General features: G+C 57.2%; 58 protein-coding genes (1 of these 58 running past the window's edge). 18 read left to right on the top strand and 40 right to left on the bottom strand.

Annotation, left to right across the window (positions count from 1 at the left end; all coding sequences use genetic code 11):
- The first annotated feature begins 36 nt into the window (after nt 1-36).
- A complete protein-coding gene (gene nrdG, locus WFM46_RS06195; RefSeq protein ID WP_103178031.1) occupies nt 37-501 on the top strand; it encodes an anaerobic ribonucleoside-triphosphate reductase-activating protein in 465 nt (154 codons plus the stop codon).
- A 3-nt stretch (nt 502-504) separates the two neighbouring features.
- Here the strand turns inward: nrdG and WFM46_RS06200 are convergent, their stop codons facing one another.
- From WFM46_RS06200 to WFM46_RS06255, 12 genes are all read right to left on the bottom strand, one after another.
- Nucleotides 505-789 carry a type II toxin-antitoxin system RelE family toxin gene (locus WFM46_RS06200; protein WP_103178030.1) on the bottom strand — a complete coding sequence of 95 codons (285 nt, stop codon included), beginning with the start codon at nt 787-789 and terminating at the stop codon, nt 505-507.
- Nucleotides 779-1,021, bottom strand: a complete 243-nt coding sequence (locus WFM46_RS06205; RefSeq protein ID WP_336997257.1) for a type II toxin-antitoxin system RelB/DinJ family antitoxin — start codon at nt 1,019-1,021, stop codon at nt 779-781. The genes WFM46_RS06200 and WFM46_RS06205 overlap by 11 nt, the downstream gene beginning before the upstream one ends.
- Nucleotides 1,022-1,098: 77 nt before the next feature.
- Entirely contained in the window at nt 1,099-3,009 is a 1,911-nt protein-coding gene (locus WFM46_RS06210; RefSeq protein WP_159340183.1) for a BglG family transcription antiterminator, read from the bottom strand.
- Between the two features lie 19 nt (nt 3,010-3,028).
- Nucleotides 3,029-4,165 (bottom strand): lactonase family protein, encoded by a 1,137-nt coding sequence (locus WFM46_RS06215; RefSeq protein WP_336997258.1) that lies wholly within the window; start codon nt 4,163-4,165, stop codon nt 3,029-3,031.
- Nucleotides 4,166-4,219: 54 nt separating this feature from the next.
- Entirely contained in the window at nt 4,220-4,960 is a 741-nt protein-coding gene (dagF, locus tag WFM46_RS06220; protein ID WP_103178026.1) for a 2-dehydro-3-deoxy-phosphogluconate aldolase, read from the bottom strand.
- Nucleotides 4,957-6,075 carry a DgaE family pyridoxal phosphate-dependent ammonia lyase gene (locus tag WFM46_RS06225; protein WP_336997259.1) on the bottom strand — a complete coding sequence of 373 codons (1,119 nt, stop codon included), beginning with the start codon at nt 6,073-6,075 and terminating at the stop codon, nt 4,957-4,959. The genes dagF and WFM46_RS06225 overlap by 4 nt, the downstream gene beginning before the upstream one ends.
- Nucleotides 6,059-7,192, bottom strand: a complete 1,134-nt coding sequence (locus tag WFM46_RS06230) for an amidohydrolase/deacetylase family metallohydrolase (protein ID WP_336997260.1) — start codon at nt 7,190-7,192, stop codon at nt 6,059-6,061. The genes WFM46_RS06225 and WFM46_RS06230 overlap by 17 nt, the downstream gene beginning before the upstream one ends.
- A gap of 42 nt (nt 7,193-7,234) precedes the next feature.
- The gene (locus WFM46_RS06235) at nt 7,235-7,876 is read right to left on the bottom strand and encodes a DUF4310 family protein (RefSeq protein ID WP_103178023.1); all 642 of its coding nucleotides are present in this window, start codon (nt 7,874-7,876) and stop codon (nt 7,235-7,237) included.
- A gap of 13 nt (nt 7,877-7,889) precedes the next feature.
- The gene (locus tag WFM46_RS06240; protein ID WP_039030609.1) at nt 7,890-8,666 is read right to left on the bottom strand and encodes a DUF4311 domain-containing protein; all 777 of its coding nucleotides are present in this window, start codon (nt 8,664-8,666) and stop codon (nt 7,890-7,892) included.
- Nucleotides 8,667-8,688: 22 nt separating this feature from the next.
- Complete coding sequence (locus WFM46_RS06245) at nt 8,689-8,988, bottom strand: DUF4312 family protein (RefSeq protein ID WP_006810338.1); 300 nt, start codon at nt 8,986-8,988, stop codon at nt 8,689-8,691.
- Between the two features lie 2 nt (nt 8,989-8,990).
- A complete protein-coding gene (locus WFM46_RS06250; protein ID WP_006179053.1) occupies nt 8,991-9,353 on the bottom strand; it encodes an SFCGS family glycine-rich protein in 363 nt (120 codons plus the stop codon).
- Between the two features lie 10 nt (nt 9,354-9,363).
- Complete coding sequence (locus tag WFM46_RS06255; RefSeq protein ID WP_103178022.1) at nt 9,364-9,702, bottom strand: glycine dehydrogenase; 339 nt, start codon at nt 9,700-9,702, stop codon at nt 9,364-9,366.
- A gap of 451 nt (nt 9,703-10,153) precedes the next feature.
- Between WFM46_RS06255 and WFM46_RS06260 the strand changes: the two genes are divergently transcribed.
- Nucleotides 10,154-10,276 carry a Hok/Gef family protein gene (locus tag WFM46_RS06260; protein ID WP_231736637.1) on the top strand — a complete coding sequence of 41 codons (123 nt, stop codon included), beginning with the start codon at nt 10,154-10,156 and terminating at the stop codon, nt 10,274-10,276.
- 68 nt (nt 10,277-10,344) lie between these two features.
- On the opposite strand, the gene cybC is transcribed toward WFM46_RS06260, so the two are convergent.
- Together cybC and pmbA are read right to left on the bottom strand one after the other, a co-directional pair.
- A complete protein-coding gene (gene cybC, locus WFM46_RS06265) occupies nt 10,345-10,728 on the bottom strand; it encodes a cytochrome b562 (RefSeq protein ID WP_156653785.1) in 384 nt (127 codons plus the stop codon).
- Nucleotides 10,729-10,781: 53 nt separating this feature from the next.
- The gene (gene pmbA / locus WFM46_RS06270; protein ID WP_159340451.1) at nt 10,782-12,134 is read right to left on the bottom strand and encodes a metalloprotease PmbA; all 1,353 of its coding nucleotides are present in this window, start codon (nt 12,132-12,134) and stop codon (nt 10,782-10,784) included.
- A gap of 95 nt (nt 12,135-12,229) precedes the next feature.
- On the opposite strand from pmbA, the gene yjgA reads away from it, so the two are divergent.
- Entirely contained in the window at nt 12,230-12,781 is a 552-nt protein-coding gene (gene yjgA / locus WFM46_RS06275) for a ribosome biogenesis factor YjgA (protein ID WP_103178015.1), read from the top strand.
- Between the two features lie 90 nt (nt 12,782-12,871).
- On the opposite strand, the gene mpl is transcribed toward yjgA, so the two are convergent.
- Nucleotides 12,872-14,245 (bottom strand): UDP-N-acetylmuramate:L-alanyl-gamma-D-glutamyl-meso-diaminopimelate ligase, encoded by a 1,374-nt coding sequence (mpl, locus tag WFM46_RS06280; protein ID WP_103178014.1) that lies wholly within the window; start codon nt 14,243-14,245, stop codon nt 12,872-12,874.
- A gap of 179 nt (nt 14,246-14,424) precedes the next feature.
- Here mpl and fbp point away from each other — a divergent pair, with 179 nt between their 5' ends.
- The gene (gene fbp, locus WFM46_RS06285) at nt 14,425-15,423 is read left to right on the top strand and encodes a class 1 fructose-bisphosphatase (RefSeq protein ID WP_103178013.1); all 999 of its coding nucleotides are present in this window, start codon (nt 14,425-14,427) and stop codon (nt 15,421-15,423) included.
- A gap of 159 nt (nt 15,424-15,582) precedes the next feature.
- On the top strand, nt 15,583-15,936 hold the full coding sequence (locus WFM46_RS06290) for a helix-turn-helix domain-containing protein (RefSeq protein WP_103178012.1): 354 nt from the start codon (nt 15,583-15,585) through the stop codon (nt 15,934-15,936).
- On the opposite strand, the gene WFM46_RS06295 is transcribed toward WFM46_RS06290, so the two are convergent.
- The 5 genes from WFM46_RS06295 to ytfQ form a co-directional block, all read right to left on the bottom strand.
- On the bottom strand, nt 15,911-17,479 hold the full coding sequence (locus WFM46_RS06295; RefSeq protein WP_336997261.1) for a methyl-accepting chemotaxis protein: 1,569 nt from the start codon (nt 17,477-17,479) through the stop codon (nt 15,911-15,913). The two genes, WFM46_RS06290 and WFM46_RS06295, sit on opposite strands and share 26 nt — an antisense overlap.
- 93 nt (nt 17,480-17,572) lie before the next feature.
- Nucleotides 17,573-18,571: a galactofuranose ABC transporter, permease protein YjfF gene (gene yjfF / locus WFM46_RS06300; RefSeq protein WP_103178010.1), complete on the bottom strand. Its 999-nt coding sequence runs from the start codon at nt 18,569-18,571 to the stop codon at nt 17,573-17,575.
- Nucleotides 18,558-19,583 carry a galactofuranose ABC transporter, ATP-binding protein YtfT gene (gene ytfT / locus WFM46_RS06305; protein WP_336997262.1) on the bottom strand — a complete coding sequence of 342 codons (1,026 nt, stop codon included), beginning with the start codon at nt 19,581-19,583 and terminating at the stop codon, nt 18,558-18,560. The genes yjfF and ytfT overlap by 14 nt, the downstream gene beginning before the upstream one ends.
- 10 nt (nt 19,584-19,593) lie before the next feature.
- Entirely contained in the window at nt 19,594-21,096 is a 1,503-nt protein-coding gene (gene ytfR / locus WFM46_RS06310) for a galactofuranose ABC transporter, ATP-binding protein YtfR (protein WP_103178008.1), read from the bottom strand.
- A 103-nt stretch (nt 21,097-21,199) separates the two neighbouring features.
- Nucleotides 21,200-22,156, bottom strand: a complete 957-nt coding sequence (gene ytfQ, locus WFM46_RS06315) for a galactofuranose ABC transporter, galactofuranose-binding protein YtfQ (protein ID WP_103178007.1) — start codon at nt 22,154-22,156, stop codon at nt 21,200-21,202.
- A gap of 308 nt (nt 22,157-22,464) precedes the next feature.
- Here ytfQ and ppa point away from each other — a divergent pair, with 308 nt between their 5' ends.
- The gene (gene ppa / locus WFM46_RS06320; protein WP_103178006.1) at nt 22,465-22,992 is read left to right on the top strand and encodes an inorganic diphosphatase; all 528 of its coding nucleotides are present in this window, start codon (nt 22,465-22,467) and stop codon (nt 22,990-22,992) included.
- Nucleotides 22,993-23,138: 146 nt separating this feature from the next.
- Here the strand turns inward: ppa and WFM46_RS06325 are convergent, their stop codons facing one another.
- From WFM46_RS06325 to tamA, 3 genes are read right to left on the bottom strand one after another with little or no spacing between them, the layout of a single operon-like run.
- Nucleotides 23,139-23,483: a gamma-glutamylcyclotransferase family protein gene (locus WFM46_RS06325; RefSeq protein WP_039028479.1), complete on the bottom strand. Its 345-nt coding sequence runs from the start codon at nt 23,481-23,483 to the stop codon at nt 23,139-23,141.
- Between the two features lie 2 nt (nt 23,484-23,485).
- Complete coding sequence (gene tamB, locus WFM46_RS06330) at nt 23,486-27,262, bottom strand: autotransporter assembly complex protein TamB (RefSeq protein ID WP_336997263.1); 3,777 nt, start codon at nt 27,260-27,262, stop codon at nt 23,486-23,488.
- Nucleotides 27,259-28,992, bottom strand: coding sequence for an autotransporter assembly complex protein TamA (gene tamA / locus WFM46_RS06335; RefSeq protein WP_336997264.1), 1,734 nt, complete (start codon nt 28,990-28,992; stop codon nt 27,259-27,261). Before tamA ends, tamB begins: the two co-directional genes overlap by 4 nt.
- Nucleotides 28,993-29,215: 223 nt before the next feature.
- On the opposite strand from tamA, the gene msrA reads away from it, so the two are divergent.
- Nucleotides 29,216-29,857 carry a peptide-methionine (S)-S-oxide reductase MsrA gene (gene msrA, locus WFM46_RS06340; RefSeq protein WP_103178003.1) on the top strand — a complete coding sequence of 214 codons (642 nt, stop codon included), beginning with the start codon at nt 29,216-29,218 and terminating at the stop codon, nt 29,855-29,857.
- 188 nt (nt 29,858-30,045) lie between these two features.
- Nucleotides 30,046-31,383 (top strand): hemolysin family protein, encoded by a 1,338-nt coding sequence (locus WFM46_RS06345; RefSeq protein WP_103178002.1) that lies wholly within the window; start codon nt 30,046-30,048, stop codon nt 31,381-31,383.
- 58 nt (nt 31,384-31,441) lie between these two features.
- Here the strand turns inward: WFM46_RS06345 and WFM46_RS06350 are convergent, their stop codons facing one another.
- Entirely contained in the window at nt 31,442-31,648 is a 207-nt protein-coding gene (locus WFM46_RS06350) for a DUF1107 domain-containing protein (RefSeq protein WP_032616223.1), read from the bottom strand.
- Between the two features lie 329 nt (nt 31,649-31,977).
- On the opposite strand from WFM46_RS06350, the gene WFM46_RS06355 reads away from it, so the two are divergent.
- The gene (locus WFM46_RS06355; RefSeq protein ID WP_103178001.1) at nt 31,978-32,535 is read left to right on the top strand and encodes a YtfJ family protein; all 558 of its coding nucleotides are present in this window, start codon (nt 31,978-31,980) and stop codon (nt 32,533-32,535) included.
- On the opposite strand, the gene cysQ is transcribed toward WFM46_RS06355, so the two are convergent.
- A complete protein-coding gene (gene cysQ / locus WFM46_RS06360) occupies nt 32,529-33,269 on the bottom strand; it encodes a 3'(2'),5'-bisphosphate nucleotidase CysQ (protein WP_103178000.1) in 741 nt (246 codons plus the stop codon). The two genes, WFM46_RS06355 and cysQ, sit on opposite strands and share 7 nt — an antisense overlap.
- Before the next feature lie 191 nt (nt 33,270-33,460).
- On the opposite strand from cysQ, the gene WFM46_RS06365 reads away from it, so the two are divergent.
- Nucleotides 33,461-35,404, top strand: coding sequence for a bifunctional 2',3'-cyclic-nucleotide 2'-phosphodiesterase/3'-nucleotidase (locus tag WFM46_RS06365; RefSeq protein ID WP_336997265.1), 1,944 nt, complete (start codon nt 33,461-33,463; stop codon nt 35,402-35,404).
- A 119-nt stretch (nt 35,405-35,523) separates the two neighbouring features.
- Here the strand turns inward: WFM46_RS06365 and WFM46_RS06370 are convergent, their stop codons facing one another.
- The gene (locus WFM46_RS06370; protein ID WP_201304753.1) at nt 35,524-35,904 is read right to left on the bottom strand and encodes a winged helix-turn-helix transcriptional regulator; all 381 of its coding nucleotides are present in this window, start codon (nt 35,902-35,904) and stop codon (nt 35,524-35,526) included.
- Between the two features lie 89 nt (nt 35,905-35,993).
- Between WFM46_RS06370 and WFM46_RS06375 the strand changes: the two genes are divergently transcribed.
- The 3 genes from WFM46_RS06375 to WFM46_RS06385 all read left to right on the top strand — a co-directional run bounded on the left by WFM46_RS06375 (nt 35,994) and on the right by WFM46_RS06385 (nt 38,789).
- Nucleotides 35,994-36,842 carry an SDR family oxidoreductase gene (locus tag WFM46_RS06375; RefSeq protein ID WP_103177997.1) on the top strand — a complete coding sequence of 283 codons (849 nt, stop codon included), beginning with the start codon at nt 35,994-35,996 and terminating at the stop codon, nt 36,840-36,842.
- 81 nt (nt 36,843-36,923) lie between these two features.
- Nucleotides 36,924-37,748: an AraC family transcriptional regulator gene (locus WFM46_RS06380; protein WP_103177996.1), complete on the top strand. Its 825-nt coding sequence runs from the start codon at nt 36,924-36,926 to the stop codon at nt 37,746-37,748.
- Nucleotides 37,749-37,823: 75 nt separating this feature from the next.
- Nucleotides 37,824-38,789 carry a DMT family transporter gene (locus tag WFM46_RS06385; protein ID WP_336997266.1) on the top strand — a complete coding sequence of 322 codons (966 nt, stop codon included), beginning with the start codon at nt 37,824-37,826 and terminating at the stop codon, nt 38,787-38,789.
- A gap of 86 nt (nt 38,790-38,875) precedes the next feature.
- Here the strand turns inward: WFM46_RS06385 and WFM46_RS06390 are convergent, their stop codons facing one another.
- Nucleotides 38,876-40,525: a methyl-accepting chemotaxis protein gene (locus WFM46_RS06390; protein ID WP_159340445.1), complete on the bottom strand. Its 1,650-nt coding sequence runs from the start codon at nt 40,523-40,525 to the stop codon at nt 38,876-38,878.
- Between the two features lie 243 nt (nt 40,526-40,768).
- Here WFM46_RS06390 and ytfE point away from each other — a divergent pair, with 243 nt between their 5' ends.
- A complete protein-coding gene (gene ytfE / locus WFM46_RS06395; protein ID WP_180210219.1) occupies nt 40,769-41,431 on the top strand; it encodes an iron-sulfur cluster repair protein YtfE in 663 nt (220 codons plus the stop codon).
- Between the two features lie 90 nt (nt 41,432-41,521).
- Here the strand turns inward: ytfE and cycA are convergent, their stop codons facing one another.
- Nucleotides 41,522-42,931 carry a D-serine/D-alanine/glycine transporter gene (gene cycA / locus WFM46_RS06400; protein ID WP_336997267.1) on the bottom strand — a complete coding sequence of 470 codons (1,410 nt, stop codon included), beginning with the start codon at nt 42,929-42,931 and terminating at the stop codon, nt 41,522-41,524.
- A gap of 308 nt (nt 42,932-43,239) precedes the next feature.
- Complete coding sequence (gene fklB, locus WFM46_RS06405) at nt 43,240-43,860, bottom strand: FKBP-type peptidyl-prolyl cis-trans isomerase (RefSeq protein ID WP_168191996.1); 621 nt, start codon at nt 43,858-43,860, stop codon at nt 43,240-43,242.
- Between the two features lie 231 nt (nt 43,861-44,091).
- Here fklB and WFM46_RS06410 point away from each other — a divergent pair, with 231 nt between their 5' ends.
- Nucleotides 44,092-44,733 (top strand): OapA family protein, encoded by a 642-nt coding sequence (locus tag WFM46_RS06410; protein WP_114316074.1) that lies wholly within the window; start codon nt 44,092-44,094, stop codon nt 44,731-44,733.
- A 23-nt stretch (nt 44,734-44,756) separates the two neighbouring features.
- On the opposite strand, the gene WFM46_RS06415 is transcribed toward WFM46_RS06410, so the two are convergent.
- From WFM46_RS06415 to rpsF, 5 genes are all read right to left on the bottom strand, one after another.
- Nucleotides 44,757-45,698: a DMT family transporter gene (locus WFM46_RS06415; protein ID WP_336997268.1), complete on the bottom strand. Its 942-nt coding sequence runs from the start codon at nt 45,696-45,698 to the stop codon at nt 44,757-44,759.
- A gap of 153 nt (nt 45,699-45,851) precedes the next feature.
- The gene (rplI, locus tag WFM46_RS06420; RefSeq protein ID WP_103177988.1) at nt 45,852-46,301 is read right to left on the bottom strand and encodes a 50S ribosomal protein L9; all 450 of its coding nucleotides are present in this window, start codon (nt 46,299-46,301) and stop codon (nt 45,852-45,854) included.
- 41 nt (nt 46,302-46,342) lie between these two features.
- On the bottom strand, nt 46,343-46,570 hold the full coding sequence (gene rpsR / locus WFM46_RS06425) for a 30S ribosomal protein S18 (protein ID WP_000135199.1): 228 nt from the start codon (nt 46,568-46,570) through the stop codon (nt 46,343-46,345).
- 4 nt (nt 46,571-46,574) lie between these two features.
- Nucleotides 46,575-46,889: a primosomal replication protein N gene (gene priB, locus WFM46_RS06430; protein WP_103177987.1), complete on the bottom strand. Its 315-nt coding sequence runs from the start codon at nt 46,887-46,889 to the stop codon at nt 46,575-46,577.
- Between the two features lie 6 nt (nt 46,890-46,895).
- The gene (rpsF, locus tag WFM46_RS06435; protein ID WP_103177986.1) at nt 46,896-47,291 is read right to left on the bottom strand and encodes a 30S ribosomal protein S6; all 396 of its coding nucleotides are present in this window, start codon (nt 47,289-47,291) and stop codon (nt 46,896-46,898) included.
- A gap of 344 nt (nt 47,292-47,635) precedes the next feature.
- On the opposite strand from rpsF, the gene yjfY reads away from it, so the two are divergent.
- A complete protein-coding gene (gene yjfY, locus WFM46_RS06440; RefSeq protein ID WP_103177985.1) occupies nt 47,636-47,911 on the top strand; it encodes a DUF1471 family protein YjfY in 276 nt (91 codons plus the stop codon).
- 85 nt (nt 47,912-47,996) lie between these two features.
- Here yjfY and WFM46_RS06445 read toward each other — a convergent pair whose 3' ends face one another.
- The 6 genes from WFM46_RS06445 to ulaA are packed head-to-tail and all read right to left on the bottom strand — an operon-like array spanning nt 47,997 to nt 52,406.
- A complete protein-coding gene (locus WFM46_RS06445) occupies nt 47,997-48,683 on the bottom strand; it encodes an L-ribulose-5-phosphate 4-epimerase (protein WP_103177984.1) in 687 nt (228 codons plus the stop codon).
- On the bottom strand, nt 48,670-49,536 hold the full coding sequence (locus tag WFM46_RS06450) for an L-ribulose-5-phosphate 3-epimerase (RefSeq protein ID WP_159340443.1): 867 nt from the start codon (nt 49,534-49,536) through the stop codon (nt 48,670-48,672). Before WFM46_RS06450 ends, WFM46_RS06445 begins: the two co-directional genes overlap by 14 nt.
- Nucleotides 49,537-49,545: 9 nt before the next feature.
- Nucleotides 49,546-50,196, bottom strand: a complete 651-nt coding sequence (locus WFM46_RS06455) for a 3-keto-L-gulonate-6-phosphate decarboxylase UlaD (RefSeq protein WP_103177982.1) — start codon at nt 50,194-50,196, stop codon at nt 49,546-49,548.
- A gap of 13 nt (nt 50,197-50,209) precedes the next feature.
- The gene (gene ulaC, locus WFM46_RS06460; protein WP_159340442.1) at nt 50,210-50,677 is read right to left on the bottom strand and encodes a PTS ascorbate transporter subunit IIA; all 468 of its coding nucleotides are present in this window, start codon (nt 50,675-50,677) and stop codon (nt 50,210-50,212) included.
- Nucleotides 50,678-50,687: 10 nt separating this feature from the next.
- Nucleotides 50,688-50,993: a PTS ascorbate transporter subunit IIB gene (ulaB, locus tag WFM46_RS06465; RefSeq protein ID WP_336997269.1), complete on the bottom strand. Its 306-nt coding sequence runs from the start codon at nt 50,991-50,993 to the stop codon at nt 50,688-50,690.
- Nucleotides 50,994-51,005: 12 nt separating this feature from the next.
- Nucleotides 51,006-52,406, bottom strand: coding sequence for a PTS ascorbate transporter subunit IIC (gene ulaA, locus WFM46_RS06470; RefSeq protein ID WP_103177979.1), 1,401 nt, complete (start codon nt 52,404-52,406; stop codon nt 51,006-51,008).
- A gap of 354 nt (nt 52,407-52,760) precedes the next feature.
- On the opposite strand from ulaA, the gene ulaG reads away from it, so the two are divergent.
- Together ulaG and ulaR are read left to right on the top strand one after the other, a co-directional pair.
- Nucleotides 52,761-53,825, top strand: coding sequence for an L-ascorbate 6-phosphate lactonase (gene ulaG / locus WFM46_RS06475; protein WP_103823006.1), 1,065 nt, complete (start codon nt 52,761-52,763; stop codon nt 53,823-53,825).
- Between the two features lie 108 nt (nt 53,826-53,933).
- Nucleotides 53,934-54,467, top strand: the 5' portion of a protein-coding gene (gene ulaR / locus WFM46_RS06480; RefSeq protein ID WP_103177977.1) for an HTH-type transcriptional regulator UlaR. The gene runs 222 nt beyond the window's last position; 534 of the gene's 756 nt are visible here — the first part of the coding sequence; the start codon lies at nt 53,934-53,936; its stop codon lies beyond the right edge, outside the window.

Here is a 54,467-nt window from a genome sequence, read left to right on the forward strand (position 1 = left end):
GGGATCGCTACGCGACACCCGGCGTGGTTATACGCTATGAAGTATCATCAATATTATCCTGTCGACATCGTCAACGGTCCCGGCACCCGCTGCACCCTGTTTGTCTCCGGCTGCGTTCACGAATGCCCCGGCTGCTATAACAAAAGCACCTGGCGGCTCAACTCCGGCATGCCGTTTACCGCGGAGATGGAGCAGCGGATCATCGACGATCTCAACGACACGCGCATCAAACGCCAGGGGATTTCGCTCTCCGGCGGCGATCCGCTGCACCCGCAAAACGTGCCGGATATCCTGAAGCTGGTGCAGCGCATTCGCGCCGAGTGCCCGGGCAAAGATATCTGGGTGTGGACGGGCTATAAGCTGGACGAACTGAACGATGAGCAGATGCAGGTGGTGGATCTGATCAACGTGCTGATCGACGGCAAATTTGTGCAGGATCTGAAAGATCCGATGCTGATCTGGCGCGGCAGCAGTAACCAGGTGGTGCATCATCTGCGTTGAGTCTTAAAGCCGTTGATTTGCGTCGTGATAGACGGCTGATTTTTCGCGTTTTCCCACTGCGACCACAAATACCGTAATGACCTTATCCCTGACCTGATATACCAGCCGATAACCGGACGAACTGAGTTTAATTTTGTAGCAGTCCGGTAAGCCATGTAGCCTGGCAGACTCTCTTCGCGGGTTTGACAGGACGACTGCCAGCTTCTTCTTAAACTGACTCTTAACCGTATCACCCAGTTTCTGCCACTCCTTTAGCGCACGTGGATCGAATTCCAGCTCATAGGTCATCCAGACTAACCTTGATCCCTTTTTGCGGATTCGCCAGCCGTTCCCTGACCGTCCTGATCAGTTCATCTTCGCTGTCACTTACCGTCATGGTTTTGACCGGCATGCGGCCATTTTCCGCGACATACTGGAACAGAAGCCGAACGGCTTCCGTCGGGGTAATGTTCAGTTTTTCCAGCACGGCATATGCCTCGTTTTTGAGTTTGTCATCCAGACGGACGTTAAGCGTGGCCATTATGCCTCCGGTAAAAACGAATGTGTAATGCAGTTTAGCATTACATTCGCATTACATCGAATTCTGGATAGCGCCTCTCAAAACCGGCTCAAACTCTCCATCGCCACGGTTTTAAACTCCGCGAAGTCGTGACATTGACAGAGCCGCGTCATCGCCCGTTCGCGCAGGAAGGTGACAAAGATATCGTAGATGGCCATCGCCTCTTCATACTCGCTTTTACTGATCGCCAGCAGGAAGATCACGTGCGCGGTTTCATCCCCCCACTGGATCCCCTGCGGGGCCAGCACGGTGTAGACCACGGTTTTTTGCGCCAACAAACCGAGGGAGTGCGGCAGGGCGATGCCGTCGCCGAGCAGGGTGCTGACGATGGCCTCGCGCTCTACCACCGAGTCGAGAAACTCTGCATCCACAAACCCCTCCTCCTGTAGCTGACCGCACAGCTCACGGAACAGCGTCTGCTGGTCGATGGGCTGATTAATCACGCGGAAGTGGCTGGCATCAAAGTACTTTTCCAGCATCCAGGGGCGCGTTCTGTCCACCAGCACCAGCTTGCCGATCTGCTCGAGCTGATAGTCGGTCGGGAACGGGGCAATCATCACCACCGGCTTGGCTTTTTCGCCGATCCGCGCGGTGGAGATGACGAAATCTTCGCTGATGTTCTCGCACTGCTCATACTCCCGCAGCGTCAGCACACGCGTCACCTCGATTTGCGGATACTTGCGCTGCAAAACGGCCTCGATCATCCGCACCATCGCGTTGCCCGCGTCGCACACCAGCATCACCCGCGGCTGGCGCTGATAGCCAATGTTGTAGTGGCGTTCCAGGCCGACGCCGATATGCAGCACCAGGAAGCCAATCTCGTTTTCGCTGATCGCATACGGGGTGTACTTGCCCCAGCTCGACACCGCCGCCAGGGTCATGTCCCATGCCATCGGATAGTGCTGCTTGATGTTATCCAGCAGCGGATTGGGGATCATGATCTGGTAGCGCACCCGGGTGATCATGGTTTTTATGTGGGTCAGCAGATCCGCGTGGAGCTGAGCGTCCGCGAGGAGGTTGTAGTTATAGTGGGTGTTGATATAGCCCAGGATGTAGTTCACCAGCGCCTCTTCATCATCGGCGTTGATGGCGCTGGGTGAGATCTCCTGTACCTGGCGGGCGGCGATATGCACCCCCAGCCAGGTCACCTCCGAGGGAGACAGCGTTTTATCGGCCAGCCGGGCGATGGCGCTGGCGATATCCCGCGCGGCGTCGCGCACGTTCTCGGCCACCTCTTCGGCGTTAAACTCCGGCAGTGGATAGCCTTCGCTGATGCGTCGCACCGTTACCGCGCCGTAGAGCCGTAAAAACAGCTCCCCCTCGTCGGTCAGACGGATATGATGACGGGTAAAGGTCTCATGCAGGACGGCGGCGAGCTGCTCCGGCACGCCGGCATTGAGTGCCACTTCCGTCACCAGCGGATTAAGGTTGTCCTGCTGCGCCAGCTGCCACAGCAGATCGGTGAGGCAGGCGCGGATCGCCATCTCGCTGCCAAACAGCTTCATACCGTGACGCGGGCGGGTCTCCAGGGTCAGGCGATAGCGATGAAACCACTCGCGCACCTCCGCCATATCGCTCTGTAGCGTGGCGCGGCTGACAAACCACTCGTCGGCCAGGTCCTCCAGCTTGAGGGAGAATGCCGAGGTGAGAAAGCGCACCACCAGGTAGTGCACCCGCTCCTGGCTGGTGCGCGGAATACGCAACGTCCGCGGATGCGAAGCCTGCAACAGCTGATAGCGCGCCGGATCGTCAATTTTCAGTTGATAGCCGTTACCGCGGCTGAGGATAAACTGCGCCCCGTTCCCCGCCAGCAGCGCGTTCAGCGCGGTGATATCAGCCCGGACGGTACGCGTGGAGACCGACAACCGTTGCGCCAGTTCGTCCTGCGGCAGCGTCTCGTTTTGCAACATCTCGAACAGTTGCGCTAAACGTTGGTTGGGAAATCGCACGGGGTTGTCCTCTTACAGCTTAGGGTGAAATGACCATCTGGGATGGGCTGCCGACCGGGGTATAGTCTGGCTCGACGCTCAGCTTGCCGTCCTGCGCCACGCGAAACCGGGTGATGTTGTCGCTGCGCTGGTTCATGACATAGAGCCAGCGCCCCTGTTTATCGAGCGTCAGGGTGCGCGGGTAATCGCCACGCGTCCAGACATCGTCCTGATGCGTCAGCGTTCCTTCCGCCGTTACGGTAAAGTGGCCGATGCTGTTATGCAAACGGTTAGCAACATACAGCTGCTTACCATCACCACTTAACGCCAGCCCGGCGGCAAAACTGGTGCCCTTGTAGCCGGCTGGCAGCGCAGAGACACTCTTGCCCTCTTTCAGCGTGCCGTTGGCCTCTACGGCATAATGGGTCAGCGTAGACGCCTCTTCGTTAATCAGCCACAGGGCATCACCTTTTGGCGTAAAGACGAAATGGCGCGGTCCGGCCCCTTTCGAAGAGGCGCTGATAAACGGCGGATCGTTCGGGGTGAGCTTCCCGGTGCGATCGTCAAAACGGTACTGATAGATACGATCCAGCCCCAGATCGGTTGAAAAGACAAACCTCCCGCTCGGATCGGCGGCGATCATGTGCGCATGGGGGCCATTGTGATCGCTGATGGCAAAACTGCCCTCTACGGCGGCTTGGGGTTTCGCGGCACCCGGTTCGCCTTGATCCTGGTGGGTATCCGTGGCATTACCCAGGCTGCCGTCAGCGTTGATCGGCAGCACCGCAATGGATCCGCTGACATAGTTAGCCACCAGCAGGTGCTTGCCGTTCGGCGTCAGCGAGAGATAGACCGGTCCCGCACCGCCGGAGGCCACCTGATTCAGTTCGCTCAGCTCGCCGTTATCGCCCACCCGCAGCGCCTGCACCACCCCCTGCTCCACTTCGCTTGCCAGATAGAGCGTTTTGCCGTCGCGGGAGACGGTTAGCTGCGCGGCGTTCGGCAGTTTACTCACCAGCGTTTTGTTGGCGAGCGCGCCGGATTGCGGATCGACGGTAAAGCGGTAGAGCCCTTCGCCGTTGGGGTTGTAGGTCCCCACCCAGGCGTACTGCGTCTGGGCGACAGCGGCGGTGGCAAGCATTGAGAGTGAAGCGACAAGCAGGTTACGGGTATGCATGGTGGCTCCTGATCATGTTTCCCTCCCCCGGCGGGAGAGGGTTAGGGTGAGGGACTACTTAACCTGTTTTTTCGTCATCTCCAGCAGCGTACGCACATCTTCCGGACGCGTATCCCCGCTGGCTTTGTCGATAATCGAGCTGTAGATATGCGGGATGATCTTGCTCACGCCTGCATCGAGGGCGATCTGCAGGATCGCCTCAAAGTTGTCCAGATCGATACCCCCGGTCGGCTCCAGCCAGAAGTCGTGCCGGGCGCAGGCTTCCGCCACCGCCTGGTATTCGTCCCGGCACTTCAGACCGCCCATCGGGAAGTATTTGATTGAGCTGCCGCCGAAATCTTTCAGCAGGGCAATGGCCGTTTCCACCGGGACGATCCCATCTGGTGCCGCGCTGCTCAGCGGGCCGGTGGAGATTTTCACCATCCCGACGGTGCCGGTGGGGGAGACCAGGCCGTTGACCACGGACTCGCTCTGCCCCAGCAGCGCACGGCTGGTGGCTACACCGGTGAAAACCTGGTTAACGTGCTGCGGCTGCACCTGACGGGCGATCTCGCTCACCATCGCCGACTGGTTCGGGTCACCTGCTCCCAGCCCTACGGAGAGGGCGTTATCGATAAGCTGAGCGTACTCGCGCATATCCGCCACCGCGCTTGCCACGTCCGGGTAGTTTTTGGAGAGCACGCCCACCAGTACATGGCCCTCTGCGGCTTCGTAGATAGCGCTGGCGTTGGCTTTCGAGCCGGCCAGCACGTTCAGGCAGACGCGGTCGCGGTAAAAGTTAGGGGTCAGTTTCATGCGGTTTTCTCCTGGCCTAATACTTCGCTGATGCGGCGGTAGACAATGTTGAGCTGGTCAGCGGTGACGCTGCGCACGTCCGCTTCGATAATCCCTTCGTTCGCTTTATAGCCGCGGAAGTAGATGGCGTATTCGCCCTGCTTCAGCGCATGCACCAGATCGCCGGTACCGACGCCGGTGGTGGCTTCGTCGAACTTAATCTCGGTGCGGGCGATATCGCGGCCCGCGCTGTCCCAGACCACGCGGGCGGTCACGCCGTTCAGGGTGTTGAGCGCATCGATAAAGGGGGTCATCTTCGCCACCATCTCCGCCCCGCTCTCTTTGGTTGCCGTCAGGTAGTGTTCGATGGCGCAGGTGAGGCCCAGAATGCCCTCTTTACCCACCTTCATCGCCCGGCCAATACCCGCCGTCTGGCGTTTGACCCACTCCACATACTGGGTTCTGCCAATCACCAGCCCGCTGGTTGGCCCTTCGATCGCCTTCGCGCCGCTGTAAATAACAAGAGACGCCCCGGCGCGGTAGTAAGTGTGCAGATCCTCTTCCGCCGCGGCATCGACGATCAGCGGCAGGTCGTGTTTACGCGCCACTACTGCCGCCTGCTCCACGCTGAGCATGCTCTTCTGCACGCAGTGGTGGGATTTGATATACATGATCGCCGCGGTGCGCGGGGTTATCGCCGCCGCCAGCTGATCGGCGGAGCATTCGTTGGCATAGCCCGCTTCCACCAGTCGGCCGCCGCCCAGCGCCACCATGGTGCCCACCGGCGCGCCAAAGTTGACGTTGTGGCCTTTCGGCAGCACGATTTCGTTGTTCTCAATTGGAGTGACGTGCAGGTTTTCCAGCAGCCAGTCGCTGTCTTTCACCAGCACCGCCGCCACGGACTGGGCGATGCCCGCCGAGGCGCAGGAAACGACGGTTGCCCCTTCCACATCCAGCAGCTTCGCGATGTATTCGCCGGTTTTGTTCACCAGATCCTTCATCTCGAAGTACTGGTTCATCCCCGCCATTGCCGCCTGCACCACTTCCGGGCGCGGGGTGGAGACGCCGAGCGCCGTCATGCGCCCGGAGGTGTTAATCACCTGTTTTAAATTGTATTTCTCAAAAATTGAAGGCATGTTCCGTGCTCCCTTGTTCGGTCATGTAGCCCTTGCCCGCGCGGATCGCGGCAAGCGGCACCAGAATGTGTTCAGCCTGCAGGCTGTCGTTTTCGGCATCCACCAGCAGCGTTGGCTGGCGCTTAAGGGTGAAGAGCGTCAGGTCGGCGTCGAGACCTGGCTGAATGCGGCCTTTGCGCGTCAGGCGCAGACCGTCGGCGGCGTTGGCGGTGACGCACTCAATCACCTGCGGCAATGACATGCCGATGGCGAGAAATTTTGACATTACGCTCGCCAGCGAGCCGACCGGGCCGTTAAGGCGGTTGCGGCAGTAGATATCCGAGCTGATGGTGTGCGGCAGAATGCCCATCGCGATGGCGCGTTTTGCCACCTCAAAGCTGAAGCTCGCGGTGCCGTGGCCCACGTCCAGCCGCACGCCACGCTTCAGGGCGGAGGTGATGGAAGCGCGCAGCTCCCCTGAGGGGGTCAGAATGCGGTTCGGTTTGCCGTTGTAGCAGTGGGTGATGATGTCGCCTGAACTCAGCAGTTCGGCGATTTCGTCGAGGTTTGGCGGGTTGTTGCCAATGTGCACCATCAGCGGCAGATCGCCGTTCTCTCTCTGGATGGCCTTCGCACGTTCCAGCGGCGTAATGCCATTCTCGCCCACCACGCTGCTACTCATGCGCGCTTTCAGGCCGACGATAAAATCAGGGTGGCGCTTCACCGCCTGCTTTACCGCGTCGGCGTCGATATTGGCCATGTTCGCCAGCTCGTTCTGGGCTATCAGCCCCACGCGGGAGATGTTCAGCAGGGCAAAGACCTCGGTTGTGGCCTTGCGGGTGATGGCGTAGAAATCGTCCACGTCGTCCGCCCCGGTGCTGCCCGCGTCCACCACGGTGGTGACGCCGGTGGCGATACCGACGCTGTCCGGCTCGTCGTGGTAAATCGGCGAGTTCGGGTAGCAGTGAACGTGGGAGTCAATCCAGCCTGCGCTGACCCAGGTGTCACCGTTGAGCTCAACGGTGTGCTGTGCGGGGTCGGTGATGTCGCCAACCGCCGCGATCTTCCCGTCCTGAATGGCGATATCGGTCAGGGTATCGTCGGTGAGGCGCGCACAGCGCAGGAGTAAATCAAACATGGGGTTCTCCTGAGAAGACGGGCGCCGGAGCGCCCGCGGGTATTAAAGGGCGACCGGGAACAGCCAGCCCAAAAGCATTGCGCCGAGGATGGCGCCACCGGTAATCGGCTTCTGCCAGATATAGAACAGCAGCGCGCCCAGCAGGGAACCGATGCCGATCGGGATCGAGGCGGTCATCGCGCTGAGGATAATCAACGGCCCGAGGAAGCGGCCGGAGGCGTTACCCGCGCCCATCATCACGTCTGCCCCATAGGTGGAGTTGCTCTGATTGATGGTGAATTTACGCGCCAGGATGATGACGTAGCCAATCGCCAGGCCAATCACCAGGCCGGTTGCCAGCGAGGCGATAAAGTTGGTCACCGGGAACATGATGCCCGCCCCCAGCAGCAGCGCCGGCACGCCTAAGCCGACGCCGGTCTGGATCGCCCCGCCGATATCCAGAATCCCCACCAGGGAGCCTTCGATAATACGGGCGAACAGGAAGCTGGCGCCGAACGCCGCCACCGCGCCGTAGGCACCGGTATCGATGCCCGCTTTCAGCATCGCCACGAAGGCCACTTCGTTAAAGGCGCCGATGCCGTAGAGGTAGTACATGTGCGTCCCGGCGAAGACGCCGGAGGAGAGCAGGCCAACAAAGATCGGGAACGACCAGTCGGCATACCAAAAACCTTTATTCTGTTCCATTTAGAGGCTCCTGTTACTTGCCGCTGAGCGAGTTGTGGATCATGTCGAGCCAGTTCGGCACGGTCAGATGGAAGGATTCGATCATCTTCATGTCGAAACCGCGGAAGAAGCCGCTCAGCACGAAGAGCAGAACGATGGCCGCCATCATCACTTTGGTGACGTGGTTCCAGCCGCTCTCTTCCACCCCTTTACCGATCAGGATCCCCAGTACCAGACCCGGCACGGCGTTACCCATAATCAACTGCGCCGCGCCGCCAAAGACGGTGGCCCAGAAGCCCGATTTTTTACCCGCGTCGATGGCCGCCAGCCAGAAGATCACCGGCATCACGGTGTTGACCAGCAGGTTTGCCGCCGGTACCAGCACCTTAACGGCGGTGACCTGCAGCGCAGCCGGAACGGAGGAGGCGGTGAGGTTCAGGAAGGTGACGACAATCATGCCGATCACGCCGCAGGCGATCGCCATTTTGCGGGGATCGTGCAGCGTCTCGCCGACGTTGCGGTTTTTGATCATCAGCGCTGCGGCACCCCAGTTCGGGATGATGCGGTGGTCAACGTCCTGGGTGAAGGAACCCGCCGCAACCGACGAGGCCCAGGCGTTAAAGAAGAAGCCTAACCCAAAGGAGAAGTGGGACGCTGGATCCCCCTCGCAGGAGTTCAGCTCTCCCAACGTACGAAACGCGCCCATACCCTGTGTGGTAGGCGCATGAAACATGCGTGCAGCCCCGGCCCCAACGCCGACGCCAACCAGGCCGCCGATGATGAGCGATTTTATTAAAATTATCAGGAACATTCGTCTGCCCTATTAGTAAGAATCAGCGTTGCGTGACAAAGTCCACCTGGTCCAGATTGATGGCAGTCACGTTGACGGTCACGTCCAGCTCCACGCTGTAGGTGCGTCTTTCCCGGCGCAAAAAGAAGAACAGAAACGCCTCTTTACGCACCGCTTCTTGCGCCTGAACAACCTGCACATCCTGTGGCTCAATACGCAGTAAGATATGCGGCGATGCTTTCATCACCGCGGCCTGAACATGGTTCAGCGCGTCGGCAAAGGCGCGCGCTTTGGCGTCGCCCTTGCCCTTCACTCTCACCGTGGTGGTGAACTGTTCTTTCATGCTTATGCGCCGTGCTTCTTCTGCCACGCCTGAACCAGACGCTCGCCCAGCTCTTCTTTATCCATAAAGCCAAAGCCGAGCACGTTGCAGCCTTCGTTGATGGCGGTGACGCCTTCATCGACCGAGCGCATGCCGTACTTCGCTTTGTAGCCATATTTGGTCTGGGCGGTGATAGCACCCGCGCCGCCGCTGCCGCAGAAGGAGATACCGAAGGTGGCGTTCTCCGCCTTCATCACGTCGCCCAGCTTCATATCTGCCGCCATGCCCGGTACTACGACCGCGCGGCCACCCGCTTTTTCAACGCCTGCTGCAACCTTCTGGCCTTTACCCAGGCGATCGCCGATGACCACTGTAATTTGTTCCATGATGTGCTCCTTAAAGGTTGTCTTTGGCGACTTCGAAGTGAACGGAGAGCAGCCAGGCTTCTTCATCAGGAAGATTGCCAAACTGCGCCACCACTTCACGGGCAAGCCGCATGGATTCTGGTGAAATTTCGTCAAACAGGTCAGCCTCGACCTCCGGCAACGGCTCGCCGGTTACCGACCGGTGCGCCATGGCGCGAACGTGGGAGGTCAGCATCTGCTCCTGAACGGCATTGGGGATAATGTGGTGATGACTAAGCAGGGCGAAAGTCTGCCTGAGCATGGTGTCGGCCAACTGTTCAGTTTGCGCCGCCTGGTCTCCAGTGTCGTTTATTACCGTTCCGTTAATCACTCGTCTTACCCCGTTATTGGCTCTGGGATAAAACTAACGCCGGGTGTCAGGGGTTTGTAGCGAGTTGTTTTCCACTTCGAAGTGGAAAGGAGAGCGGCACCAGTGATCTGTGCCACATAATTGTGCTGAATAATGATTTTTCGCTGGCCTAACGTGATGAATATCACGCTCCTGAGCGGGAAAAGGGGCATTGCAGAAGTGAAAAAGTTTACGAGCAGACTCGTAGAAGTGTGAGCTGGATAAGGTTTTCTTATGAGGATCCGCTAGAGTGGCCGTGGGTGCTTGAGACTGACCGTCTCATGCATGGGACGGGAAGTGGAAAGCCCCGCCTGACGAAAAATCAGGGCAGGGGCTCGAAACGACACGTCGCAACCGTGGAGTTCGCTACCTCGCCCGCTTTAAAAGCAAGGAGGCATCCATGAAACGCAGAGATCCCAGTATCAGGGTTTTGATGATCATTTCTTTGACAATAATCATCTTAACGCTGGTGACGCGGAAAACGCTTTGCGAGATCCGTTTCCGAAACGGTTCCCTTGAAGTGATAGCGCAAATGGATTGTCGCTCCGGATTGTAGGAGCAAACCGGCGGAGGCGTTTAGTGCGCCTCCGCACACGGGGAGAGGACGTAAGGCTCAGGCACCCATTAACGGTATTTTTTGTGATAGGTATTGCGCGTGGTAACAAACCCATCGGCTGCCGCCTGGGCCTCTTTCACTTTGCCTTCGTTCGCCAGCTTCAGCGCGCCGTCAATCTGCCCGACCAGCGTCTCAAGACCGTGACGGAAATCTTTCATCTCCGGGCTGTTTTCCGCTTTGCCTTCCAGCTTTGGCGGGGTCTCTTTTTGCGCGTCTACCGCCGCGGTACGCATTTTGGTTAACGCCTCTTTCATCTCTGCCGCATTGTCCGTTTTCTGCACCACCTTCAGGTTTTCGCTGAGGGTGTCCATGTTGTCTTCGAGATCGGCCAGGACCGAGGTGCTCATGACCAGCGATGACGCTGCGAGGATAGCTAACAGGGTTTTACGCATTGCTCACTTCCTTTTTTATTATGAAAAAAAGCGCACCGGAGTGCGCCTGGGTATTACTGACCGGCGATCTTCATTTCCGGTAACAGAACAGATCCGCACTGGATATTGCTGCGCGTCTCAATATCGTTCCCCACCGTCACGATATTACGCCACATATCTTTCAGGTTACCGGCGATGGTAATTTCGCTCACCGGATACTGAATCTCACCGTTTTCCACCCAGAAGCCAGACGCCCCGCGCGAGTAGTCGCCGGTGACGCCGCTTACGCCCTGCCCCATCAGCTCGGTGACCACCAGCCCGGTGCCCATCTCTTTCAGCATCTGCTCAAAGCCCAGGCCCTGGCCCGCAATGCGCCAGTTGTGGATGCCGCCCGCATGGCCGGTGCTCTTAAGCCCCAGTTTGCGTGCGGAGTAGTTGGTCAGCAGCCACTGGGTCAGGATGCCCTCTTTGACGATATCGCGACGCTCGGTGCGAACGCCCTCGCTGTCGAACGGCGTAGAGGCCAGTCCTTTCAGCAGGTGCGGGTGCTCTTCAATGGTCAGCCACTCCGGCAGGATTTGCGTACCCAGCGCATCAAGCAGGAAGGTGGATTTACGGTAGACCGCGCCGCCGGCAATCGCGCCGACCAGATGCCCAAACAGACCGGTCGCCACTTCATTGGCAAAGATAACCGGTGCTTTCATGGTAGAGAGTTTACGCGGAGCCAGGCGGGATAAGGTGCGTTTTGCACACTCCGCCCCAACCCACTCTGGCGACTGCAGATCGCCCATCGCGCGGCCAATGGTATAGGCGTAATCGCGCTCCATGTCGCCGTTCTCTTCGGCAATCACGCAGCTGGAAAGAGAGTGACGGGTGGAGCAATAGCCCTGCAACATGCCGTGGCTGTTGCCAAAGACTTTAATGCCGTAGTGGCTGTTAAAGCTGCCGCCTTCGGTATTGGTGATGCGCTTATCGGCATTAAGGGAGGCCTGCTCCGCGCGAGCGGCGAACTCAATGGCTTCGTCCGGGGTCACTTCCGCCGGATGGAAGAGATCCAGATCCGGGGCCTCAAAGGCCAGCAGCTCTTTGTCAGCCACCCCGGCATAGGGGTCCGGGGAGGTATAGGAGGCGATATCCAGCGCCGCCTGCACGGTCCGCGCAATGGCGTCAGGGCTTAAATCGGTAGAGGAGGCGCTGCCTTTACGGTTCTGGTGATAAACAGTAATCCCTAATGCGCCATCGCTATTAAATTCAACGGTTTCCACTTCGCCATAGCGGGTGCTGACGCTCAGGCCAGTGGTTTTGCTGACGGCGACTTCTGCCCCGTCCGATTTCGCTGACGCCAGCTCCAGGGCCATAGAGACGGCCTCTTCCAGTGCTTTACGCTGCGCTGCAACTTGTGAGATCACTTTCATCGTAAATGCCATAATGTAAGGTGTAGTTAGCTGAAGTCTAACAGAGAACCGTTTCTCAGTACGCGTCTAAACTGGTAACATTAGCCTCTTTTTTTAAGGAGCCTGACATGACTAAGCAGCCCGAAGACTGGCTCGACGACGTTCCCGGTGATGACATCGAAGACGAAGATGATGAGATCATCTGGGTCAGCAAAAGTGAAATTAAACGCGACGCCGAAGAGTTAAAACAGCTTGGTGCGGAGATGGTAGAGCTGGGTAAAAACGCGCTGGATAAAATCCCGCTCGACCCGGATCTGCGTGCCGCCATCGAACTGGCACAGCGCATCAAGAAAGAGGGCCGTCGCCGCCAGCTTCAGTTGATTGGTAAATTATTGCGCCAGCGCGACGTAGAGCCGATTCGCCAGGCGCTGGATAAGCTGAAAAACCGCCACAACCAGCAGGTTGCGCTGTTCCATAAGCTGGAGCAGATCCGCGATCGTCTGATTGAACAGGGCGATGACGCCGTACCGGAAGTGCTGAACCTGTGGCCGGACGCCGATCGCCAGCAGCTGCGCTCTCTGATCCGTAACGCGAAGAAAGAGAAAGAGGCGAACAAGCCGCCGAAGTCTGCACGTCTGATTTTCCAGTATCTGCGCGAGCTGGCGGAAGCCGAAGGTTAATTCCCTGCCTGCTGTTTGCCGGATGGCGGCGTAAACGCCTTCTCCGGCCTACAAAAAACCCGGTCAGCGTTAACGCTACCGGGCTTTTTTTTACGCCACTGCTTCTGCTTTCTTCGCCAGACCGTCCAGCAGTTTCTGATGGATCCCACCAAACCCGCCGTTGCTCATCACCAGAATGTGATCCCCCGGCTGCGCGGTTTTCACCACCATCTCCGCCAGCGTATCCACGTCGGCACTCCAGTGCGCAGGCTGGACGCAGGCTTCGGCTACTTCCGCCACCTGCCACGGAATGTGCTGCGGTTGCAGGAGGAAGACCTCGTCCGCGCGACCTAAAGAGGGGGCTAAATCGTCTTTGCAAATCCCCATCTTCATGGTGTTGGAGCGCGGTTCCAGTACGGCCAGAATGCGTGCCGTGCCGCCCACTTTGCCGCGCAGGGCAGCCAGCGTCGCGAGGATCGCGGTCGGGTGATGGGCAAAATCGTCATACACCGTCACGCCATTGGCTTCGCCGCGCAGTTCAAGACGACGACGGGCGTTGATGAACGATCCCAGCGCGTTGGCCGCATCGGCAGGCAAGACGCCCACATGACGGGCCGCGGCGATCGCCATCAGGCCGTTATGCATGTTGTGCTCGCCCACCAGCGCCCACTGCACTTCCCCGACTTTTTCGCCATCCAGCAACACTTCCCAGCGGGAGGCATCGTTGGTGAGCTTCTTCGCCTGCCAGTGGCCCTGCTCGCCCACCAGCTCCTGCTCGCTCCAGCACCCCATCGCCAGGGTCTGCTTCAGGTTAATGTCGTTCTCCGGCAGGATGATGCGTCCCTGGCCCGGCACGATGCGCACCAGGTGGTGGAACTGCTTCTGAATCGCTTTCAGGTCGTCGAAAATGTCCGCGTGGTCAAACTCAAGGTTGTTGAGGATCAGCGTGCGCGGGCAGTAATGAACGAACTTGGAGCGTTTATCAAAGAACGCGCAGTCATATTCGTCCGCCTCAATAACAAAGAACGGGCTCTCGCCCAGGCGGGCAGAAACGTCAAAGTTCCCCGGCACGCCACCAATCACAAAGCCCGGCTTGTAGCCGCAGGCTTCGAGGATCCACGTCGCCATGCCGGCGGTGGTGGTTTTGCCGTGGGTTCCCGCCACCGCCAGCACCCAGCGATCGCGCAGAACGAAATCATGCAGCCACTGCGGCCCTGACATGTAGGGAATATTCCTTTCCAGCACGGCTTCTACGCAGGGATTACCCCGGGTCATGGCGTTTCCGATAATCACCAGATCCGGCTGCGGCTCCAGTTGGCTGGCGTCGTAGCCCTGAATCAGATCGATGCCCTGGTTTTCCAGCAGCGTGCTCATCGGCGGATACACATTGGCGTCCGAACCTGTCACCTCATGGCCAAGAGCGCGCGCCAGCATAGCCAGGCCGCCCATGAAAGTGCCACAAATCCCCAATATATGAATGCGCATACGTCACTATCCTTCTTCAATGTGGCGCACATTTTACGCATATGTCAGCAGCAGAGAAACGCATTTCAGGAAAATCTGTAGCAAGCTGGCGCGATTCACCTCTGCGCGACAATTTGAAAGTTTGTTAAGATTGTTGGGCATCAACAACTTTACTCAACATCCAATGCAGGGAAAGTGTTATGAAAACGTTAGGTGAATTTATTGTCGAAAAGCAGCACGAGTTCTCGCATGCTACCGGTGAGCTCACTGCTTTGTTGTCGGCAATAAAGCTGGGCGCCAAGATCATCCATCGCGATATCAACAAAGCCGGGCTGGTCGATATCCTGGGTGCCAGCGGTGCTGAAAACGTGCAGGGCGAAGTTCAACAGAAACTCGATCTGTTCGCGAATGAAAAACTGAAAGCTGCACTGCGCGCGCGCGACATCGTTGCGGGGATCGCCTCCGAGGAAGAAGATGAAATCGTCGTCTTTGAAGGGTGTGAACACGCCAAGTATGTCGTCCTGATGGATCCGCTGGATGGCTCCTCCAACATCGACGTTAACGTCTCTGTCGGCACCATTTTCTCCATTTACCGTCGCGTCACCCCTGTCGGCACGCCGGTCACCGAAGAAGATTTCCTGCAGCCGGGCAATAAACAGGTTGCAGCGGGTTATGTGGTATATGGCTCCTCCACCATGCTGGTCTACACCACCGGCTGCGGCGTGCACGCCTTTACCTACGATCCGTCGCTGGGCGTATTCTGCCTGTGCCAGGAGCGTATGCGCTTCCCGCAGAAAGGCAGCACTTACTCCATCAACGAAGGGAACTACATTAAATTCCCGGCCGGGGTGAAGAAGTACATCAAATTCTGCCAGGAAGAGGATAAATCGACCCAGCGCCCTTATACCTCGCGTTATATCGGCTCCCTGGTGGCGGATTTCCACCGTAACCTGCTGAAGGGCGGCATCTACCTCTACCCAAGCACCGCCAGCCACCCTGAAGGTAAGCTGCGCCTGCTGTATGAGTGCAACCCGATGGCCTTCCTCGCCGAACAGGCGGGCGGTAAAGCCAGCGACGGCAAAGAGCGGATTATGGATATCATTCCTGAAAGCCTGCACCAGCGCCGTTCGTTCTTCGTTGGCAACGATCATATGGTTGACGACGTGGAACGCTTTATCCGTGAATTCCCGGATGCCTGATTGTTGAGTTTGACCAAAAGGGGCCAGTTGGCCCCTTTTGTTTTTCCAGATATTTATATCTTTGTTGGTATAAAACTATATAAAAATCCTGCTGTAACCCATTGAATCCTTGCGTCATCATGACGGCGTTCAAATAGTGTTCAATGGGAATCAGCCGATATGAAAAACCTCTCTCGCTCATCCACTGGCATCGACCTCAATCTGATCCCGATATTTATTGAAGTCGTCAGGTGCGGGAGCATGGCCAAAGCCTCTTTACGTCTGGAGATGTCCAGGCCAGCAGTCAGCCTGGCCCTGAAACGCTTTGGCATGCTGTTTAATGAGCCGCTGTTTACCCGTAAGGGGTTGTTCCTGGAGCCAACGCCATACGCGCTGAAGCTGTCCGCCGAGATGGAAAAGCTGCTGGGCGCCATTCATGACTATATCGCCCACACCCCGGCTGGCGCGGAAAGCCTCCCGACGCCAGCGGCGCCGGAAGGCGATAAGGCTACGCCTGTTGCGACGACAGCCTGAAGAGTGACATCGCCTCGATGAGCTCGCGGGATTGCTCTTCCAGCGAGCGCGTCGCGGCGGAAGATTGCTGGACCAGCGCCGCATTTTGCTGCGCGGTTTCGTCCATCTGGTTGACCGCAATATTCACCTGCTCAATACCACGGCTCTGCTCGTGCGACGCATTGGCGATCTCACGCATCAGGCGGGTCATGCGCATCACCTCGTTGGCGATCTCGTCCATGGTTTCCCCCGCCTGCTGCGCCAGTTCGCTACCTTCGCTGACGTGCGCCTGGGAATCGCTGATGAGCGTGCGGATCTCTTTTGCCGCATCGGCGCTACGGCTGGCGAGGTTACGCACCTCGCCGGCCACCACCGCAAAGCCGCGCCCCTGCTCACCCGCGCGGGCGGCTTCCACCGAGGCATTCAGCGCCAGAATATTGGTCTGGAAGGCGATACCGTCGATCACGCTGAGGATATCGGCGATACGGTCGGCGCTGCCGGAGATATCGCGCATCTTCTCAATGACATAACAGACCATCTCGCTGCCGCGGTCAGCGGTATCTGACATCGTCTTCGCCACCTGATGCGCCTGCTCGGCGTTGTGGGCGTTCTGCTTCACCGTGGCGGTGATCTCTTCCATGCTGGCCGCGGTCTGCTCCAGCGAGGTGGCGGTGGATTCTGTACGCTGGGCAAGGTGCATATTGCCTGCGGTCAGCTCCCGGCTGCCGGTATCAATCTGCGAGCTGGCGTCACGCACCCGCAGCACCGAGCCCATCAGCGACTGGCGCATCTCCTCAATGGCGGCGTTGAGGCGGTTAAACTCCTGGCTTGCGGGGGTGGTCAGGGCGTGAGTCAAATCCCCGGCGGCCACGTGCTCAAGCTGGGCAATAGAGGAGGAGAGCGGCTTCAGCAGCATATGGCGCAGTGCCAGCCACGCCAGCACGATAATGCCCGTGGTCAGCAGCGCGGCGACGATGATCAGCAGCATCACCCGATTTTTACTCGCCTGTACCGCGGCGACTTCAGCTTTGCCCCGGCTGTCGCTCCAGGCCTTGAAGGCCTGCATATCGTTGTCAAACTGACGCGCTACCGGCACCAGACGGTTCTCCAGCAGATCGTAATAGTCATCCGCATTCTGCGCATTCAGGGCGTTCTGCATCGGCACGATCCCCTGGGCGTTATACGCCGCCAGGCTCCCGGCGAGCTTCTTCAGCAACCGATCGCCTTCTGGATCGTTTATCCCACTATCGATCACGCTTTTCAGCGTGGTTTGCGCCTGTTTGAGTTCGTCATTGATGTTTTTCACCGATTTTGTGGCGTCATCCAGCAGCCCCACCTCCATCATGCGGACGGCCTGCCCCGCCTCGTTGCGCGCGCGCAGGATCAGGGTGTAGCCCGAGTTGAGCTGCACCAGCTGTTCGCCCTGAAGATGGTTAATGCGCTGTAAAGAGGAGGAGCTCTGGGTGAGGGCATAAATGCCGATACCGCTGACAAGCAGCAGCAGAAGGGTCATAACGGCCAGTAACGAAAGCAAGCCGGTACGAATCGATAGCGTTTTAAGCATGATGTAATTTCCGGTAGCGAGATAAATCTGGACAGAATTAAGGGTTATCGGCCGCTACCGGAAAAGATTTAGACTTGACGTAAATTCAGGCGCTTATAGCTTGCTGGTGGTGCTCACCCGTGTGACAGGCGAGTTCTGGCGGTTCTCCCAGAGCACCGTCAGGCCGCGCTGCAGGGCGATAAAGATGAACAGCAGAATGCCAATCGCAATCTTGGTCCACCACGAGCTGAGGGTGCCGTCGAAGTTAATATAGGTCTGGATCAGCCCCTGGATCGCCACCCCAAACAGCGTGCCCAGCACCGTGCCGACGCCGCCGCTGAGCAGCGTGCCGCCAATCACCACCGAGGCAATCGCGTCCAGCTCCACCCCTACCCCTGCCAGCGCATAGCCCGCCTGGGTGTAGATGGAGAAGACGATCCCCGCCAGCGTCGCCAGCCCGGTGGAGAGCATATAGATTCGAATGGTGGTGCTACGGGTGGAGATCCCCATCAGGTTCGCCGAGGTGGCGTTACCGCCGATGGCATACACTTCGTTGCCAAAGCGGGTGCGGTGGGCGAGGAAAATGCCGATCACCACCACGCCCAGCATCACCAGACCGAGAATACTCAGACGGCCGCCGCCGGGGATTTTCCACGCCAGGCTTGAGAGGGTGTCGTAGACCGGATGGTTAATCGGGATCGACTCCTCCGACACCAGATAGCTGACGCCGCGCAGGAAGAACATCCCGGCGAGGGTGATAATAAACGCCGGGATCTTCAGGGCGTCGATCAGCAGCCCCATAAAGGCGCCAAAGGCGCAGCCCATCACCAGCACCAGCGGGAAGGCCAGCAGGGGGGAGATCCCCCAGTAGCCAATCGCCTTAGCCAGAAAGACGCCGGTAAAAGCGATCACCGACCCGACGGAGAGGTCGATCCCGCCGGAGAGGATCACGAAGGTCATGCCGACGGCGATGATCCCGAGGAAGGCGTTGTCGGTCAGGATGTTGCAGATCACCCGCGTCGAAGCAAAACCGGGGAACTGAGTCAGGCAGTAGAGATACCCCAGCACAAACACGCCCAGGGTAATCATGAGCGGTAAATTACGTTTTATCATGACCACGCATCCCCTTAATGAGACTGATAAAGCGCGGCGACTGCACGATGAGCACGCAGAGCACCACCACCGCTTTCACCACCTGGTTGAGTTCCGGCGGGAAACCCGACAGCAGGATCCCGGTGTTCATCCCCTGGATAATCAGCGCGCCAATCACCGACAGCAGCAGGTTGAAGCGCCCGCCCATCAGCGAGCCGCCGCCAATCACCACCGCGAGGATCGCATCCAGCTCCAGCCAGAGCCCGGCGTTATTGGCATCGGCCCCGCGAATATCGGCCGCGACGATAATCCCGGCAATGGCGGCGCATACTCCGCTCAATACGTAGGTGAGCATCACCATCAGACGGGTGCTGACCCCGGCGTTTTTCGCGGCGCGAATGTTAATCCCCACCGCTTCGATAAACATCCCGAGGGCGGTTTTGCGGGTGAACAGCCAGAAGGCGATCAGGGTGACCACCACAATAATCACCGGCGTCGGGAAGAAGAGCAGCGATCCGCTGCCAATCCACGCCAGATTCGGGGCGTTGAAGGTGACGATCTGCCCGGAGGTGATCAGCTGCGCCACCCCGCGTCCGGCCACCATTAAAATGAGGGTGGCGACAAAGGGCTGGATTTTGAGGATCGCCACCAGGATGCCATTCCACAATCCCGCGAGCCCGCCGGTGCCCAGCGTCGCCAGCAGCACCACCGGCAGGCTGTGTCCGGCCACGGTCATTGAAGCCGCCGTCGCCCCGGCAATCGCCATCACCGCCCCGACCGACAGGTCGATACCGCCGGTGGCAATCACCAGCGTCATGCCGATCGCCAGCAGGGCGACCGGCGCGGCGCGGTTTAAGATATCAATCGGACTGCCGAACAGGCGGCCATCCTGGAGGATAATCTGATAAAAATGTGGCGAAACGAGGCTATCCACCAGTAACACCAGGATCAGCGCAATGATTTGCGGCGTGCCGGTGGGCCAGCTGAAGCGGCGCTTCGTCTCGCCGGTCTGAGAAAGTGAACGTGACATCACGATCTACTCCTTATGCCGCAATGGCGTTCATGATTGCCGGAACGGAGAGCGCATCCAGCGGGATCTCGGCCACCTGCTGACGGTCGCGCATGATGATCACCCGATCCGCATACCCCACCAGCTCCTCCAGCTCCGAGGAGATAACCAGCAGCGCCAGACCGTCGGCGCAGAGGGTTTCGATCAGGCGGATAATTTCCGCGTGCGCCCCCACGTCGATACCGCGGGTCGGCTCGTCGAGGATCAGGAACTGCGGTTTGGTCAGCAGCCAGCGTGACAGCAGCACCTTCTGCTGGTTACCGCCGGAGAGAAATTCGATTGGCTGTTCCGCGCTCGGGGTGCGGATGCCGAGCTGGCGAATAAAGCGCTCGGCAATCACATTTTGCTCTTTACGGGGAATGGGACGCAGCCAGCCGCGCTGGGCCTGCAGGGCCAGAATGATGTTCTCGCGCACCGAAGCGGCGGCGATAATGCCGTCGGTCTTGCGATCTTCCGGGCAGAAACCGATCCCCAGGCTGGAAGCCTGATGCGGGGAGCGCAGCGTCTGCGGTTTACCTTTGATCAGCGCAGTGCCGCTGTCGGCAGGTTTAATCCCGAAGATCACCTCTGCCGTTTCGGTACGTCCCGACCCTAACAGCCCCGCCAGTCCGACGATTTCGCCCGGGCGCACCTCGAGATCAAAGGGCGCAATGGTGCCTTTCTTGCCGTACCCTTTAAACGCCGCTACCGGCTTCTCGCTGAGCAGCGTCCGGCCCGCACGCTGCAGGGCATTGCTCTCCAGCTCGCGGCCCAGCATCATTTTGACCAGCTCGATTTGCGGCAGCTCGCGGGTTTCGCGACAGCCGACGAAGCCGCCGTTACGCAGGACGGTAATGCGGTCGCTCACCTCATACACCTGATCGAGGAAGTGGGTGACAAAAATGAGGCTCACCCCCTGGTCGCGCAGCTGGCGCATCAGGGTGAAGAGCATCTCGACCTCCTGGGTATCCAGGCTGGCGGTAGGTTCATCGAGGATCAGCACTTTTGCCGAGAGATCGATAGCCCGGCAGATGGCCACGATCTGCTGCATCGCCACCGAGAAGCGGTTGAGCGGCTCGCGGACGTCGAGAGAGAAACCGTATGACGCCATCAGTTTGGTGGCGCGGTCTTCCATCTCTTTACGGCGCAGCAGGCCAAAGCGGCGTGGCTCGCGGCCGATAAACAGATTATCCGCCACCGACATATTCGGCAGCAGGTTCACTTCCTGATAGACCGTCCCGATACCCAGCTGCTGGGCATGGGCGGTATTTTTAGGCGATATAGCGTGGCCTTCCAGCCAGATGGTGCCGCGATCGGCATGATAGACACCGGTCAGGGCTTTAATCAGGGTCGATTTTCCGGCGCCGTTTTCGCCCAGCAGGGCCATGATCTCACCACGCCGCAGGCTGAAATCGACGTTATCCAGCGCTTTTACGCCGGGAAAATATTTGCTCAATCCTTCTGTGCGGAGGATTTCCTGGTGTTGGTCTGTGGTCATGGTTCCCCCTGCATCATGTCGGATGGCGCTACGCTTACCCGGCCTACAAAAAGCGAGCCGAAGGCCGGGCAAGCGCAGCGTCGCCCGGCATTTTCAGTCGAGCTTAGTAGCCCATATTTTTCTTCTTCTCTAACTCTTCTGCAGCGGTATCAGGCAGATAGAGCGTGGACTTGGTGATCGTGACTTTCTCCGGCATGGTGCCGTCTTTCTTGAATTTCTCCAGCGCGTCAAAGGCCGGACCTGCCATGTTTGGCGTCAGCTCCACGCTGGCGTTGGCCTCTTTGTCGATCATCGCTTTATAGATATCCGGTACGCCGTCGATAGAGCCGGTCAGGATGTCGGTGCCCGGCTTCAGGCCCGCCTCTTTGATCGCCTGGATAGCGCCGATCACCATGTCATCGTTATGGGCGTAAACCATGCAGATGTTCTTGCCGTTGTTCTCGGCTTTGATAAAGCTCTCCATGACCTCTTTCCCTTTACTGCGGGTGAAGTCGCCGGACTGAGAACGGATAATCTTGATGTTTGACGCTTTGGAGATGGCATCAGCAAAGCCTTTCTTACGGTCGATGGCCACGCTGGCGCCCACGGTGCCCTGCAGCTCAACCACATTACACGGCTTACCATCCACCTGTTTCACCAGCCATTCACCAATCAATTTGCCTTCCAGCACGTTGTCGGCAGTAACGGTGGTCATATAGAGAGATTTGTCTTTTACATCGATGGAACGATCGAGCAGGAAGACCGGAATTTCGGCATCTTTCGCTTCTTTCAGAACCGGCTCCCAACCCGTCGCTACGACCGGCGCAATGAAGATGGCGTCAACGCCCTGAGCGATAAAAGAGCGTACCGCTTTGATCTGGTTTTCCTGTTTTTGCTGGCCATCGGCGATCTTCAGCGTGATGCCGCGTTTTTCGGCCTCACTCTTCGCGACGTTGGTCTCAGCGGCGCGCCAGCCGGACTCTGAGCCGACCTGGGCAAATCCTACGGTTAAGGGGGCGGCCATCGCCATAGACGACATGGCTGCCGAAACTGCTGTGACAAGAAGTAAGCGCTTCCACATAAGTGCGTCCTCGTAGGGGAGTTTATTGTTGGGTAAAAAATGTTCTGCGAAGAGACTATAGACAATGCGAGATGTAACGGAGTGTGTTACATCACACTTCAGAAAAGTGAATAAAACGTTAATCACAACTTTGTAATCGCTTTCACTGAGCCATTAAAAAAGCGGCTGAGTTTATGGATTATCTTGTCATGAGAAAGTGCTGATAATGGTTTTCAGGAACAGGGATCGGCGAAAACAGGCGGAGACATTCCGCGCCAGTTGGCTATAATACTCGCCACTTGATTACCAATCATTTAAAGGACACAGACATGAGCTTACTCAACGTCCCAGCGGGTAAAGAACTGCCGGAAGACATCTACGTAGTTATCGAAATCCCGGCGAACGCTGATCCTATCAAATACGAAATCGACAAAGACACCGGCGCACTGTTCGTTGACCGTTTCATGTCTACCGCGATGTTCTATCCGTGCAACTACGGTTACATCAACCACACCCTCTCTCTGGACGGTGATCCGGTAGACGTGCTGGTCCCAACGCCATACCCTCTGCAGCCGGGCTCCGTGATCCGCTGCCGTCCAGTTGGTGTGCTGAAAATGACCGACGAAGCGGGTGAAGATGCGAAGCTGGTTGCGGTACCGCACACCAAGCTGAGCAAAGAGTACGATCACATTAAAGATGTGAACGACCTGCCAGAGCTGCTGAAAGCGCAGATCGCCCACTTCTTCGAGCACTACAAAGATCTCGAGAAAGGCAAATGGGTGAAAGTGGAAGGCTGGGACAACGCAGAAGCCGCGAAAGCGGAAATCGTTGCCTCCTTCGAACGCGCTAAGAAGTAATGCTTAACGTGTGAAAAAAAGCCCCGACTTGTCGGGGCTTTTTTTATCTGTGCGGTCTGTTGCCGGGTGGCGGCGACGCCTTACCCGGCCTACAAAATCTGTGCGGCCTGAAAAAACAACGCCACCCGAAGGTGGCGTTATTCATATCAGTACTGGTCACGGTCTAACCAGTTACCGCTTTCAATCAGCGTCAGACCTTCCACCGAACGTTGGTACACGTACATCCATGCACTGCCGTAGGGTGTCTGGATTAACCGGCGAGCGTATTCCCCGCCTTTGGTGCGCAAGGCATCAAGTTCGGCCAGCGTGGCATTATCAATACGATAAACCTCACCCTGTACTGCTCCTTCTCCCGGAACGGCGCCTGGATAGTGGCCCAGGCTGTACAGCTGGTAGTTCTCGATACTGTAATCCCCCAGCAACTGGGCGTTAGTCATCCAGTGGCTGTTGCCTTGCTTGGTTCTTAAACTGCCGTAGACAAATATTCGCATTGCTAAAACTCAAACTGATAGAGCAGATCGAGTGCCTGGTCTACGCCAGACACCGCTTCCAGATATAGCTTAGGCATCAGGCGATAGCGTAACGTGAGAGTTGCTAATGAGTCAAAGATCCCCACACCATATTTCACCTGCAGACCCGGCAGTACATAGCCGCTGACCACCACCTGAGAGGAGTCGCCGACCCCCTGGGTGTCCAGCGCCAGATTGCTTACGCTAAACGTCTCGCCGATTTTACCCACAACCTGACCACTTTGTGCAACCCCCAGACCGACTAACATTGAGGTCATCGCCGCGCTGTCGCTCTGATTGCTGTCCAGCCCCTGCCCGCGCAGCAGGTATGAGAGCGCTTCCTGCTGGGACATGGCCGGGTCAGAGAAAATTTCCGCTTTCGGTTCGTCCGCGGTGCCTGTTACGCGCACCCCGGCGATCACATCATTTTCGGTGGCCTCCGGATTACGGATCGCTTCGATATTCAGCAGCGGCTGATCCGGCGGGCCGGAGAAGAGCAGTTCGCCTTTACGCACCATCAAATCCTGGCCGTAGGCGTGGAAGCGCCCTTCCGGAATGTTGATCTGCCCGTTCAGGCCCAGCCCCTGTTTATCCTGCGCGACTTTCAGATCGCCGGTCAGTCTGGCCTTCAGCCCAAACGCATCCAGGCGCACGTTGTTACCCACGTGTACGATCAGGTTGCTGTTGATCGGGATAGAGGCGCTCTGTGGCTCCTCCGGCTGGAGATTGTTGTTGAGCATGACCTCATCGCTGGAGACGCCCACCGCGCTTTCCGGCAGTTCATGCACCACGATACGGGCCCACGGTACATCGACGCGGCCATCAAGGGTGAAGAGCTGCGGCGTGGCCTCAAAGACCACATCCGGCGAGACGTCTAAACGCACCATCGGCGGCACGGTGATCCGCACCTTGCTGCCTTTGGCCGCCACCCGGGCGCGCCAGTTATCGAGCTGGCTCCAGTCGGCATCGCCGCTGAGGTTGATCTGCCCCTGCTGGGTACGCACGGTGCCCGTAAGCGTCGAACTCATGCCGTTAAAGTTCATCGCCAGCTGGCTCGGCAGCATATCGAACGGCATAAAGTTGCCGTCGATATCTACCCCGTTCAGCTGCATCTGGCCGAACAGCTGCGGGCTCTGGGCGCTGCCCGCCAGCCGCAGGTTGGCATTCAGCATACCTGCCGCCTTCTCGCCGCGGGAGAAAATGGCATTCGCCATCGCCAGGTTAAGATTGCGAATGTTGACGTTGCCGCCCAGGTTGCGCCGTCCTTGCGGATCGGTCACCTGGATCTGGCCGTCCAGCTGCCCGTTGTTGGTGAGGCGGATCAGCCAGCCCAGCTCGGCGCGGTTGTTATGCAGATCGGCGGTGAGATTGAGGGTGCTGAAGGCCAGCGGCAGCGGCGCATCGTTCACCACCTGCGTCACCTTCACGTTACGCCCGGCGAGCGTGACGTTGCCCTCCGGCAGCCCCGGTTTGGTGGTATCCCAGGAGACATCCGCCTTGCCGCTGAACACGCCGCTTGCTTGCGTAGTGTCCGGCATGAACGGCTTGAGCATCGCCAGATCGAAGCGGTTAAGGTTGACCACCGCCCGCCCTTCGGCGCCTGCGTCAATGGTCTGCGGCACGCACAGTTCGGCATTCGGGTTGGTCCAGCAGTGCGGCCCGATGCTGATCTTCTGCTCCGCGTTGCGGTAATCCAGGGCAATAGCGCGCGATAGCGACCACGGTCCCACCGGGGTGGCGAAGCGGGTGTTATCCAGGGTGCCTTTCCAGCGGGTCTCCTGGCGGTCAAAGCTGCCCGCCAGGTGCAGCTGGCCGGAGACCGGTTCACCCTGAATGCGCAGCTGGAGGTCATGCTGTTTCTCGCTACCTTTGGCTTCAAGAGTGACCTGGTTGAGGTTGAGGCCCGGCTGCGAGATACGATCGACGCGCAGGTTCAGGTGCCCGGCGATCTGATCGGTGGATTTCACGTCGCCATCTACCCGCACCCGGGCGATGGTAAGATCCTGCCAGCGCAGGCCGTTGGCGGTGATATCCGCCAGCAGCTGCGGGGCTTCTACCGTGCCGCGCACCTTCAGCAGCCCTTTCGCGGTTCCGCCCAGCCCTGGCAGGGCATTATCCAGGTTCGGCGCGTCGATAGTGGCATCCAGATCGAGATCTTTCACCCCCAGCTCGCCCTTAATATCGGCGGTGTTGCGCCCCAGCGCGACGTGCAGGCCCGGGATGACCCACTGCAGGTAGCTGTTGCCCTTCAGCGAGCCGTTCACATCCACTTTGTTCTGCTTCACGTTGCCGGTGATTTTCAGCTCCGGCACCGCCATCTGCCAGCTACCGCCGTAGAGACTGCCGCGGGTTTTAATCAGCCCGTCGAGCTTCGAGGGCCAGTCCGGCACCTCTTTGGCAGTGTTGATCCCGGTGAGCTTCAGCTCCCCGCGCCAGCTGATCGCCTTCTGCCAGTCGAGCAGCGCCGTCAGCTCGGTTTTGCCCTCCAGCGCGGCCACCGTCAGCTTGTCGAGGTTGATCTGCTGTTCGTTGCCCTTCGCATCCAGGGTGATGCCGGCAGGCGGCAGCCCCTCCCCTTTCACCGCGGTGCGGAACGACAGGGTGTAGTCGGTCATTTTGCCGGTGAGCTTCAGCTTCACGTCATCGGCCTGGTACTGCTTCTCGCCGGTAAACGGCCAGTAGAGCTGCTCACTCACCACCTCAAGGTTGAGCGGCAGGCCCGCCTCTGCAAGCCGGGTCTGGCCGCGCAGCACCATATCTACCGGGCCGGAGAGGTTGACGCCAAACTCCAGCTGTTCGCGCATGGCGCCGCCCACCTTCAGCTTCACCTTCTCGCCTTTAATCGGGTCGATGTTCAGGGTGCTGTTGAGGGTGATATCCACCGGCCAGTTATCCCGCAACAGGGCGTTGCCGGTGGCGTTGACGCTGCCCTGGTTGGTGTCGATATCCAGCGCGTCGAGCTTCATGTTGCCGTCGATGCTGCTCACTTTCAGCAGCATGTTGAAGACCGTCAGATCGGTATCGCCGGTGAGGCGCAGCTGCTCGCCCTTAAACTCTTCAATATTAAGGTTCAGCGGCAGGTGAACGTCGGTCATCTCCGGCAGGACCGGTTTCGAGAAGAGATCCTTCAGGGTTTCGCCCAGCGGCTTCTCTTCCGGCTGCGGGTTCTGAATTTTAGGCTCGACAATCTCTTCCTGGGCCACCTCCGCCACTTTCGGCAGGGCAATCAGCAGCCCTTGCAGAGAAGTCGGGGTCAGGGTCAGGTTTTTCTCCTGCCAGCGCAGGCCGGAGGTGAAATCCATCACCGACACGGTGGTGTCGTCGATTTTGACGTTGATGTTATTCAGCGCCACCCGGTTAAGCGATATCGGGTATGGCGTGGAGAGATCCAGCGGCCCGCTCTCCTCTTCGGCAACGGGCTCCGATTGCTCCATTTTTTTGGAATCTATCGTCACGAAGAGATCTTTTAACGACAGATCGTTAATGCACAGGCTGCTGTCGCGCAGGCAGCTGAGCTTCACCGCCAGATGCAGATCCCCGGCGTTGACCGCCACGCCCGACTGGTCGTAGCGAACGTTTTTCAGATGTAAGTCGCGCCAGCCGCCGGTGACCTGGCCAATCTCCAACCCCGGCACCCAGCGGTCTGCCGCCTTAAACAGCAGATGCAGCCCGCTGGTGGTGCCCACCAGAAAGGCCACCGCAGCCAGCAGCAGCAGGATAAACAGCAACACGCCGAGGCTGATTTTCTTCCATAAACTCATAATTCAGGCCCCAGACCGATGTAAAACTGTAAACCGTGTTCATCTTTATCGCCTACCGGCACGGCGAAATCGAGCTTGATCGGCCCAACCGGTGACTCCCAGCGCACCCCGACGCCTGCGCCGGTTTTAAAGTCGCTGCGGCGGATATCGCTTACTGCTTCTCCGCTGTCGATAAAGGTCGCGCCCCACCATTTTCCGGTGACGTTGTACTGATACTCCAGCGAGCCGGTAGCCAGCTTCGAGGCCCCGATCAGCTTGCCGTCGTCATCTTTTGGCGCGATGGATTTGTATTTGTAGCCACGAATGCTGCGATCGCCCCCGGCGAAGAAGCGCAGATCCGGCGGCACTTTTTCAAAGTCGCCGGTTTCAATCCAGCCCAGGTTGCCACGCACCACAAAGCGATGGCGGTCATAAAAGGTGCGGATCCAGACGTTTTGCGCCTGTACCACGGAGAAATCCACATCCGAGCCCCAGGCGGTATTGGAGTAGTCTATCGAATAGCGCTGGGAATCCCCCCAGTCCGGCATCAGGCCGCCGCGGGAACGGGTCCGGCTGATCATCACCCCCGGATAGAGCAGCATGGTGGTGTTGGTGACATTGGCCTGGGTAAAGTGGTCGAGGCTCCAGCGCAGGTTGATGGCGCGCTGCCAGCCGCTGGAGAGATCCCAGTAGCGCGACACGGCGAGGGTCGTAGAATCCGCTTCGGTGTCGTTCAGATCGGTGCGCTTAAAGCCGCCCTGCACCAGGTAATATTGCTCAAGCGGATTTTTCAGCAGCGGCATTTTATAGCTGAAATCGAGCTGTTGCTCCGGAGCGGAGAGGCTGACGTTGCTGGTCAGGCTGTGGCCGTAGGAGTTCATCCACGGCTTTTTCCACGTCGCTTTTACGCGCGGGCCGACGTCGGTGGAGTAGCCCACCCCGGTCTCAATGGTGTTCTCGGTGCGTGGCGATACCACGCCGTGCAGCGGCAGCACTTTGGTCTGTCGCGCTTTATCAAACTCCGGTGCCACCACCACGGAGTTAAACCAGCCGGTGGCTGACAGACGGCGGTTAAGCTCGGCCAGATCTTTCGACTGATAATAGTCGCCCTCTTTAAAGGGGATCAGATTCTGCAAATACTCATCACGGATCTGCGACCCTTCGAAGGTGACATCGCCAAAGCGGTAGCGTTCCCCGCTGTCATAGTCGATGTCCCAGAACGCCTGATGCCGATCGAGGGCGATGCCGAGCTGACTTTTATTGAACTGGCTGTCAAAGTAGCCTTTGCGCAGCGCCACCTTCGTCAGATCTTTTTTGAAGCCGTCATAGTCGCTGTGATTGAGCACGGTGCCATTCTTTGGCCGCGTGTTCAGCAGTTCAAGGTAGTCCTGGTCGGTGCGCGCGCCGCCGCGCAGCACCACGTCCGTGCCGCCGATGAGTACAGGAACCCCTGGCTTGACGCGGGCAATCAACACCTGCCGCCCTTTGGCCGGAGGTGGACGCAGCTCGAAGTCGATGGTCGGCTCATAGTAGCCGAGCGCTTTTAAACCGCCGCGGATGGCATCGTCCACGCGGGCGCGAAAGCGACGATCGGGCGTCACTTCGTCGCTCTCAATAGTGGAGAGCTGCGCGCGTACGTTTTTTTCCAGCGCCCCGGATAGCCCCTCAACCTGTAAACGAACGTTCGCCGCGCTGGTGACTCCGCTTGTCAGCAAGAGACTGGCTAAACATAACTGGCGGATTTTTGGCACGTTTTCTCCTGAATATCCTTGTTTCCACCCCTGGAAGCATATGAAGTGCCGCTCCGCAGCAAATCACGGCAAAGGCCCAAAACCCAATACGCGGGTTGAAAAATGGTTAAACACCCTAATATTTCTTATGTTTAAATCTAGACTCATTCACCGCATTTATTGTGTTCAATTAAACGCGTCGTGACAACCTTAACCCAAACATCACCCACCCGGAGGCCACACCGTGAGTTTATTCGATAAAAAGCACCTGGTTGCTCAGGCGGACGCATTACCGGGACGTAACACCCCTATGCCTGTCGCCACTCTCCATGCCGTTAACGGCCACTCCATGACTAACGTCCCGGAGGGGATGGAAATTGCCCTGTTCGCGATGGGCTGTTTCTGGGGCGTGGAGCGCCTCTTCTGGCAACTGCCGGGCGTCTACAGCACCGCGGCAGGCTATACCGGGGGCTATACCCCGAACCCAACCTACCGCGAAGTCTGCTCCGGGCAGACCGGTCACGCCGAAGCGGTACGGGTAGTATATGATCCGAACGTCGTCAGCTACGAACAGCTGCTGCAGGTATTCTGGGAAAACCACGATCCTGCGCAGGGTATGCGTCAGGGCAATGACCACGGTACCCAGTACCGCTCGGCGATCTATCCGCTCACGCCGGAACAGGATGCCGCCGCCCGCGACAGTCTGGCGCGCTTCCAGCAGGCGATGCACGCCGCCGGCGACGATCGCCCGGTGACGACCGAAATCACCAACGCCTTACCGTTCTATTATGCGGAAGACGACCACCAGCAGTATCTGCATAAAAATCCGTACGGCTACTGCGGTATCGGTGGCATTGGTGTCTGCCTGCCGCCTCAGCTGGCATAACAGTAAGCCGGTTTTGCCTGTTGACGAGCAAAACCGGCTCAAAAAGCGATCTCTGGCGACTTTACAGCCGTTTACGCTATACTACCCCTCGAAATAACCGGCCTACCGCTTCGGACCGGTGTTCAAAATATCTACACACCTGTATGACCAACTTCCCTCCGAGGATCTGGCGAGAAGCCGGATAAGATATGTTAAACAGTATTTTAGTAATACTTTGTCTCATCGCTGTCAGTGCATTTTTCTCTATTTCAGAAATCTCTCTGGCCGCATCCCGTAAAATTAAACTTAAACTGCTCGCCGATGATGGCGATCTCAATGCCCAACGCGTCCTGAAAATGCAGGAAAACCCGGGGATGTTCTTTACCGTGGTGCAAATCGGCCTCAATGCGGTCGCCATTCTTGGCGGTATTGTGGGTGATGCTGCATTCTCGCCCGCATTCCATAGCGTTTTCTCCCGATACTTCTCCCCTGAGCTTTCCGAGCAGCTGAGCTTCATTCTCTCCTTCTCACTGGTGACTGGCCTGTTCATTCTGTTTGCCGATTTGACCCCGAAACGCATCGGTATGATTGCGCCAGAAGCTGTGGCTTTGCGCATCATCAACCCGATGCGCTTCTGTCTCTTCGTGTTCCGCCCGCTGGTGTGGTTCTTTAACGGCCTGGCCAATACCATTTTCCGTCTGTTTAAGCTGCCGATGGTGCGTAAAGATGACATCACCTCTGACGACGTCTACGCGGTATTTGAAGCTGGCGCGCTGGCGGGGGTGCTGCGTAAGCAGGAGCATGAGCTGATCGAGAACGTGTTTGAGCTGGAGTCCCGTACCGTGCCGTCCTCCATGACCGGGCGTGAGAACGTGATCTGGTTCGATCTGCACGAAGATGAGCAGAGCCTGAAGAAAAAGGTGGCGGAACATCCGCACTCCAAGTTCCTGGTCTGTAATGAAGATATCGATCACATCATCGGTTATGTCGACTCCAAAGACCTGCTGAACCGCGTGCTGGCGAACCAGAGCCTGACGCTGAACAGCGGGGTGCAGATCCGCAATACCCTGATTGTCCCGGACACCCTGACGCTCTCCGAAGCGCTGGAAAGCTTCAAAACCGCCGGGGAAGACTTTGCGGTGATCATGAACGAATACGCGCTGGTGGTGGGGATCATCACCCTGAATGATGTCATGACCACCCTGATGGGCGATCTGGTGGGCCAGGGTCTGGAAGAGCAGATTGTGGCGCGCGATGAGAACTCATGGCTGGTGGACGGCGGTACGCCTATCGACGACGTGATGCGCGTGCTGGACATCGACGAGTTCCCGCAGTCGGGCAACTACGAGACCATTGGCGGCTTTATGATGTTTATGCTGCGTAAAATCCCGAAACGCACCGACTCGGTGAAGTTCTCGGGATATAAGTTCGAGGTGGTGGATATCGACAACTACCGCATCGACCAGCTGCTGGTGACGCGCATCGACAACAAACCGACGGTGCTGGTGCCAAAAATGCCGGATGCTGAAGAGAACGCCTCGGCCTAAACCAGAAACATCAACGGCTCCCATCGGGAGCCGTTTCTTTTACTGCATAGCACGTTGGTTAAGCCATCTCAGTTTGCAGACGCATAACCTGACGGTTGACTTCGGACATCACAGAAAAGTGCTGTTTATCCTTCACTTTTGGGACAAGGATTTTGCCCTTATCAAACTCAAAAGCGCCAACGTCCTTGATATACAACCGTCCACGGAACAGGATTTTTACGTATTTAGCTACCTGAAGCGGATTGTAGCGTTGAAAAATTTTCATTCTATTATCTCCTGCGAATCATACGCTCTTGCGGCACCACAATCGGGCCGACCCTCTGGAGCGCAAATTTTGTTGCCCAATGACTATAGACGAGAAAAATGGTGATACCCAGTCTGCATAAGTTTATTTACCTTTTGATGACAAATAATCAGAATATTCTTTGCAATCGTAACTTTTGGGCAGTATAAGCCATCGTTTTTGTGCAGATATGTGCGTTCCCCCTCACTCTGGCACCGGGATTGCGGGTAAAGCGCCGCGATCGCACTTATGATTAAAACATCAGACCAAGTGGTCGGATCACCTGCTAATAAAACAAAAAGGAAAACACCATGACCATACGTAACATCCTGGCAACTGCCTGCCTGATGCTGCCACTGATGGCTTCCGCACATAATTTTGAGAAGGGACAACGAGTGCCACCGGTGGGCATTGCCGACCGGGGAGAATTGATCCTCGACAATAATGAGTTTAGCTACAAAACCTGGAATAGCGCGCAGCTTCCTGGCAAAGTGCGAGTGGTGCTACATATTGCCGGTCGCACTTCGGCAAAAGAGAAAAACGCAACCCTGATTGAAGCGATCAAGTCGGCACATTTACCAAAAGATACTTATCAGACCACTACCATAGTGAATACCGATGATGCGATACCGGGTTCCGGCATGTTCGTGCGCAGCAGCCTGGAGAGCAATAAAAAGCTCTACCCATGGTCACAGTTCATCGTCGACAGTAACGGCGCGGCGCGCGGCGCCTGGCAGCTGGAAGAAGAGAGCTCAGCCGCCGTCGTGCTGGACAAGCAAGGTAAAGTGCAGTGGGCGAAAGATGGGGCGCTGACCCAGGAGGAGGTGCAGCAGGTGGTCGCCCTGCTGCATAAGTTGGTCGGTCAGTAAAGCGAGACCCGGAAGCCTGGATTAAGGAAAGATTCCCGCGGGGTATAGTCGAGCGGCTTGCCCTGCCAGTCGTGAACATGGGCGCCCGCGGCGGCGGCAACGGCATGGCCTGCCGCCGTATCCCAGACGTTGGTTGGCCCAAAGCGGGGATAGAGCTGCGCCTGCCCTTCTGCCACCAGGCAGAACTTCAGCGATGACCCGATCGACGTTGTCTGGTGCTCGCCCAGCTGATGTAGATACTCCTCAAGTTCGTTATCCGAGTGAGAGCGGCTGATCACCACCAGCGGTGGCCGGGCGTCACGCACCTGGATCGGGTTGCGCACCCCGCACTCCTCTTTCCACGCTTTGCCTTCGGCGGCGCTGTACATCACCTTCAGCACCGGGGCGTAGACTACCCCCAGCACCGCTTTGCCTTTATCAATCAGGGCAATATTTACCGTAAATTCACCGTTACGCTTGAGGAACTCTTTGGTGCCGTCCAGCGGATCAACCAGCCAGTAACGCTGCCAGTGCTGGCGCTCCTCCCAGGGCTGGGGATCTTCTTCGGAAAGCACAGGGATATCGGGCGTTAACGCCTGCAAGCCTTTCAGGATCACGCCGTGCGCCGCAAGATCGGCTGCGGTCACCGGGGAGTCGTCGATTTTACGGATCGTATCCATCGGGATCTTACCATCGTAGACCTGCATAATGGCCTCGCCCGCTTCCCGTGCGAGCTGACAAATTTTATCTAACATTCTCCACCTCTTTGTTATCACAGTGGGTATAACTCTTTGTTTTATTTATATCGCATTGTGAATAAATCCGCTATCTGTGAAGCAATTCCGGTTTCAGGGCCCTTTTTTCTGGCAGGATTCACAATTCTGTAAGCAAAAAAATATAGATACATATTCTTTTGTGGCCTGGATCGAATAAAAGGACTCCTCTGATGATTAAGTTTAGCGCAACGCTCCTGGCGACGCTGATTGCGGCGAGCGTACAGGCAGCGACGGTTGATCTCCGCATTCTGGAAACCACCGACCTGCACAGCAATATGATGGACTTCGACTACTACAAAGACGCCCCGACGGAAAAATTTGGTCTGGTGCGTACCGCAAGCCTGATTAACGCAGCCCGTAGCGAAGTGAAAAACAGCGTCCTGGTCGATAACGGGGACTTAATTCAGGGTAGTCCTCTTGGCGATTACATGGCGGCGAAAGGTCTGAAAAAGGGCGATGTGCATCCGGTCTACAAGGCGCTAAATACCCTGGATTACGCGGTGGGTAACCTGGGTAACCATGAGTTTAACTACGGGCTGGACTATCTGCATATGGCGCTTTCAGGGGCCAAATTCCCGTACGTTAACGCCAATATCATCGACGTTAAGACCCAGAAGCCGCTCTTTACCCCTTACCTGATCAAAGAGACCACCGTAGTCGATCAGGACGGGAAACCGCAGACCCTGAAGATCGGCTATATCGGCTTTGTCCCGCCGCAGATCATGACCTGGGATAAGGCCAACCTGAGCGGCAAAGTGACGGTTAATGACATCACCGAAACCGCCCGCAAGTATGTGCCGGAGATGCGCGAAAAAGGCGCCGATCTGGTGGTGGTAGTAGCCCACTCGGGGCTCTCTGCCGACCCATACCAGGCGATGGCGGAAAACTCGGTCTACTACCTCAGCGAAGTGAAAGGGGTGGACGCTATTCTCTTCGGCCACGCCCACGCGGTCTTCCCGGGTAAAGACTTCGCCAGCATTAAAGGGGAGGACATTGCCAAAGGTACCCTGAACGGCGTGCCCGCGGTGATGCCGGGCATGTGGGGGGATCACCTTGGGGTGGTCGATCTGGTGCTCAATAATGACGGCGGCAAATGGCAGGTCACCCAGTCGAAAGCCGAAGCGCGACCGATCTACGATCTGGCCGCTAAAAAAGCGCTGGTGGGCGAAGATAAAAATATCATCGAGGTGCTGAAGCACGATCACGACGCCACCCGCGAGTTTGTCAGCAAACCCATCGGCAAATCCGCCGACAACATGTACAGCTACCTGGCGCTGGTGCAGGACGATCCTACCGTGCAGGTGGTGAATATGGCGCAGAAAGCCTACGTGGAGCGCTATATTCAGGGCGATCCCGATCTGGCGAAACTGCCGGTCCTCTCCGCTGCGGCGCCGTTTAAAGTGGGTGGTCGCAAGAACGATCCGGCCAGCTATGTTGAAGTTGAAAAAGGCCAACTGACCTTCCGGAACGCCGCCGATCTCTATCTCTATCCGAACACACTGGTGGTGGTCAAAGCCACGGGCCAGGAGGTGAAGGAGTGGCTGGAGTGTTCCGCGGGCCAGTTTAACCAGATCGACCCGACCAGCACCAAACCGCAGTCGCTGATTAACTGGGACGGTTTCCGCACCTATAACTTCGATGTGATCGACGGGGTGGAGTACCAGATTGATGTCTCCCAGCCGGCGAAATATGACGGCGAGTGCCAGGTGGTGAATGCCCAGGCCGAACGCATTAAAAACCTGACCTTTAACGGCAAGCCAATTGATCCGAAAGCGACCTTCCTGGTGGCGACCAACAACTACCGCGCCTACGGCGGTAAGTTTGCCGGGACCGGCGACAGCCATATCGCCTTCGCCTCACCGGATGAGAACCGTTCGGTGCTGGCAACGTGGATTGGCGAGCAGTCGAAGAAGAGCGGCGAAATCCATCCGGCAGCGGATAACAACTGGCGTCTGGCCCCTGTTCACAGCGATGTGAAGCTGGATATCCGCTTTGAGACCGCGCCAACGGAAAAAGCGGCGGCGTTTATCAAAGAGAAAGCGCAGTACCCGATGCAGCAGGTCGCGACCGATGAGATTGGATTTGCGATTTATCAGTTAGATTTAAGCAGGTAAAAGCACGTTGCCGTTTCCCAGGCCGGGTAAGGCGCAGCCGCCACCCGGCAAACAGACCGCACAATGCCCGGTGGCGCTGCGCTTGCCGGGCCTACAACACTCGTAGCCGCCACCCGGCATCAGGCCGCACGTTCATCCCGGTGACTCATCACCTGGGGCAAATTCAGCTCGATCCAGTCGGCCAGCGCCGCCACCTTCTCACTCACCTCTTCCCCCAGCAGGGTCAGGCTGTACTCCACGTGCGGGGGCACTACCGGATACGACACACGATTGACAAAGCCATCCTGCTCCAGCGCCTGTAGCGACTGGGCCAGCATCTTCTCGCTCACCCCGCCCATCTTGCGCCGCAGATCGCTAAAGCGATGTGTTCCCTGACGCAACGCCACCAGAATCAGCACGCCCCAGCGGCTGGTCACATGCTTGAGCACATCCCGGGAAGGGCACTGCTCGGCAAAGAGATTGCCGTCGCGCATTTGCTCGCTTAGGGTTGGGTTTGCCATGAGATACTTACCTTTTTGTACGTACTTACTAAAAGTTAGTTTGAGTGATAGTGTGCCACAACATTCACCCGAGACGAAGGATATTCATCATGATCGCGATTACAGGCGCTACCGGCCAGCTTGGCCAACGCGTTATTGAACAGCTGCTGAAAACCGTTCCGGCGAGCCAGCTGGTCGCCATTGTACGTAACCCGGCGAAGGCTGAGGCGCTGAGTCAGCAGGGCGTGACCGTGCGTCAGGCCGATTATACCGACCAGGCTGCCTTCACCGCCGCACTCGCGGGCGTGGATAAACTGCTCCTGATCTCCTCCAGCGAAGTGGGCCAGCGTGCGCCGCAGCACCAGAACGTCATTAACGCGGCGAAGGCGGCGGGCGTGAAATTTATCGCCTACACCAGCCTGCTGCATGCCGACACCTCCCCGCTGGGCCTGCATGTGGAGCACGTCGCCACCGAAAAAGCGCTGGCCGAATCGGGCATTCCTTACGCTCTGCTGCGTAACGGCTGGTACACCGAAAACTACCTCGCCAGCGCCCCGCCTGCGCTGGAACACGGCGTGTTTATTGGTGCTGCCGGTGAAGGCAAAATCGCCTCCGCCACCCGCGCCGACTATGCCGCCGCTGCGGCCCGCGTTATCAGCGAAGAGGGTCATGCCGGTAAAGTTTATGAGCTGGCAGGCGACCAGGCGTGGACATTAAGCGAGCTTGCTGCCGAGCTGAGCCGCCAGAGCGGTAAAAACGTGGTCTATCAGAACCTGAGCGAAGCGGATTTTGCCGCCGCGCTGAAGGGAGTGGGTCTGCCGGCGGGTCTGGCGGAGATGCTGGCCGACTCCGATGTTGGTGCCTCGAAAGGCGGTCTGTTTGATGACAGCCGCACCCTGAGCGCCCTGCTGGGCCGCCCGACCACCACGCTTGCGGAGAGCGTGAAGCATATCCTGTAATTGTTAAAACATGGTTAATTAGTGTGGCATCCCTGCGGGTCATCTCTGATAATGAGACTCTGACCCGCGAGGAGGCTCACCGTGCAAGGCGTACCTGAACAGTTTTTCGATGAGAGAGACAGCGCGCGCTTTCGCCATCTGGCGCAGGTGCCGGGCGTGGAGCTGTATCACGCCCACATCTCCCGCTACGCCTTTGAACCCCACACTCACGAGGCCTTCGGTATCGGCGCCATTGAAGCCGGTGCCGAACGCTTCCGCTATCGCGGCACGCAGTACGTCGCCCCCGTCCACTCCGTCGTCACCATGAATCCCGACGAGCTGCACACCGGCGAGGCCGAAACCGCCGACGGCTGGCGCTACCGGATGATCTATCTCGAACCGGACCTGCTGGAGGAGGTGACAGGCATCCGCCACTGGTGGTTCAGCGACGTCACCCGCCACGATCCCCGCCGTTCGCAGCAGATCTGTCAGCTGATCTACGGTCTGTGGCACACCGACGATCCGCTGGCGCAAAAGGGCCTGCTGCTGGATCTGATTGATACCTTCCAGCCGCTGGCGCGTCATGCGCCGGTCGCAAAAGAAGGGGCGCATCGCTTCGAGCGCGTGCGCGACTATCTCCATGACAACTATATGCACTCCCTGACCCTCGATGAGCTGGCGCAGGTGGTGTCGCTCAGCCCGTACCATTTCCAGCGCCAGTTCAAAGCCCATTTTCACGTCACACCGCATCAGATGCTGATGGCGATCCGCCTGTGGCGCGCCAAAGCCTTTCTCACCCAGGGACTCCCGGCGGCAGAGGTGGCCGCCGCGACGGGCCTGACCGATCAGTCGCACCTGACCCGGGCCTTTACCCGTCGCTATGGCATTACCCCGGTGCGCTACCAGAAACAGGTAACGCAGCGCTAATGCGCAATCTCATACAATACCGCCCTCTGTTGCCTTTCTACACTGCCAGCAGGTTCAGAGCAGAGGAAGGGAAAAATGATTAGCGGCGTGTTGTATGCCCTGCTTGCAGGGTTAATGTGGGGGCTGATTTTTGTCGGGCCGCTGATCGTCCCGGAATACCCGGCGGCGCTACAGTCGATGGGACGCTATCTGGCGCTGGGGCTGATCGCCCTGCCGATCGCCTGGCTCGGCCGGGCGCGGTTACGCCAGCTGAAAGGCCGGGACTGGCTCACCGCCCTGTCTCTGACGATGATGGGCAACCTGATCTATTACGTCTGCCTGGCAAGCGCGATCCAGCGTACCGGGGCCCCGGTGTCGACCATGATCATCGGCACGCTGCCGGTGGTGATCCCGGTGTTCGCCAACCTGCTCTACAGCCAGCGCGATGGTAAGCTGGCGTGGTCAAAGATGCTCCCGGGGCTGTTTGCCATTGCGCTGGGGCTGGTGTGCGTGAATATCGCCGAGCTGCGTCACGGCGTGGCCGGAGGCAGTGGCTGGCGCTATGTTTCGGGGATCCTGCTGGCGTCGGTGTCGGTGGTCTGCTGGGCATGGTACGCCCTGCGTAACGCCCGCTGGCTGCGGGAAAACCCCGACAAACATCCGATGATGTGGGCCACCGCCCAGGCGTTGGTGACACTGCCGGTCTCGTTACTGGGCTACCTTGCCGCCTGCGCATGGCTGAACGTGCAGCAGCCGGACTTTGCCCTGCCGCTGGGGCCACGGCCATGGGTCTTTCTCGGTCTGATGCTGGCGATTGCCGTCTGCTGCTCATGGGTGGGCGCCCTGTGCTGGAACGTCGCCAGCCAGAAATTACCGACGGTGATCTTAGGGCCGCTGATTGTCTTCGAAACCCTGGCCGGTCTGCTCTATACCTTCCTGATGCGCCAGAGCCTGCCGCCGCTGTTAACCGGCACGGGAATTGTGTTGCTGGTGGTGGGGGTGGTGATTGCGGTAAAAGCAAAGCCGGAAAAAATTTCGGTCGTTCCGGCTTCGGAGCTGTAATTATTGCCCGGCGGCGCTGCGCTTGCCGGGCCTACAAAGTCATGCGTTCCGTAGGCCGGGTAAGCGTTAGCGCCACCCGGCCTCTGTCAGAAGGTTTCCCAGTTTGCGTCGGTCGTCGCCTGTACCGGTTTGGCTTTTGCAGCATAGGTTTTCACCGGCGCAGCCTTAGCCACCGGGCCCTTCGCAATCTTAAATACCGCCACCGCCTCGTTCAGGCGTGCCGCCTGCTCTTCCAGCGCTGCCGCTGCCGCCGCAGACTCCTCCACCAGCGAGGCGTTCTGTTGGGTCACGCGATCCATCTCGGCCACCGCCTGGCCGACCTGATCGATACCCCGGCTTTGCTCATCAGAGGCGGACGCAATTTCGCCCATGATGTCGGTGACGCGGGTTACGGCGCTGACGATCTCCGCCATCGTCTCCCCGGCCTCATTCACCAGCGCGGAACCGGCGCTGACCCGGGCACCCGAGTCGTCAATCAGCCCTTTGATCTCTTTCGCCGCCTGGGCGCTGCGCTGGGCCAGAGTGCGAACTTCCCCTGCCACCACCGCAAATCCGCGTCCCTGCTCCCCGGCACGCGCCGCTTCTACCGCCGCATTCAGCGCCAGGATGTTGGTCTGGAAGGCGATGCCGTCAATCACGTTGGTGATCTGGGCGATTTTGCTGGAACTGTTGGCGATCTCGTCCATGGTGCGCACCACCCCTTCCACCACGTTTCCGCCTTTTTTGGCGGTGCTTGAGGCATCCAGCGCCAGGCGTGACGCCTGACGGGCATTATCGGCGTTCTGCTTCACGGTGGCGGTCAGCTGTTCCATGCTGGCGGCGGTCTCTTCCAGCGAGGCCGCCTGCTGCTCGGTACGGGAAGAGAGATCGTTGCTGCCTGCGGAGATTTCACCCGCGCCGGTATAAATGGTGTCGGAGCCCTCACGCACCACACCTACGGTGTTCGCCAGCGCCTTCTGCATCTCGTGAACGTTATAGGCCAGCACCGCCATTTCGTTTTTGCCCTGAACGTCAACAGGCTGCGTCAGGTCGCCCGCGGCGATAGCGCGAATATGATCGATGACCTCCTGCAGCGGCAGCAGCAGCACACGGCGCATGGCGATCCAACTGGAGACAATCACGGCGATCACCAGAAGCATCATCCCGGAAAGGATCCACAGGATGCGTTTGTAGTCGCTCTCGTTATCTTCAATGCCTTTATCGGTAAGGGCTGCCTGCGCCTGGCGCCATTCACGATAGACTTTCTGCATTGCGGTCTGCTTCTGCTCGGCGTTCTGCTTAAACATATCTTCGAGGTTGCCCTGGGAGAGCAGAAGGTTCATCTGGGTCAGGGTGGCCGAGTAGATGCGGTACTGCTCTTCCAGCTGGCTGGAAAGTTTTTCATCCAGGCCCGGCGTTTCCGGCAGCGCGTAGTATTTGTCGTAATGGGACTGGGCGTCTGCCAGCAGATTTTTTGCCGTGTTGACCAGCTCGTTCAGCTGCCCGCCGTTGATCTGCGAAGCCATGCTGCTTTGCAGGCGCAGCATGCCGCGGTTGAGGGTGACGCGCGCCTGGTTAAGGCTGATCCAGGCGTCGGTGAACTCGGCCACATTCTGGCTGGAGACCTGGGAAACGGTGAAGTTCTCTTTGTCGTTATTAAGCGCGTTAATGAAAATGCCGGCGGAGATCAGTTGCATGATCCCGAGCGCCAGCAGCACCGAAATCAGAAGGGTTATCACTTTTATACGTTTAAACATGCGTTGCCTTTTTTATATGCAGGTATTGTCTGACCTGTATCTATCGGCAGGCGCAGCGGGTTGTTTACCGTCTCTGTGCCTTTAAAAAGTTTCTAAACCCGTTTTTTAAATCCATTCATAGAGTTAAATCGGCATTTTTTTGTGATCTGTATCGCTTTTTTACCCCTGCCTATAAAGGGTTATAGCTTCGCCTAAAAGATGCATTTAAAATACATCTTATCAAATAACGATGAGGTAACGACCATGGCCTTCCGCGACCAACCTTTAGGCGAGCTGGCGCTCTCCATCCCACGCGCTTCCGCGCTGTTTCGTAAATACGATATGGATTACTGCTGCGGCGGTAAGCAAACCCTGGCGCGTGCCGCGTCGCGTAAGGAACTGGATCTGGACCTCATCGAAGCAGAACTGGCGAAGCTGGCCGAGCAGCCGCTGGAAAAAGAGTGGCGCAGCGTGGCGCTGGCCGAAATCATCGATCACATCATCGTGCGCTTTCACGATCGCCACCGCGAACAGCTGCCGGAGCTGATCCTGCAGGCCACCAAAGTTGAGCGCGTCCATGCCGATAAAGCCTCTGTTCCGCGCGGCCTGGCGAAAAACCTGACCCTGCTGCATGAAGAGCTCTCCAGCCACATGATGAAAGAGGAGCAGATCCTGTTCCCGATGATCAAACAGGGAATGGGCAGCCAGGCGATGGGGCCGATCAGCGTGATGGAAAGCGAGCACGACGACGCCGGTGAACTGATTGAGGTGATCAAGCACATCACCCATAACGTGACCCCACCTGCGGATGCCTGCACCACCTGGCGCGCGATGTATAACGGCATTAACGAGATGATCGACGATCTGATGGAGCACATCAGTCTGGAGAATAACGTCCTGTTCCCACGGGCGCTGGCCGGGGAATAAAAAAGCCCGGTAGCGTTAGCGCTTACCGGGCTTACAAAAGCAACGAACCGTAGGCCGGGTAAGGCGCAGCCGCCACCCGGCACAACACAATTAACGCATGCCAGCCATACGTTTCTTACCGATCAACAGCCAGCCCAGCCCCAGGGCGATAAACCACAGCGGCGTGACCATCAGCGCCTGACGGGTATCCTCTTCCAGCGTCAGCAGTACCAGCACAAACACGAAGAACGCCATGCAGACCCAGCACATCAGCTTACCCCACGGCATCTTATAGATGGATTTTTCATGCAGGTGCGGACGCTGTTTGCGGTACACCAGGTACGAGCAGAGGATGATGGTCCAGACGAACATGAACAGGATCGCCGAAACCGTGGTGATCATGGTGAAGGCGCCAATCACGCTTGGGTTCACGTAGAGCATCACCACGCCGCCCAGCAGACAGATACAGGAGAAGGTCAGCCCTTTCGCCGGTACCGCACGTTTAGAGAGCTTGGCGAACGCGCTCGGCGCCACCCCTTCCTGCGCCAGACCAAACAACATACGGCTGGTGGAGAAGACGCCGCTGTTGGCCGAAGAGGCCGCGGAGGTCAGCACCACGAAGTTAATCAGGCTTGCCGCCGCCGGTAAACCGACCAGCACAAACAGCTCAACGAACGGGCTCTTGCTGGGTACCACGGAGCTCCACGGCGTCACCGACATAATGACGATCAGCGCGAAGACATAGAACATGATGATACGCACGGGAATGGAGTTAATCGCCCGCGGCAGAGACTTCTCAGGATCTTTGGTTTCTGCGGCAGTGGTTCCCACCAGCTCAATCCCCACAAAGGCGAAGACCGCAATCTGGAAGCCGGCAAAGAATCCGCTCAACCCTTTCGGGAACCAGCCCCCGTCATTCCACAGATGGGTGAACGAGGCCTGCACGCCGCTCGGGGAGGTAAAGTGGGTCATGATCATCACCAGGCCGACCACAATCAGGCCGACAATGGCGACAATTTTGATCATCGCGAACCAGAACTCCATCTCACCGAACATTTTTACGGTGGCGAGGTTAAGGCTCAGCAGCAGAATGATGACCGCCAGCGAGGCCACCCAGTCCGACAGTCCCGGGAACCAGAACTGCGCGTAAGCCGTAATGGCGACGACGTCGGCCATCCCGGTCACCACCCAGCAGAACCAGTAGGTCCAGCCGGTGAAATAGCCCGCCCACGGCCCGAGAAGGTCGGAGGCAAAGTCGCTAAAGGATTTGTATTCGAGATTCGAGAGCAGCAGCTCGCCCATTGCCCGCATCACGAAAAAGAGCATAAAGCCGATGATCATATAGACAAAAATGATCGACGGCCCGGCAAGACTGATGGTTTTGCCTGACCCCATAAACAGCCCGGTACCGATAGCGCCGCCGATGGCGATAAGCTGAATATGACGGTTTGTGAGATTTCGCCGTAGCGATTGTTCAGACGGTGCCTCTTCGTCGGCAACGACTTTTGCCTGATCTACCATGTGATGTTTTCCTGTTGTTACTGCCTGTGTTGTTTAGGCTCTTCTGGCCCTTTATTACGTCGAAAAGCGATGCCCCGGTTAAGGACACATCGATATTAGGTAAGAATCGGCGGGATGAATACTTTGATTTAAATATTATGTTAACAATATGTTGAAATTGAGTGACATATCACTTAAGCCACGCAAGACAGCTCACAAAAATACACTTACTGTGACCTTTTGCAAGATAATCTGTTGATTGGGGCATAACTATAGGTTTTTTAACTAATTTCCCCTCCCCTGCCGGGGAGAGGAAGAGGAGAGGCCGCTTACAGGATTTCCAGCAGCTCAACTTCAAAGACCAGGGTGCTGAATGGCGGAATAGAGGCGCCAGCGCCACGCTCGCCGTAGGCCAGGTTCTGTGGGATAGTCAGCTCCCATTTAGAACCCACCGGCATCAGGGTCAGGGCTTCGATCCAGCCTGGGATCACGCCGTTTACCGGGAATTCTGCCGGTTCGCCGCGGGCAACAGAGCTGTCGAACACGGTGCCGTCAATCAGTTTACCGGTGTAGTGCACGCGAACGTGGTCGGTACGCGCCGGGATTGGACCTTCGCCCTGGGTGATAACGCGGAACTGCAGACCGGTTTCGGTGCTGTTCACGCCTTCACGCTCACGGTTCTCTTCAAGGAATTTCTCGCCTGCCGCAGCCATCTCTTCGAAACGGGCGCGACGCACAGCGTCTGCACGTTCGTGGATTTCACGCAGCGCGCGGTGAACCACATCTACCGGAACCGCTGGTTGTTTACCTTCCAGCGCATCGGCGATACCCGCCACCAGCGCTTCAGGTAACAGACCCTGCAGACCTGATTCGCTCAGCTGCTGTCCTACCTGCAAACCAATGCCGTAGCTTGCCTGCGCTTCGATTGTGTCAAAAGTCGGGGTGGTCATGGGATTTCCTTCCATCACATTTAAAGTAGCGGGCAGCATAACAGCCACCTTCCATCCGGTAAAACTTTGTCTTATGGAAAGATGACAAATTACGACGAAACGGAAACAATAGAGGCTATCTGGATTTTTCCCGAATGCGTGTCACGGAAGCTGGCTTTGTTACGCTCATCAGGCAGTTAGCAAACTATACTTCTCGGGACAGGAAAAAAGACGCGGAGCAGGAGGAGAGCCATGCCCGGGCCATTTGAACTAAAACCTACCCTGACGAAAATCTGGCATGCGCCAGATAACTTTCGCATCATGGACCCGCTGCCGCCGCTGCACCGCAGAGGCATTATTATCGGTGCGCTGATGGTCATTGTCGGTTTTCTGCTGCCAGGCGGCGCGGACGACAGCGCCACAGCGCCCGTGCGTCGTGATGCCGAACTGGATTTCCGTTCGCAGACGCAGCCGCAGCCAGATTCACAGCCGATGCAAACGCAGCTGGTGTCACCCTCTAACGATCCCGGCCAGGTCGCGCCTGTTGAGCCGGAGCCGATTCAGGAAGAGCAGCCCCAGGAGCAGGCCGCCGCGCCGGTGCAATCCCAGCAATCCCCTCCCGGTATTGAACAGCAGTGGCGTTCCTACCGTGTAGAGTCGGGCAAAACGATGGCGCAGCTGTTCCGCGATCACAACCTGCCGCCGACCGACGTCTATGCCATGGCGCAGGTTGAGGGGCCAGGCAAGCCGCTGAGCAACCTGCAAAACGGCCAGATGGTGCAGATTCGCCAGAATGCGAGCGGCGTGGTGACAGGGCTGACCATTGACAGCGGCAACGGCCAGCAGGTGCTGTTTACCCGTCAGTCTGACGGCAGCTTCATCCGCGCCAGATAGCGCTTCGCCCGGTGGCGTAACGCTTACCGGGCCTCTTTTCCACTGACTTTATTCACCCACCAGATCCCAGAGCAGACCAGCACCAGCGCCACGACATATTTGATCTCCAGGATATTTTCACCGAGGAAAATGGCCGAGAGGACGGTTCCGGCCACCGGCACTAAGAAGTTGAACGGGGCGATCATACTGACGCGGTTGTGTTTCAGCAGCAAACTCCACAGTGCAAACGCCACCGAGGAGAGCAGAGTCAGGTAGCCCAGGATGGCCGCCGCTTTGACGCTGGGAACGGCCAGCGTTCCGCCGGTGATATAGCCGCCTGCCACCAGCATCACACCACCTATCGCCAGCTGCCAGCCGGTCATCACCATCGGATCCACCGTCTGCGAGATGCGTTTGCCGTACAGCGTGGCGGCAGAGAGGATAAACGCCGCCAGCACCACAAAACCATCCCCGTTCCAGACGAAGTGGAAGTCCTGCAAGCCGCTGTTAAAGTTCACGATCATCACCCCGGCAAACCCGAGGATACAACCGAGGGCTTTGTTGTAGCTGATCCTGTCGTTCTGATAGATAAAGTGCGCCAGCATGACGCTGAAGAAGGTGGCGGTCGCGTTCATGATCGACCCTTTGGCGCCCGTTGTGTATGCCAGACCGATATAAAAGAACGTGTACTGGATCGTGGTCTGCGTCAGGCCCAGTATCGTCAGTTGCCCGAACTGGCGCGGGCTGAGCCGACCAATCGGCTTGCGCTGGGCCAAAGCGAGCAGCAGCAATAGCAGGCCAGCAAAAACAAAGCGATAACCCGAAAAGACCACTTTTGATGGAATGTCGTTGGTGGCGATATGAAAGAGTTCGTAGCCACTCTTGATCGCGGGATAGGAGCTACCCCATAGCAGACAGCACAGCGTAGCGCTGGCAAACACGATGTTTTTACGGGAGAAAAGCGGTGCAGGCAGAGCGGTATCCATGACAAATCCCAAAGATAAAATAGCGTTTCATTTTATTATCAGGGAATGCGTAAGGAATAGCCACCATACAAGTCACAAAGAAGGTAACAGGAGGCGTTAAAAAGCAAAACGCCGGCACAAGGCCGGCGCTTCGACGTGGTGAAGAGTAATTACTTACTCAGCAACAACGTTAACAACCAGTTTCGCGAAGACTTCGCTGTGAACCTGGAAGTCCACTTCGTGCTCACCGGTGGTACGCAGAACGCCGTTCGGCAGACGAACTTCGCTCTTAGCAACGTCAACGCCAGCTGCAGTTACAGCGTCAGCGATGTCGCGAGTACCGATGGAACCGAACAGTTTACCTTCGTCGCCAGATTTAGACGCGATGGTAACGGTGCCCAGTGCGTTGATTTTCTCAGCGCGAGCGTTAGCAGCCGCCAGAACGTCAGCCAGTTTGGCTTCCAGTTCAGCACGACGTGCTTCGAAAAACTCTACGTTTTTCTTGGTAGCAGGAACAGCTTTACCCTGTGGAACCAGGAAGTTACGAGCGTAGCCCGCTTTAACGTTTACCTGATCACCCAGGCTGCCCAGGTTTGCTACTTTATCAAGCAGAATAACTTGCATTACCTTATCCTCTTAAAGTCGTATTAATGGACCGTGCCCGATTACTGATGACGATCAGTGTACGGCAGCAGAGACAGGTAGCGAGCGCGTTTGATAGCGCGAGCCAGCTGACGCTGGTATTTTGCACGAGTACCGGTGATACGGCTTGGGACAATCTTACCGCTTTCGGTGATGTAGTTTTTCAGCGTTGCGATATCTTTATAGTCGATCTCTTGAACGCCTTCCGCGGTGAAACGGCAGAACTTGCGACGACGGAAATAACGTGCCATTTGGCTAGTCTCCAGAATCTATCAAATCAATCTGCTCGGCATGCAGAACAAGTTTGCTCAGGCCGTTCTTTGCCTTGTGGCAAGAGATGAACCCCTGAACCGTTACTGCGCTACCGACCGTTATACTGTGAGTAATGGCCTGGTTTTCGTGACCGCTAATAATAACGGGCATTTGGCACCACGCCTGCCGGTTAAACCCGGCTTCCTCCTGCACTGAACGATGCTCAAGCACGAACTGGCAGTGAGGAATTCCTGATGGGCTGACCTTGCGAAGTGGGGTCCTGCACACGGTACCGGACAACACCAGACGGTTGGTCATCAGAAATTACTCTTCAGAATCCCCAGCATCAGAATCATCTGCGGTTTCGTTTGCGAAATCATCGCGACGCTCACGGCGCTCGTCTTTCGCTTTAACCATCGGAGATGCTTCGGTCACTGCGTTTTTGGTACGCATAACCATGCTGCGGATAACGGCATCGTTGAAGCGGAAGTTAGTTTCCAGCTCATCGATCGCTTCCTGCGGAGCTTCAACGTTCATCAGAACGTAGTGAGCTTTGTGCAGTTTGTTGATCGGATAAGCCAGCTGACGACGGCCCCAGTCTTCCAGACGGTGGATCGTGCCTTCTGCTGCAGTGATTGCACCAGTGTAGCGCTCGATCATACCCGGAACCTGTTCGCTCTGGTCAGGATGGACCATAAAAACGATTTCGTAATGACGCATCGAATTGCTCCTTACGGATTATTCAGCCTCCTGTCTGGGTCAGCCGAGGCCCGGGGAGGCAAGGAACGTGTTAAAGGTCGGCTGAAAAATTGACGCGTCATAATACTTGCGCACCCTTCGAAACTCAAGCTGATTGCGCAAATAATTCGCACAAAGCGCAAAGCGGGTCTAAGTGGGTGATTTACCATTACTCACGGCCGATCGCGGCGATTTTTTGAACAACTGCATCAGAAATGGTCGCCATAGCCTGTAAGAATCGTGCTTACACTTTAATCAGACCCTGTCTCTGGACAAAAGACAGCCGTGAATATCGTCGCACCGTAGTGAGTCGTGGAGCGCATATCATGAAAAAAATCACCCTTGCCGTTCTGGCTGCGCTTTTGCTTTGTGCAAACGCGACAGCAGCCATTCAGGTTGATGGGCGACAGGCCAGAAATATGGATGATGTGCAAAGTCTGGGCGTCATTTATATCAACCATAACTTCGCCACGGAAAGTGAAGCGACTGAAGCCATTAATGCAGAAGCCGATGCGCGGGATGCCCGCTACTATCACGTCATGCTCACCCGTGAACCGGGCAGCAACGGCAATATGCACGTCAGCGCAGATATCTATCGGTAACGCTTTGACGCTAGCACCAGGAAAGCCAACAACGAAAAAATTGTCATAGTCTCATTAGCCCCCTGCCCGGGGGCTTTTTTTGCTTTCATTTCTGCCCGTAATAAGCATTTTCACCATGCTTGCGCATAAAGTGTTTGTTCATCAGATAGCTGTCGACAGGCTTCAGGTGTGGATTAATTCCTCGCGCTATCCACGCCATTTTCGCCACCTCTTCCATTACCACGGCATTGTGTACGGCGTCGTGAGCATCACTTCCCCAGGCGAAAGGGCCATGCTGAAAGACCACAATCCCCGGCCTGTGCAGCGGTTCGCCGTCACCCAGCGTTTCAATGATCACCTTGCCGGTATTGAGTTCGTACTCGCCGAGCACCTCCTCTTCGGTGAGCGCGCGCGTGCAGGGGATATCGCCAAAGAAGTAGTCTGCATGGGTGGTGCCGAGCGCGGGGATCGCCAGCCCTGCCTGCGCCCAGGCGGTCGCATGGGTCGAGTGGGTATGCACTATCCCGCCAAGGGAGGGATAACGCCGATAGAGCGCCAGGTGGGTCGCGGTATCAGATGAAGGTCGCCATTGCCCCTCCACCACATTGCCGCTGAGGTCCACCACCACCATGTCATCCACGCGCATGGTCTCGTAGGCCACTCCGCTGGGTTTGATCGCCACCAGCCCGCGCTGACGGTCAATCGCGCTGACATTTCCCCAGGTAAAGGTCACCAGACCGTAGCGCGGCAAATCCATGTTTGCCTCAAATACCTGCTGTTTAAGCTGCTGCATGATCTTCCTCCCCAAGCCCGGCTCGCGCCATACGTTCAAGTATCCAGTCGCGCGCCTGCGCCACGTCGCGCTCGGGATCGTCCGACGTTTCACTCCACATCTCGATCAGGTAAGGCCCACAATAGCCACTCTGTTTTAACGTCTGGAAACAGCGTTCAAAATCGACGACTCCGCTGCCAAACGGTACGTTTTTGAAGACGCCGGGGCGGGTATCCTTCACATGTACCGCCACGATATGCCCAATGCCGGCCTGTAGCTCCATCTGCACGTCGTTATCCCACGCAGAGAGATTGCCGATGTCGGGATAGAGCTGGAACCACGGATTATTCAGGTAATGGGCATAACCCAATGCCTTGCTGATGGAGTTCATCAACGGATAATCCATGATCTCCATCGCCAGGGTGACCTGCGCGCGGCTGGCCATTTCAACGCTCTCTTTCAGGCCATCACGGAAACGACGACGCGTCTCATCATTGGCTTCCTGATAGTAAACGTCATAACCGGCAAGCTGGATTACGCGGATCCCGACGTCCTGCGCAAAGCGAATCGCTTTACGCATGATCTCAAGGCCCTGCGCCCGCACCGCGTCATCTTCACTGCCGAGCGGAAAACGACGGTGGGCGCTCAGGCACATCGAGGGAACTCTTACGCCGGTTTCGGCGACGGCGTCCACCAGCGCCAGACGCTGCTCGCGGCTCCAGTCGAGACGGGAGAGGCGCGCATCCGTCTCATCCACCGATATTTCAACGAAATCGAATCCCAGCCGTTTCGCCAGCTGCAGCCGCTCAAGCCAGCACTCCCCGGTGGGGAGCGCCTTTTCATAGATGCCAAGCGGAACCTGTTTGCTTAACATAACCGCTCCTTATCCCCACAGCTGGGCGATGGAACGTTTAAACTGACGCGCCGCTTCCACCGGCGAGGCGGCATCGCGAATGCTGCGACCGGCGATAAAGACGTGGATTGGAATACCGGCAAACAGCGGCAAATCCTCCAGCGCCAGCCCGCCCGTCACCGTAACCTTAAAGCCCATATCCGCCAGACGCTTAACGGCGCTGATATCCGCCTCGCCCCATGCAACCCCCGCAGCCTGCGCATCGCGGCTGCGGTGATAGACCACCTGCTGAATACCTGCAGCGCGCCACGCTTCTGCCTGCTCCCAGGTCCAGAAGCCCGTGAGTTCGATCTGCACATCACCGTTAAATTCCTTCGCGACCTCCAGCGCGCCTTTCGCGGTGTTGATATCTGCACAGCAGATGACCGTCACCCAGTCGGCATTGGCTTCGAAACACATCCGCGACAGGATTTTGCCCGCATCGGCAATTTTAGCGTCGGCCAGCACAATCTTATGCGGATAGAGGGCTTTCAGATCGCGGACGGCACGGACCCCCTCCCCTACGCACAGAATGGTGCCCACTTCGATAATGTCCACCTCTTCCGCAATCAGACGCGTGGTTTCGTAAGCGTGGGCCAGAGTCTGGTTATCCAGCGCAACCTGCAACATTGGTAATGACATGTTCAACTCCCTTTTAAGCTGCCGCCGCAGTGGCATTGTCGATTAAATCCAGCACGTCCTGCGCGGTACGGCAGGCGCGTAAACGGTCAAAATTGGCTTCATCTTCAAACAGGTTGACGATCTGCATAATGCCCACCTCCTGGTGAGTATTGGCATCAACGGCCGCCATGGTGATCAGGATGTCTACCGGATCGTTATCTTCGTGGTTAAACACCAGCGGCGTTTTCAGGGTGACCAGGGCGAAACCGGTTTTTTTGACTCCCTCTTCCGGGCGGCCATGCGGCATCGCCAGCCCTGGCGCAATCACAAAATAGGGCCCGAACTGCTCAACGCCATCAAGAATGGCCTGGTAATAGCGCGGCTCAACGACATCCGCCTTAACCAGCAGATCAACGCCCAGCTTTACCGCCTCCTGCCAGGTGCTGGCTTCGGCCTGGAGAAGGATGGAGTTATTCTCCGCCAGCGAATCACGTAATTTCATATGCCTCTCCTTACTTCACATCTTGCGGAAAGTGCGCTTTGATCACTTCCAGCAATTTTGGGCCGAAGTCCGCAGGCGATAGCATGTTGCGCACCCCTACCACGTATTTATTGCCTGCGACGCTAATCTCACCGGCGATGTGGGTAGAGGCGATGATGATGTCCGCGCTGTTCAGTTCACTTTTGTATTCACCCACCGCGCAGCTGTTTACCGTGTGGTCAATGTTTGACTGGGTTAAAAACTGGTCCACTTTCATCTTCATGATCATGGAGCTCCCTTGCCCATTGCCACACACAGCCAGGATACGTACGGTCATAATCAAAACTCCTTAGTGAGCAGAAACTTCTGCTGTTTGTTTTTCCGCATCTTCTTCCGCCCGCAGCGTACGGCCGGCGAAGAACATATACGCCAGTGCAATCAGAATGATGACGCCCATAAAGGCAAGGCCGACAGAGGCGAAGCCCTGCATCATCGGCGGTGCCAGAATCGACCAGTCCGCCATGCCCATCCAGGCGCTCATACCGGTCAGTTTGACCGCCCACACGCAGCCGAAGATTTCAACCATGCCCATCACCAGGCAGATCTTGAGCGCCGCGCGCCAGCCGCCAAAGTGGTTAGCGAACACGCCGATAGTGGCGTTGGAGAAGAACATCGGGATAAAGCCAGGAATGATCAGGATGGAGGAGCCGCAGCCCACCAAGATGCCCACCGCAATCAGCTGGCCGATGGTGCCCCACATAAAGCCCCAGACGACGGCGTTCGGCGCGAAGCTATAGATCGCCGCGCAGTCAATTGCCAGTACGGCGCCAGGGATCAGGCGTTGAGAAATACCGTTGAAGGCCTCAGACAGTTCGGCCACGAACATGCGCACGCCCTGGGTGATGATGAAAATCGCTACCGCGAAGGAGAAGCCGGTTTGCAGGATATAGATAGACCAGTGCGTTTTACCGGCCATCGCCTGCACCGTATCAATACCGAATGAGAGCAGGATCGCACCGAAGAAAATGGTCATCACGATGGCAGTAGAGACGATATTGTCGTGGAAGATATTCAGCCAGCCGGGCAGCTTCAGATCTTCAACACTCTCCTCTTTTTTCCCCAGATAGGGGGCGACTTTATAGGCAATCCATGAGGCAAACTGCTGTTGGTGGCCGATAGAGAAACCGCAGCCGTCGGTCACTTCCTGCGTCGGCTTGTACATCATATTGGAGGTGATGCCCCAATAGAGCGAGACCAGGATCGCCGTGCAGATAATGGTGGTCCACATCGGGTAGCCGAAGATATAGAGGGAAACCGCAATCAATCCAGCCTGCTGGAACATGATGTGGCCGGTGAGCATGATGGTGCGGATGCCGGTAATCCGACGCAGCAGAACGTAAATGATGTTCAGCGCCAGTGCGAGCAGGACGGCGTACCCTACCCAACTATAGGCATCTCCCATACGTTCGATAGTGGCCATCATTGAGGCGTAGGTGTCTGATATGGCGCCGTTGATGCCATAGACTTCCGACATTTTGGCAACAACGGGTTTAAAGGTGCTGGTTAAAATGCCTGAACCCGCCTGAAGCAGCATAAAACCGATGATGGTTTTAATGGTGCCTTTGATTATCACGCTCACGCTTTTACGCAGCAGGATATAACCCAGGCACGTCACGATACCCAACAGCAGCGGGGCGTTGGTCATGACCTGATTAAAAAATACGGTAAAGACGCTGTAGAGGATCTCCATAACACTCTCCGGTAAAGGCAATACGATGCCTGGTGTTCGTACAACAGGCCCCCACTCTAGTAATCACAAATAATCACGACAAGATTGAATTTGATTATTTGTGACGTATCACGCAAATTATTTCCTCCCTAAGTGCAATGTCTTTATCTGCATCTGCGCAATACCAATAAAAATCATTTATTTCAATAAGTTATACAATAAAAAGCATAAAAATCACGTATATGATTTTTAATCAGAGCAGCTTTATATTGGCGTAACGCTCGCAGAACACCATTGCAATGCTGATTCATTGGTGACAATATCAATCAAAACACGTCACCAAATGATTACTTGTGATAGAGAGGGAGTCTGACTATGAGTAAAGTGAACACTATTACCCGCGAATCATGGATCCTCAGCACCTTCCCGGAGTGGGGAAGCTGGCTGAATGAGGAGATCGAGCAGGAGCAGGTCGCGCCGGGCACATTTGCAATGTGGTGGCTGGGTTGTACCGGCATCTGGCTGAAATCTCAGGGCGGGGCTAATGTTTGCGTCGATTTCTGGTGCGGCACCGGCAAACAGAGCCACGGCAACCCACTGATGAAAAAAGGCCATCAGATGCAGCGTATGGCGGGCGTCGAGAAGTTGCAGCCAAACCTGCGTACCACACCATTTGTCCTTGATCCCTTTGCGATTCGTCAGATAGATGCCGTCCTCTCGACCCACGATCACAACGATCACATCGACGTTAACGTCGCGGCGGCAGTCATGCAGAACTGTGCAGATGACGTGCCTTTCATTGGACCGCAGACCTGCGTCGATTTGTGGATCGGTTGGGGCGTGCCAAAAGAGCGCTGCATCGTGGTGAAACCGGGCGATGTGGTGAAAATCAAAGACATTGAAATTCATGCCCTCGACGCGTTTGACCGTACAGCGCTGATTACTCTGCCAGCCGATCAGAAGGCCGCGGGTGTGTTACCGGACGGCATGGACCAACGTGCGGTAAACTACCTGTTCAAAACCCCGGGCGGTACGCTGTACCACAGCGGTGACTCACACTACTCTAACTACTATGCCAAACACGGTAACGAGCACCATATCGACGTGGCGCTGGGCTCCTATGGCGAAAACCCGCGCGGCATCACCGATAAGATGACCAGCGCTGACATTCTGCGCATGGCTGAAGCGTTGAATACCCAGGTGGTGATCCCGTTCCACCATGATATCTGGTCAAACTTCCAGGCCGATCCGCAGGAGATCCGCGTGCTGTGGGAGATGAAAAAAGATCGTCTGAAATATGGCTTTAAGCCCTTTATCTGGCAGGTGGGCGGCAAGTTTACCTGGCCGCTGGATAAAGATAATTTCGAATATCACTACCCGCGCGGCTTTGACGACTGCTTTACCATTGAGCCGGATCTGCCGTTCAAATCTTTCCTGTAATTGTCCCCTCATCGCCAGGCGCTGTGCCTGGCGATTCCAACTTTTGCTTAGTAATTTCAGGCTATTTCAAATATCATCTTTTAAAATCAATTTATTTCGGAATAGCTCATGACAGAAGCACAACGTCATCAAATCTTACTGGAACTCCTGGCGCAAACGGGGTTTGTTACCGTTGAGCAGGTGATTGCCCGGCTGGGCGTTTCTCCCGCCACGGCACGCCGGGATATCAACAAACTTGATGAGAGCGGCAAGCTGAAAAAGGTGCGTAACGGCGCGGAAGGGATCAGCCAGCAGCGCCCACGCTGGTCGCCGATGAATATTCATCAGGCGCAGAACCACGACGAGAAAGTGCGTATTGCCAGAGCCGCCTCCCAGCTGGTTAATCCTGGCGAAAGCGTGGTGATCAACTGCGGTTCCACCGCCTTTCTGTTGGGTCGTGAGATGTGCGGCAAACCGGTGCAGATCATCACCAACTACCTGCCGCTGGCCAACTACCTGATCGACCAGGAGCACGAAAGCGTGGTGATCATGGGCGGGCAGTACAACAAGAGCCAGTCCATCACCCTAAGCCCGCAGGACAGCGAGAACACGCTCTATGCCGGCCACTGGATGTTTACCAGCGGCAAGGGGCTCACCGCCGAA

The sequence above is a fragment of the Leclercia sp. M50 genome (assembly GCF_037150775.1).
Lineage (GTDB): Bacteria > Pseudomonadota > Gammaproteobacteria > Enterobacterales > Enterobacteriaceae > Enterobacter.

What these genes read in the sequence shown, in the direction of transcription:
- nrdG (WP_103178031.1), top strand. Translation starts at nt 37, where the DNA reads ATGAAGTATCATCAATATTATCCTGTCGACATCGTCAACGGTCCCGGC.
- WFM46_RS06200 (WP_103178030.1), bottom strand. Translation starts at nt 789, where the DNA reads ATGACCTATGAGCTGGAATTCGATCCACGTGCGCTAAAGGAGTGGCAG.
- WFM46_RS06205 (WP_336997257.1), bottom strand. Translation starts at nt 1,021, where the DNA reads ATGGCCACGCTTAACGTCCGTCTGGATGACAAACTCAAAAACGAGGCA.
- WFM46_RS06215 (WP_336997258.1), bottom strand. Translation starts at nt 4,165, where the DNA reads ATGCATACCCGTAACCTGCTTGTCGCTTCACTCTCAATGCTTGCCACC.
- dagF (WP_103178026.1), bottom strand. Translation starts at nt 4,960, where the DNA reads ATGAAACTGACCCCTAACTTTTACCGCGACCGCGTCTGCCTGAACGTG.
- WFM46_RS06225 (WP_336997259.1), bottom strand. Translation starts at nt 6,075, where the DNA reads ATGCCTTCAATTTTTGAGAAATACAATTTAAAACAGGTGATTAACACC.
- WFM46_RS06230 (WP_336997260.1), bottom strand. Translation starts at nt 7,192, where the DNA reads ATGTTTGATTTACTCCTGCGCTGTGCGCGCCTCACCGACGATACCCTG.
- WFM46_RS06235 (WP_103178023.1), bottom strand. Translation starts at nt 7,876, where the DNA reads ATGGAACAGAATAAAGGTTTTTGGTATGCCGACTGGTCGTTCCCGATC.
- WFM46_RS06240 (WP_039030609.1), bottom strand. Translation starts at nt 8,666, where the DNA reads ATGTTCCTGATAATTTTAATAAAATCGCTCATCATCGGCGGCCTGGTT.
- WFM46_RS06245 (WP_006810338.1), bottom strand. Translation starts at nt 8,988, where the DNA reads ATGAAAGAACAGTTCACCACCACGGTGAGAGTGAAGGGCAAGGGCGAC.
- WFM46_RS06250 (WP_006179053.1), bottom strand. Translation starts at nt 9,353, where the DNA reads ATGGAACAAATTACAGTGGTCATCGGCGATCGCCTGGGTAAAGGCCAG.
- WFM46_RS06260 (WP_231736637.1), top strand. Translation starts at nt 10,154, where the DNA reads ATGATCATTTCTTTGACAATAATCATCTTAACGCTGGTGACGCGGAAA.
- cybC (WP_156653785.1), bottom strand. Translation starts at nt 10,728, where the DNA reads ATGCGTAAAACCCTGTTAGCTATCCTCGCAGCGTCATCGCTGGTCATG.
- pmbA (WP_159340451.1), bottom strand. Translation starts at nt 12,134, where the DNA reads ATGGCATTTACGATGAAAGTGATCTCACAAGTTGCAGCGCAGCGTAAA.
- yjgA (WP_103178015.1), top strand. Translation starts at nt 12,230, where the DNA reads ATGACTAAGCAGCCCGAAGACTGGCTCGACGACGTTCCCGGTGATGAC.
- mpl (WP_103178014.1), bottom strand. Translation starts at nt 14,245, where the DNA reads ATGCGCATTCATATATTGGGGATTTGTGGCACTTTCATGGGCGGCCTG.
- fbp (WP_103178013.1), top strand. Translation starts at nt 14,425, where the DNA reads ATGAAAACGTTAGGTGAATTTATTGTCGAAAAGCAGCACGAGTTCTCG.
- WFM46_RS06290 (WP_103178012.1), top strand. Translation starts at nt 15,583, where the DNA reads ATGAAAAACCTCTCTCGCTCATCCACTGGCATCGACCTCAATCTGATC.
- WFM46_RS06295 (WP_336997261.1), bottom strand. Translation starts at nt 17,479, where the DNA reads ATGCTTAAAACGCTATCGATTCGTACCGGCTTGCTTTCGTTACTGGCC.
- yjfF (WP_103178010.1), bottom strand. Translation starts at nt 18,571, where the DNA reads ATGATAAAACGTAATTTACCGCTCATGATTACCCTGGGCGTGTTTGTG.
- ytfR (WP_103178008.1), bottom strand. Translation starts at nt 21,096, where the DNA reads ATGACCACAGACCAACACCAGGAAATCCTCCGCACAGAAGGATTGAGC.
- ytfQ (WP_103178007.1), bottom strand. Translation starts at nt 22,156, where the DNA reads ATGTGGAAGCGCTTACTTCTTGTCACAGCAGTTTCGGCAGCCATGTCG.
- ppa (WP_103178006.1), top strand. Translation starts at nt 22,465, where the DNA reads ATGAGCTTACTCAACGTCCCAGCGGGTAAAGAACTGCCGGAAGACATC.
- WFM46_RS06325 (WP_039028479.1), bottom strand. Translation starts at nt 23,483, where the DNA reads ATGCGAATATTTGTCTACGGCAGTTTAAGAACCAAGCAAGGCAACAGC.
- tamB (WP_336997263.1), bottom strand. Translation starts at nt 27,262, where the DNA reads ATGAGTTTATGGAAGAAAATCAGCCTCGGCGTGTTGCTGTTTATCCTG.
- WFM46_RS06345 (WP_103178002.1), top strand. Translation starts at nt 30,046, where the DNA reads ATGTTAAACAGTATTTTAGTAATACTTTGTCTCATCGCTGTCAGTGCA.
- WFM46_RS06350 (WP_032616223.1), bottom strand. Translation starts at nt 31,648, where the DNA reads ATGAAAATTTTTCAACGCTACAATCCGCTTCAGGTAGCTAAATACGTA.
- WFM46_RS06355 (WP_103178001.1), top strand. Translation starts at nt 31,978, where the DNA reads ATGACCATACGTAACATCCTGGCAACTGCCTGCCTGATGCTGCCACTG.
- cysQ (WP_103178000.1), bottom strand. Translation starts at nt 33,269, where the DNA reads ATGTTAGATAAAATTTGTCAGCTCGCACGGGAAGCGGGCGAGGCCATT.
- WFM46_RS06365 (WP_336997265.1), top strand. Translation starts at nt 33,461, where the DNA reads ATGATTAAGTTTAGCGCAACGCTCCTGGCGACGCTGATTGCGGCGAGC.
- WFM46_RS06370 (WP_201304753.1), bottom strand. Translation starts at nt 35,904, where the DNA reads ATGGCAAACCCAACCCTAAGCGAGCAAATGCGCGACGGCAATCTCTTT.
- WFM46_RS06375 (WP_103177997.1), top strand. Translation starts at nt 35,994, where the DNA reads ATGATCGCGATTACAGGCGCTACCGGCCAGCTTGGCCAACGCGTTATT.
- WFM46_RS06385 (WP_336997266.1), top strand. Translation starts at nt 37,824, where the DNA reads ATGATTAGCGGCGTGTTGTATGCCCTGCTTGCAGGGTTAATGTGGGGG.
- WFM46_RS06390 (WP_159340445.1), bottom strand. Translation starts at nt 40,525, where the DNA reads ATGTTTAAACGTATAAAAGTGATAACCCTTCTGATTTCGGTGCTGCTG.
- ytfE (WP_180210219.1), top strand. Translation starts at nt 40,769, where the DNA reads ATGGCCTTCCGCGACCAACCTTTAGGCGAGCTGGCGCTCTCCATCCCA.
- cycA (WP_336997267.1), bottom strand. Translation starts at nt 42,931, where the DNA reads ATGGTAGATCAGGCAAAAGTCGTTGCCGACGAAGAGGCACCGTCTGAA.
- fklB (WP_168191996.1), bottom strand. Translation starts at nt 43,860, where the DNA reads ATGACCACCCCGACTTTTGACACAATCGAAGCGCAGGCAAGCTACGGC.
- WFM46_RS06410 (WP_114316074.1), top strand. Translation starts at nt 44,092, where the DNA reads ATGCCCGGGCCATTTGAACTAAAACCTACCCTGACGAAAATCTGGCAT.
- WFM46_RS06415 (WP_336997268.1), bottom strand. Translation starts at nt 45,698, where the DNA reads ATGGATACCGCTCTGCCTGCACCGCTTTTCTCCCGTAAAAACATCGTG.
- rplI (WP_103177988.1), bottom strand. Translation starts at nt 46,301, where the DNA reads ATGCAAGTTATTCTGCTTGATAAAGTAGCAAACCTGGGCAGCCTGGGT.
- rpsR (WP_000135199.1), bottom strand. Translation starts at nt 46,570, where the DNA reads ATGGCACGTTATTTCCGTCGTCGCAAGTTCTGCCGTTTCACCGCGGAA.
- priB (WP_103177987.1), bottom strand. Translation starts at nt 46,889, where the DNA reads ATGACCAACCGTCTGGTGTTGTCCGGTACCGTGTGCAGGACCCCACTT.
- rpsF (WP_103177986.1), bottom strand. Translation starts at nt 47,291, where the DNA reads ATGCGTCATTACGAAATCGTTTTTATGGTCCATCCTGACCAGAGCGAA.
- yjfY (WP_103177985.1), top strand. Translation starts at nt 47,636, where the DNA reads ATGAAAAAAATCACCCTTGCCGTTCTGGCTGCGCTTTTGCTTTGTGCA.
- WFM46_RS06445 (WP_103177984.1), bottom strand. Translation starts at nt 48,683, where the DNA reads ATGCAGCAGCTTAAACAGCAGGTATTTGAGGCAAACATGGATTTGCCG.
- WFM46_RS06450 (WP_159340443.1), bottom strand. Translation starts at nt 49,536, where the DNA reads ATGTTAAGCAAACAGGTTCCGCTTGGCATCTATGAAAAGGCGCTCCCC.
- WFM46_RS06455 (WP_103177982.1), bottom strand. Translation starts at nt 50,196, where the DNA reads ATGTCATTACCAATGTTGCAGGTTGCGCTGGATAACCAGACTCTGGCC.
- ulaC (WP_159340442.1), bottom strand. Translation starts at nt 50,677, where the DNA reads ATGAAATTACGTGATTCGCTGGCGGAGAATAACTCCATCCTTCTCCAG.
- ulaB (WP_336997269.1), bottom strand. Translation starts at nt 50,993, where the DNA reads ATGACCGTACGTATCCTGGCTGTGTGTGGCAATGGGCAAGGGAGCTCC.
- ulaA (WP_103177979.1), bottom strand. Translation starts at nt 52,406, where the DNA reads ATGGAGATCCTCTACAGCGTCTTTACCGTATTTTTTAATCAGGTCATG.
- ulaG (WP_103823006.1), top strand. Translation starts at nt 52,761, where the DNA reads ATGAGTAAAGTGAACACTATTACCCGCGAATCATGGATCCTCAGCACC.